General features: G+C 64.9%; 53 protein-coding genes and 2 riboswitches (2 of these 55 running past the window's edge). Of the genes, 22 read left to right on the plus strand and 31 right to left on the minus strand.

Translation table 11 applies throughout. The features are described from left to right. From atzF to MKD49_RS14350, 7 genes are all read right to left on the minus strand, one after another. A protein-coding gene (gene atzF, locus MKD49_RS14320) for an allophanate hydrolase (protein ID WP_252696612.1) crosses the window boundary here: on the minus strand, positions 1-516 show its start. It extends 900 nt beyond the left edge of the window; the window shows 516 of its 1416 coding nt (coding positions 1-516); the start codon lies at positions 514-516; its stop codon lies beyond the left edge, outside the window. Then, positions 513-4136: an urea carboxylase gene (uca, locus tag MKD49_RS14325; protein ID WP_252696613.1), complete on the minus strand. Its 3624-nt coding sequence runs from the start codon at positions 4134-4136 to the stop codon at positions 513-515. Before uca ends, atzF begins: the two co-directional genes overlap by 4 nt. Before the next feature lie 98 nt (positions 4137-4234). Continuing rightward, positions 4235-4870, minus strand: coding sequence for an urea amidolyase associated protein UAAP2 (locus tag MKD49_RS14330; protein WP_121040900.1), 636 nt, complete (start codon positions 4868-4870; stop codon positions 4235-4237). Between the two features lie 15 nt (positions 4871-4885). Beyond that, positions 4886-5617: an urea amidolyase associated protein UAAP1 gene (locus MKD49_RS14335; RefSeq protein WP_039783237.1), complete on the minus strand. Its 732-nt coding sequence runs from the start codon at positions 5615-5617 to the stop codon at positions 4886-4888. A 1-nt stretch (position 5618) separates the two neighbouring features. Continuing rightward, positions 5619-6395 carry an ABC transporter ATP-binding protein gene (locus MKD49_RS14340; RefSeq protein WP_034333837.1) on the minus strand — a complete coding sequence of 259 codons (777 nt, stop codon included), beginning with the start codon at positions 6393-6395 and terminating at the stop codon, positions 5619-5621. Further along, entirely contained in the window at positions 6392-7207 is an 816-nt protein-coding gene (locus MKD49_RS14345) for an ABC transporter permease (RefSeq protein WP_121040906.1), read from the minus strand. The genes MKD49_RS14340 and MKD49_RS14345 overlap by 4 nt, the downstream gene beginning before the upstream one ends. A 148-nt stretch (positions 7208-7355) precedes the next feature. Next, positions 7356-7456: riboswitch (guanidine-I (ykkC/yxkD leader) on the minus strand. A gap of 94 nt (positions 7457-7550) precedes the next feature. Further along, on the minus strand, positions 7551-7700 hold the full coding sequence (locus MKD49_RS14350) for a hypothetical protein (protein WP_252696614.1): 150 nt from the start codon (positions 7698-7700) through the stop codon (positions 7551-7553). Positions 7701-8146: 446 nt separating this feature from the next. After that, positions 8147-8246: riboswitch (guanidine-I (ykkC/yxkD leader) on the plus strand. A 67-nt stretch (positions 8247-8313) separates the two neighbouring features. Here MKD49_RS14350 and MKD49_RS14355 point away from each other — a divergent pair. The 3 genes from MKD49_RS14355 to MKD49_RS14365 all read left to right on the plus strand — a co-directional run bounded on the left by MKD49_RS14355 (position 8314) and on the right by MKD49_RS14365 (position 11233). After that, a complete protein-coding gene (locus tag MKD49_RS14355; RefSeq protein WP_034333841.1) occupies positions 8314-9390 on the plus strand; it encodes a putative urea ABC transporter substrate-binding protein in 1077 nt (358 codons plus the stop codon). A 150-nt stretch (positions 9391-9540) separates the two neighbouring features. After that, positions 9541-10473, plus strand: a complete 933-nt coding sequence (locus MKD49_RS14360; RefSeq protein WP_252696615.1) for a TorF family putative porin — start codon at positions 9541-9543, stop codon at positions 10471-10473. 142 nt (positions 10474-10615) lie between these two features. Continuing rightward, positions 10616-11233, plus strand: a complete 618-nt coding sequence (locus MKD49_RS14365; RefSeq protein ID WP_134134333.1) for a flavin reductase family protein — start codon at positions 10616-10618, stop codon at positions 11231-11233. Between the two features lie 15 nt (positions 11234-11248). Here MKD49_RS14365 and MKD49_RS14370 read toward each other — a convergent pair whose 3' ends face one another. The 9 genes from MKD49_RS14370 to MKD49_RS14410 all read right to left on the minus strand — a co-directional run bounded on the left by MKD49_RS14370 (position 11249) and on the right by MKD49_RS14410 (position 22363). Beyond that, on the minus strand, positions 11249-11692 hold the full coding sequence (locus MKD49_RS14370) for a MarR family winged helix-turn-helix transcriptional regulator (protein WP_034333847.1): 444 nt from the start codon (positions 11690-11692) through the stop codon (positions 11249-11251). Between the two features lie 101 nt (positions 11693-11793). Next, positions 11794-12576: an Asp/Glu racemase gene (locus MKD49_RS14375; protein WP_305882123.1), complete on the minus strand. Its 783-nt coding sequence runs from the start codon at positions 12574-12576 to the stop codon at positions 11794-11796. Then, positions 12573-13598 carry a carbon-nitrogen hydrolase family protein gene (locus MKD49_RS14380; RefSeq protein WP_209533916.1) on the minus strand — a complete coding sequence of 342 codons (1026 nt, stop codon included), beginning with the start codon at positions 13596-13598 and terminating at the stop codon, positions 12573-12575. The genes MKD49_RS14375 and MKD49_RS14380 overlap by 4 nt, the downstream gene beginning before the upstream one ends. Before the next feature lie 60 nt (positions 13599-13658). Further along, positions 13659-14594: a fumarylacetoacetate hydrolase family protein gene (locus tag MKD49_RS14385; protein ID WP_252696616.1), complete on the minus strand. Its 936-nt coding sequence runs from the start codon at positions 14592-14594 to the stop codon at positions 13659-13661. Between the two features lie 53 nt (positions 14595-14647). Further along, entirely contained in the window at positions 14648-15787 is a 1140-nt protein-coding gene (locus MKD49_RS14390) for a cupin domain-containing protein (protein ID WP_252696617.1), read from the minus strand. Between the two features lie 31 nt (positions 15788-15818). Continuing rightward, entirely contained in the window at positions 15819-18140 is a 2322-nt protein-coding gene (locus tag MKD49_RS14395) for a bifunctional salicylyl-CoA 5-hydroxylase/oxidoreductase (RefSeq protein WP_252696618.1), read from the minus strand. After that, a complete protein-coding gene (locus MKD49_RS14400; protein ID WP_121040920.1) occupies positions 18137-18580 on the minus strand; it encodes a thioesterase family protein in 444 nt (147 codons plus the stop codon). Before MKD49_RS14400 ends, MKD49_RS14395 begins: the two co-directional genes overlap by 4 nt. Positions 18581-18590: 10 nt before the next feature. Beyond that, on the minus strand, positions 18591-20099 hold the full coding sequence (locus MKD49_RS14405; protein ID WP_121040922.1) for an indolepyruvate oxidoreductase subunit beta family protein: 1509 nt from the start codon (positions 20097-20099) through the stop codon (positions 18591-18593). Positions 20100-20158: 59 nt separating this feature from the next. Then, on the minus strand, positions 20159-22363 hold the full coding sequence (locus tag MKD49_RS14410) for an indolepyruvate ferredoxin oxidoreductase subunit alpha (RefSeq protein WP_252696619.1): 2205 nt from the start codon (positions 22361-22363) through the stop codon (positions 20159-20161). 483 nt (positions 22364-22846) lie between these two features. Here MKD49_RS14410 and MKD49_RS14415 point away from each other — a divergent pair, with 483 nt between their 5' ends. Continuing rightward, the gene (locus tag MKD49_RS14415; RefSeq protein WP_134134324.1) at positions 22847-23872 is read left to right on the plus strand and encodes an AraC family transcriptional regulator; all 1026 of its coding nucleotides are present in this window, start codon (positions 22847-22849) and stop codon (positions 23870-23872) included. 80 nt (positions 23873-23952) lie between these two features. Here MKD49_RS14415 and MKD49_RS14420 read toward each other — a convergent pair whose 3' ends face one another. The 5 genes from MKD49_RS14420 to MKD49_RS14440 form a co-directional block, all read right to left on the minus strand. Next, positions 23953-25578, minus strand: coding sequence for an NAD(P)/FAD-dependent oxidoreductase (locus MKD49_RS14420; protein WP_252696620.1), 1626 nt, complete (start codon positions 25576-25578; stop codon positions 23953-23955). 4 nt (positions 25579-25582) lie between these two features. Continuing rightward, entirely contained in the window at positions 25583-26380 is a 798-nt protein-coding gene (locus MKD49_RS14425) for a cyclase family protein (protein WP_039783213.1), read from the minus strand. Positions 26381-26425: 45 nt separating this feature from the next. Next, positions 26426-26878 carry a flavin reductase family protein gene (locus tag MKD49_RS14430; protein WP_252696758.1) on the minus strand — a complete coding sequence of 151 codons (453 nt, stop codon included), beginning with the start codon at positions 26876-26878 and terminating at the stop codon, positions 26426-26428. Positions 26879-26995: 117 nt separating this feature from the next. Beyond that, positions 26996-28246 carry a styrene monooxygenase/indole monooxygenase family protein gene (locus tag MKD49_RS14435; RefSeq protein WP_209533923.1) on the minus strand — a complete coding sequence of 417 codons (1251 nt, stop codon included), beginning with the start codon at positions 28244-28246 and terminating at the stop codon, positions 26996-26998. Positions 28247-28350: 104 nt separating this feature from the next. Then, positions 28351-29139 (minus strand): SDR family oxidoreductase, encoded by a 789-nt coding sequence (locus MKD49_RS14440; protein WP_039783210.1) that lies wholly within the window; start codon positions 29137-29139, stop codon positions 28351-28353. Between the two features lie 427 nt (positions 29140-29566). Here MKD49_RS14440 and MKD49_RS14445 point away from each other — a divergent pair, with 427 nt between their 5' ends. From MKD49_RS14445 to MKD49_RS14465, 5 genes are all read left to right on the plus strand, one after another. Next, complete coding sequence (locus MKD49_RS14445; protein WP_252696621.1) at positions 29567-30478, plus strand: transporter; 912 nt, start codon at positions 29567-29569, stop codon at positions 30476-30478. Between the two features lie 103 nt (positions 30479-30581). After that, a complete protein-coding gene (locus MKD49_RS14450; RefSeq protein ID WP_252696622.1) occupies positions 30582-32162 on the plus strand; it encodes a methyl-accepting chemotaxis protein in 1581 nt (526 codons plus the stop codon). 142 nt (positions 32163-32304) lie between these two features. Beyond that, positions 32305-33012 carry a gluconate 2-dehydrogenase subunit 3 family protein gene (locus MKD49_RS14455; protein WP_252696623.1) on the plus strand — a complete coding sequence of 236 codons (708 nt, stop codon included), beginning with the start codon at positions 32305-32307 and terminating at the stop codon, positions 33010-33012. A gap of 45 nt (positions 33013-33057) precedes the next feature. Then, positions 33058-34839: a GMC family oxidoreductase gene (locus MKD49_RS14460; RefSeq protein WP_034334785.1), complete on the plus strand. Its 1782-nt coding sequence runs from the start codon at positions 33058-33060 to the stop codon at positions 34837-34839. Between the two features lie 11 nt (positions 34840-34850). Then, positions 34851-36302, plus strand: a complete 1452-nt coding sequence (locus MKD49_RS14465; RefSeq protein WP_371925469.1) for a cytochrome c — start codon at positions 34851-34853, stop codon at positions 36300-36302. Between the two features lie 21 nt (positions 36303-36323). On the opposite strand, the gene MKD49_RS14470 is transcribed toward MKD49_RS14465, so the two are convergent. The 3 genes from MKD49_RS14470 to MKD49_RS14480 are packed head-to-tail and all read right to left on the minus strand — an operon-like array spanning position 36324 to position 38090. Beyond that, positions 36324-37124, minus strand: a complete 801-nt coding sequence (locus MKD49_RS14470) for an alpha/beta fold hydrolase (RefSeq protein ID WP_371925470.1) — start codon at positions 37122-37124, stop codon at positions 36324-36326. Between the two features lie 14 nt (positions 37125-37138). Then, positions 37139-37450, minus strand: a complete 312-nt coding sequence (locus MKD49_RS14475) for a YciI family protein (protein WP_252696625.1) — start codon at positions 37448-37450, stop codon at positions 37139-37141. A 13-nt stretch (positions 37451-37463) separates the two neighbouring features. Next, the gene (locus MKD49_RS14480) at positions 37464-38090 is read right to left on the minus strand and encodes an FMN-dependent NADH-azoreductase (protein ID WP_252696626.1); all 627 of its coding nucleotides are present in this window, start codon (positions 38088-38090) and stop codon (positions 37464-37466) included. Between the two features lie 155 nt (positions 38091-38245). Between MKD49_RS14480 and MKD49_RS14485 the strand changes: the two genes are divergently transcribed. After that, entirely contained in the window at positions 38246-39232 is a 987-nt protein-coding gene (locus MKD49_RS14485; protein WP_252696627.1) for a LysR family transcriptional regulator, read from the plus strand. On the opposite strand, the gene MKD49_RS14490 is transcribed toward MKD49_RS14485, so the two are convergent. Beyond that, a complete protein-coding gene (locus MKD49_RS14490; protein ID WP_034334773.1) occupies positions 39210-40103 on the minus strand; it encodes a LysR family transcriptional regulator in 894 nt (297 codons plus the stop codon). The two genes, MKD49_RS14485 and MKD49_RS14490, sit on opposite strands and share 23 nt — an antisense overlap. 240 nt (positions 40104-40343) lie before the next feature. On the opposite strand from MKD49_RS14490, the gene MKD49_RS14495 reads away from it, so the two are divergent. The 8 genes from MKD49_RS14495 to MKD49_RS14530 are packed head-to-tail and all read left to right on the plus strand — an operon-like array spanning position 40344 to position 47349. Continuing rightward, positions 40344-41375, plus strand: a complete 1032-nt coding sequence (locus MKD49_RS14495; protein ID WP_252696628.1) for an ABC transporter substrate-binding protein — start codon at positions 40344-40346, stop codon at positions 41373-41375. Positions 41376-41414: 39 nt separating this feature from the next. After that, complete coding sequence (locus MKD49_RS14500; RefSeq protein ID WP_227022541.1) at positions 41415-42467, plus strand: ABC transporter ATP-binding protein; 1053 nt, start codon at positions 41415-41417, stop codon at positions 42465-42467. Next, complete coding sequence (locus tag MKD49_RS14505) at positions 42464-43324, plus strand: ABC transporter permease (RefSeq protein WP_252696629.1); 861 nt, start codon at positions 42464-42466, stop codon at positions 43322-43324. Before MKD49_RS14500 ends, MKD49_RS14505 begins: the two co-directional genes overlap by 4 nt. Then, complete coding sequence (locus MKD49_RS14510) at positions 43321-44121, plus strand: ABC transporter permease (RefSeq protein ID WP_252696630.1); 801 nt, start codon at positions 43321-43323, stop codon at positions 44119-44121. The genes MKD49_RS14505 and MKD49_RS14510 overlap by 4 nt, the downstream gene beginning before the upstream one ends. After that, the gene (locus tag MKD49_RS14515; RefSeq protein ID WP_121040959.1) at positions 44118-45242 is read left to right on the plus strand and encodes an FAD-binding oxidoreductase; all 1125 of its coding nucleotides are present in this window, start codon (positions 44118-44120) and stop codon (positions 45240-45242) included. The genes MKD49_RS14510 and MKD49_RS14515 overlap by 4 nt, the downstream gene beginning before the upstream one ends. After that, a complete protein-coding gene (locus MKD49_RS14520; protein WP_204726876.1) occupies positions 45214-45525 on the plus strand; it encodes a (2Fe-2S)-binding protein in 312 nt (103 codons plus the stop codon). Before MKD49_RS14515 ends, MKD49_RS14520 begins: the two co-directional genes overlap by 29 nt. Continuing rightward, a complete protein-coding gene (locus MKD49_RS14525) occupies positions 45522-46925 on the plus strand; it encodes an FAD-dependent oxidoreductase (RefSeq protein ID WP_134134311.1) in 1404 nt (467 codons plus the stop codon). Before MKD49_RS14520 ends, MKD49_RS14525 begins: the two co-directional genes overlap by 4 nt. 52 nt (positions 46926-46977) lie before the next feature. Further along, complete coding sequence (locus MKD49_RS14530; RefSeq protein WP_083859679.1) at positions 46978-47349, plus strand: RidA family protein; 372 nt, start codon at positions 46978-46980, stop codon at positions 47347-47349. 59 nt (positions 47350-47408) lie between these two features. Here the strand turns inward: MKD49_RS14530 and MKD49_RS14535 are convergent, their stop codons facing one another. After that, the gene (locus MKD49_RS14535; protein ID WP_256497665.1) at positions 47409-49484 is read right to left on the minus strand and encodes a TonB-dependent receptor; all 2076 of its coding nucleotides are present in this window, start codon (positions 49482-49484) and stop codon (positions 47409-47411) included. Between the two features lie 188 nt (positions 49485-49672). On the opposite strand from MKD49_RS14535, the gene MKD49_RS14540 reads away from it, so the two are divergent. Continuing rightward, positions 49673-50590 carry a LysR family transcriptional regulator gene (locus MKD49_RS14540; protein WP_134134310.1) on the plus strand — a complete coding sequence of 306 codons (918 nt, stop codon included), beginning with the start codon at positions 49673-49675 and terminating at the stop codon, positions 50588-50590. Between the two features lie 3 nt (positions 50591-50593). Here MKD49_RS14540 and MKD49_RS14545 read toward each other — a convergent pair whose 3' ends face one another. Then, positions 50594-51130 carry an SRPBCC domain-containing protein gene (locus MKD49_RS14545; protein WP_252696632.1) on the minus strand — a complete coding sequence of 179 codons (537 nt, stop codon included), beginning with the start codon at positions 51128-51130 and terminating at the stop codon, positions 50594-50596. A gap of 126 nt (positions 51131-51256) precedes the next feature. After that, entirely contained in the window at positions 51257-51814 is a 558-nt protein-coding gene (locus MKD49_RS14550; RefSeq protein WP_134134305.1) for a flavodoxin family protein, read from the minus strand. A 151-nt stretch (positions 51815-51965) separates the two neighbouring features. Here MKD49_RS14550 and MKD49_RS14555 point away from each other — a divergent pair, with 151 nt between their 5' ends. Then, positions 51966-52919 (plus strand): LysR family transcriptional regulator, encoded by a 954-nt coding sequence (locus tag MKD49_RS14555; protein ID WP_252696633.1) that lies wholly within the window; start codon positions 51966-51968, stop codon positions 52917-52919. A 13-nt stretch (positions 52920-52932) separates the two neighbouring features. On the opposite strand, the gene MKD49_RS14560 is transcribed toward MKD49_RS14555, so the two are convergent. Together MKD49_RS14560 and MKD49_RS14565 are read right to left on the minus strand one after the other, a co-directional pair. Beyond that, the gene (locus tag MKD49_RS14560) at positions 52933-53397 is read right to left on the minus strand and encodes a cyclophilin-like fold protein (RefSeq protein ID WP_252696634.1); all 465 of its coding nucleotides are present in this window, start codon (positions 53395-53397) and stop codon (positions 52933-52935) included. A gap of 115 nt (positions 53398-53512) precedes the next feature. After that, entirely contained in the window at positions 53513-54424 is a 912-nt protein-coding gene (locus MKD49_RS14565) for a LysR family transcriptional regulator (RefSeq protein WP_134134301.1), read from the minus strand. Positions 54425-54680: 256 nt separating this feature from the next. On the opposite strand from MKD49_RS14565, the gene MKD49_RS14570 reads away from it, so the two are divergent. Next, complete coding sequence (locus tag MKD49_RS14570; RefSeq protein WP_252696635.1) at positions 54681-55910, plus strand: MFS transporter; 1230 nt, start codon at positions 54681-54683, stop codon at positions 55908-55910. Further along, complete coding sequence (locus tag MKD49_RS14575) at positions 55907-56320, plus strand: cupin domain-containing protein (protein ID WP_121040977.1); 414 nt, start codon at positions 55907-55909, stop codon at positions 56318-56320. The genes MKD49_RS14570 and MKD49_RS14575 overlap by 4 nt, the downstream gene beginning before the upstream one ends. Before the next feature lie 98 nt (positions 56321-56418). On the opposite strand, the gene MKD49_RS14580 is transcribed toward MKD49_RS14575, so the two are convergent. Then, a protein-coding gene (locus MKD49_RS14580; protein ID WP_039783185.1) for an NAD(P)-dependent alcohol dehydrogenase crosses the window boundary here: on the minus strand, positions 56419-56562 show its 3' end. 906 nt of this gene lie beyond the right edge of the window; the window shows 144 of its 1050 coding nt (coding positions 907-1050); its start codon lies beyond the right edge, outside the window; it ends in the stop codon at positions 56419-56421.

Genomic DNA, 56562 nt, shown 5'->3' on the forward strand with positions numbered 1-56562 from the left:
ATCGGTGCCCAGTGCAAAACTGCTCAAGCCCAATGCCACCGCCAGCGACGAGCCGGAGGATGAACCGCCGGAAGGATAATCCGGATGCACGCTGTTGCGGCAAGCGCCATAGGGCGAACGCGTGCCGTTGAGGCCGGTGGCGAACTGATCCAGATTGCATTTGCCCACGGGGATCGCGCCCAGTGCGATGAGCTGCGCCACCAGCGTGGCGCTCTCGCGCGGCACGTAGCTGAAGGCCGGACAGGCGGCCGTAGTGGGGATGCCGGCCAGGTCGATGTTGTCCTTGATCGAGAACGGCACGCCATACAAGGGCAGGCTGTGCGGGGATTGCCCTTCCAGTGCCTGCAGGTAGGGCTCGGTTTCCTCCTCGCTCAACAGGTGGATGTAGAGCCGGTATTGCGGGTTGAGCGCGATGGCACTCTCACGCAGGCGGCCGATCACGGCGCGCGGCGACAGGCTGCCATCACGATAGGCCGCCGTGAGCGCATCGATGCGCAGGTCAAAGGAATGGATCATGCGGCCTCCTCTTCAGTGTTTTCCATGACCAGCACGCACTGTCCCGCGCGCACCGGACTACCCGGCTGCACCCGCACTTCGGCGACGAGGCCGGCCTCAGGCGCGGTGATGTTGATTTCCATCTTCATCGACTCCAGGATCATCAGCAGCTCACCCTGCGCCACACGCTGGCCGGGGCTGACCTTGACCTGCCAGAGGTTGCCGGCAATCGGAGCATCCACGGACAATTGGCCCGCCTGCAGCGGCTGGTGATCTTGCACGATGGCGCTGCTCTCCTCGCTCTCGTAGTTGGCCTGGCCGCTGGCGATCCAGCGCTGGCGTTCGGCATCGAAGGCGGCCTGCTGGTGCTGGCGGAAGGCGGCAATCCCTTCGGCTTCGCGCTGCAGGAAATCCTGGTAGTCCGCCAGGTTCAGCTGGGTCTCTTCGATGCCGACGACGAAGCGGCCCAGCGGGAAATCGCGGCGGATGGTCTGCAATTCTTCGGCCGTGACCGGATAGAAACGAATCTGGTCAAAGAAGCGCAGCAACCACGGCTTGCCCCGGAAGGCGGCGACCTCGCGATAGCGGTTCCACATCTGCAGCGTGCGGCCCACGAACTGGTAGCCGCCCGGCCCTTCCATGCCATAGATGCACAGGTAGGCGCCGCCGATGCCCACCGAATTCTCGGCAGTCCATGTGCGCGCCGGGTTGTACTTGGTGGTGACCAGGCGATGGCGCGGGTCCAGCGGTGTCGCCACCGGCGCGCCCAGGTAGACGTCGCCCAGGCCCATGACCAGGTAGCTGGCATCGAAGACCGTCTCGCGCACTGCACCGATGTCCTTGAGGTCGTTGATGCGGCGGATGAATTCAAGATTGCTGGGACACCAGGGCGCATCCTTGCGCACCGTCGTCATGTATTTTTCGATGGCGAGCTGGCAGGCCGGATCATCCCAGGACAAAGGCAGATGTACGATACGCGACGAAACCGTCAGGTTTTGGCGAGCGCAGACGGCGTCCCACAATCCGGCGATGGTTTCCAGCAGCCTTGGCAAGGGCAGCGCTTCCGGCTGGTAATGCACCTGCAGCGAACGAATGCCGGGGGTCAGGTCGATCACGCCGGGCAAGGCCTGTTCTTCCAGCGCCGCGATCAGGGCGTGCACACGGAAACGCAGCACCAGGTCCAGTTGCGGGCTGCCCACTTCCAGCAGCAGGTTGGCATCGCCCGACAGGCGCGCCACCAGGCGTTGTTCATCCTGGCCCAGGTCCAGCACGATGGGTGAGGCCAGCGGTGCCGGCGACCAGTCCACCGCTTGCGCCTGCAGGCTGGCGATGCCGGCATGCGCTGCCAGAGCGATGCGGCGTGCCGTGCTCACGTCCACCGGAATGAAGCGGACCTTGTCGCCCGCCTTGATCTGGCCGATCTGCCAGAGATCGGCCTCGATCACCGTGACCGGGCAGACAAAGCCGCCCAGGCTGGGGCCATCCGGCCCGAGGATCACCGGCATGTCGCCGGTGAAATCGACGGCACCCACGGCATAGGGATTGTCATGGATGTTGGAGGGATGCAGCCCGGCTTCGCCGCCGCTGTCGCGCACCCATTCCGGTTTGGGACCGATCAGGCGCACGCCGGTGCGGCTGGAATTGAAATGGACTTCCCAGTCGGTGGCGAAGAAGGTCTCCATGTAGGCCGGCGTAAAATACTCCGGCGCACCATGCGGACCATAGATCACGCGGACCTGCCGCACCGTCTCCAGCGCAGGATACAGATCGGCCGGCAAGACCTGGCCGGCCGCGGGCATCTCATCGCTGGCCAGCGGCAGCAGATGCAGGATGTCGCCACTGGCCAGCGCGCGGCCCGCGTGGCCACCGAACTGGCCCAGCGTGAAGGTGCTGCGGCTACCGAGATAGGCCGGAACCTGCACGCCACCGCGCACGGCCAAGTAACTGCGCGCACCGGCCCCGCTGATGGTACCGAGCTTCAAGGTACTGCCGGCCGCAATGTGCAGCACGGTGGCCATTGGCTGGGCCACGCCATCGAGCAGCACCGGGATCACGGCACCGGTCACCACCACGCTGGCGGCGGTATTGAAGCGCAATACCGGACCCATCATCGTCACTTCCAATCCGGCCGCATCCTCGGCATTGCCCAGCAGACGATTGCCCAGCCGCAAGGCGCGCTCATCCATCGGGCCGGAGGGCGGCACACCGACCGCCCAGTATCCGATGCGGCCGGGATGATCCTGCACCGTGGTCTGGGTGCCGGGCGACAGCACCTCCACGGTATCGGCGCGATAAACCAGATGTTCCAGGCAGCGCGTCCATGGCTGGCCGCTGGCGAACGGGACATCGTCGAGGATCTGGCGCAGGTAGTGCTGGTTGGTCTCCACGCCGTACAGCGCGGTCTCGCGCAGCGCGGAATTGAGCGCCACACGGGCTGCCTCGCGGGTGGGCTGCCAGCTGATGAGCTTGGCGATCATGGGATCGAAATACGGCGGGATCTCGCATCCGGCCTCGACCCAGGTATCGATGCGCAACGCCTGTCCATCGGCGTCCGGAAAACCGACGGCGGTCAGCAGGCCCGGGCAAGGCTGGAACTGGCGGCCCGGGTCTTCCGCATACAGGCGCGCCTGGATCGCATGGCCACGCGGCTGCAGACCGGCCGCCAATTGCGCCAGCGGCGGCAGGCCGCCAGCGGCCAGCTCGATCATCCAGCGCACCAGGTCCACGCCCCAGACCTGTTCGGTCACGCCATGTTCCACCTGCAGGCGCGTATTGACTTCGAGGAAGTAGAACTGCCCGGCCAGGCTGTCATAGACGAACTCCACCGTGCCGGCGCTGCGGTAGTTCACCGCCTTGGCCAGCTTGATGGCCGCCGCGCACAGGGCGTCGGCCATGCCCTCGGGCAGGTTGGGAGCCGGAGTTTCCTCCAGCACCTTTTGATTGCGTCGCTGTACCGAGCAGTCACGCACACCCAATGCGATCACCTCGCCTTGGCCATCCCCGAAGACCTGCACTTCCAGATGGCGGGCGCGCTCGATGTATTTCTCGATGAAGACGCCGGCGTCGCTGAAATTGTTCTGGCCCAGGCGACGCACCGAATCGAAGGCATCGCCCAGTTCGGCATCGCTGCGGCAGACGCGCATGCCGATGCCGCCACCGCCTGCCGTGCTCTTCAGCATCACCGGATAGCCGACACGGGATGCAGCGGCCAGCGCATCATCGATGCTCTCCAGCAGGTCGGTGCCTTCCAGCATCGGCACGCCCTGTTCGCGTGCCAGTGCACGCGCGGTGTGCTTGAGTCCGAAGATGCGCAACTGCGGCGGCGTCGGGCCGACGAAGGCAATGCCGGCCGCTTCGCAGGCTTCGGCGAAGGCGGCATTTTCGGAGAGGAAGCCATAGCCCGGGTGGATGGCTTGCGCGCCGCTGTCGCGGGCGGCGGCCAGGATCTTGTCCACGGCAAGATAGGTCTGGGCGGCCGGTCCTTCTCCCAGCGAGATGGCGCGGTCGGCCTGCAAGACGTGCAGGCTGCCGAGGTCAGCTTCGGAATAGACGCACACGCCGGTCACGTCCAGCGTGCGCAAGGTGCGCAGGATACGGCAGGCAATGGCGCCGCGATTGGCGATGAGCAAGTGGTCAAACATGGAATGGGCCTGGAAATCCGGGTCGTCCCGTGATTCGAAAAACCGGCTCGCGGTCGTCCGCGAGCGGTGCACTACTGCGGTCGTTCAAGCGGTGCGGATCAGTCCCACACCAGCACTTCGGCCGCCGTGGGGTTCCAGCCGTTGCAGGGATTGTTGAGCTGCGGGCAGTTGGAGATCAGCACGATGAGATCCTGCTCGGCGCGCAGCTCCACGTACTTGCCGGCGGCCGAAATGCCATCCTCGAAAGTGAGACCGCCCTCGGGGGTGACCGGCACGTTCATGAAGAAGTTGATGTTGGCGCCGATGTCGCGCTTGTTGAGGCGGCCATCGTGCAAACAGGCACAGAGGAAATTGTCGCGGCAGCTGTGCATGTAGCGTTTGTCCAGCGCATAGCGCACGGTATTGCTCTCCTGCGCGCAGGCCCCGCCCAGCGTGTCATGGCGGCCGCAGGTATCGGCCACGATGGTGGCCAGTGCGCGGCCCAGGTTGGAATACAGCACGCTGCCCGCACCCAGGTAGGCGCGATTCTGGCGGCGCAGGGTGCGCTGGGGATCGTAGCGTTCACGCGGATTGGCGGCGCTGTAGAACAGCGTATCGATGGCCTGGTTGCCTTCCAGGTCCAGCAGGCGCACGGTCTGCCCGGCGCCAAGGTTGAAGAGATAGGGTTCGCCGGCCGGGATCACGTGACGGAACACGGCTTGTTCGGGGGCGCGCTGGCTTTCGATGATGTGCATGTGAGTCTCCCTGCTTCACAGATGGAAGCGTTCGGTGTTGTGGAAGGCGCGCTCGTTCTCGGGGCGAGAATGGCGGCAGGCATGGGTGCTGTCGTCGCTGTGCGTCTGCAGCCACGCCAGCCGGACCGGGCGCGGCGCGTAGTGCGGATGCGGGTCCATCGGATGCTGCAGGGCGGTCAGGATGATGAGCGTGTCCATCGGCGCGGCCAGTTCGATGAAGTCACCCGCCTTGGAATTGCCGGGCACGAAGTGGAAAACGCCCTCGGCATCCACGTTCACGCGCGAGAACAGGTTCACCACCATCAGCAGGTCCTGCAGGTCGAGGTTCCACTTGCCCATTTCCACCAGCAGGTTGTCGGCGCCGTTGCGATGGAATCCGTTGCGCAATTCCTGGTAGCGGCCCTGGCCGTATTTCTCGCGCACCTCCTCGGCATTGAGCACGCCGCCGAAACTGTCATGCCAGCCGCAGGTGTCTTCGGTGATGGCCGCCAGCACGCGGCCCATGTCGGAGTACAGGCAGTGGCCGGCCTGCAGGCGCGCGGTGTGCTGGCCCTTGAGAGTGTCGGGCAGATTCAGGCGTTCGCTGGGCTGCTGGGCGTTCAGCATCATCATGCTGACGTTGGCGCCGCCTTCGATGTCGGTGATGCGCAGCGATTGCCCGCGCTTGAGGATGAAGGACGTATGGCCGCCGCCGGGCAGCAGTTCTTCGTAGAGTCTGGCCTGCAGGGCCAGGGGATCCTTGCTCATGTCAGCTTTCCTTTGCAGTGAGGAGGGAGGCCAGCTTGTCCGCCTGTTCGCGGGCACGGGCCTCGTTGAGGGCGATGTCGTAAGTGATGTGGGCCCCGTAGGCCTGCGGGTATTGCGGATCGACGCGCACCTTGTCGAACACCAGCAAGCGCGTGCCCAAGGTGAAACCTTCGGAGAGGTCATGGGTGACCATGAAGACGGTCAGGCCGCTGTCCTTCCACAGGTCCAGCAGCAGCGCATGCATTTCCTTGCGGATGCCCGGATCGAGGGCACCGAAGGGTTCATCCAGCAGCAGCACGCGCGGGCGCACGATGAGCGCCTGGGCAATCGCCAGCCGCTGCTGCATGCCGCCCGACAGGCTGCTGGGATACAGGTCCAGCGCGTGGCCGAGACCTACGCGATGCAGCAGCTGCGCCGCCTCTTCACGGGCGCGCCGCTTGGCACCGCCGAAGAGGCGACCCAGCAAGGGCGAGCGCGGCAGCTCCAGGCCGATGGCCACGTTGTCCAGCACGTTCAGGTGCGGGAACACGGAGTAACGCTGGAACACCACGCCGCGCGTGGCATCGGGCTCGGCCGGGAAGGGCTGGCCCTGCAGCAGCAGCTGGCCCTTGCTGGGACGCTCCTGCCCCAGCAGCAGGCGCAGGAAGGTCGACTTGCCACAGCCGGAAGCACCGACCAGGGTGCAGAACTGGCCTTCTTCCACGCGCAGGTTGAGGCGCTCCAGGACCACGTTCTGGCCGTATTGCTGCCACACGTTGCGGATCTCGATGTAGCTCATGCGCGGCCTCCTTCAGCCCATGGGAAGAAGCGGCGGTGGATGGCGCGCAGCAGCCAGTCCATCAGCCACGCCAGCAGCGTGATCCAGACCACGTAAGGCAGGATCACGTCCATGGCCAGATAGCGGCGCACGAGGAAGATGCGATAGCCCAAACCAGCCGTTGCCGAAATCGCTTCCGCAGAAATGAGAAACAGCCACGCCGCCCCCAGCGACAGGCGCAGCGAGACCAGCAGGCGTGCCAGCATCTGCGGCAGGGCCACGCGCAGCACAACGGTCCAGCTGTTGGCGCCGAGTGTCTGCGCCTTGATCAGCAGTTCGGCGGGGATGGCGCGGCCGGTGTGTTCGAGATCACGCGCCAGCAAGGGCGTGACGCCGATGACGATCAACATCACCTTGGACAATTCATCCAGCCCCATGACGATGAAGAGAATCGGCAGGATCGCCAGCGGCGGCACCATCGAGATTACGGTCAGCAGCGGCGAGAATCCTGCGCGCAGCACCGGGAAGATGCCGTTGGCGATGCCCAGCACCAGCCCGGCCACGGCCGCGATGCCCAGGCCCAGCAGCACGCGCTGCAGGCTGGCCAGGGTGTCGCTCCAGAACAGGTAGTCGCCGGTGCGCGGGTCTTCCATGAAGGCCATGTGACGGACCGCATCGACCATCTGCGCGAGGCTGGGCAGGAGCTTGTCATTGGGATTGTCGGCCAGGCGCGTGGCCGAGCCGAAGGCGTACAGCAGCGCCAGGATGAGGAAGGGCAGGAGCGTCAGCAGCCACTGCCCGGAGCGGCCGGGATGGCGATTCAGGAAACGCATGGCGCGCCTCCCTGTGGCAAGGACCGAGGCAGGGACGGACGCAGCACGCGGGCTGCGGGATGGAACCTGGGGTGGCGAACAGCGATCACGGGAAACTCCGGTCGGGGTTGAACAAAAGCAGGAGCAGCGCGGCACCTGTGGTGCAACTCTCTCCCGGGCTTTTGTCCCGCCGTGTAACCTCGACCGAGGTCGCCGGCTCTCGGACCAGTCATCTGCCTGCGGCAGACCGGAACCCTAGCCAGCTATTTGAACGTCTTGTGCAGCCGTCGGATGATCAGGTCATTGTCAGATCATCGGTGCGGGCTGCTCTGCATGTCATTGGATTTCAGCAAATTCCATACCATCAGCGCGCACGGCGCAGCCAGCGCACCGCATGCGCAAGCACTTCAATGAGCAGCAATGAAGTGCGCATGCGGCCACAGAGCGGCAGGGCCTGTGCGGCCTCGCTGGAAAAGGCGAAGGGAAAAACGGCAGTGTCGTGAGATCGGGTCATGGGCATGGTCTGCTCCTGCGAACATGGCCTGGCCGTCCAGGGATGGTTGCCGCCGCCACGCGTGATGCATGCGCTTCATTTGCTTCGGCCCAAGTCGTCTTGGCTCGCCCTCGGCGAGAACGACAATCTTGCATGCAAGATCCAGACCAGCCCTGCATGCCCTTGCGCACCCGGCGCAAACCCGCACCTGCACTGGTTCGCAGCCAATCACGTGAAACTTCGCGGATCACCGGAGCGCAAGCATGGTGCAAACCGGCACCGATTTGGCGCGCGCACGATGCGCCAGCATCGCTCACGTGTGACGCAGCGAATGGCGCGTTGAACCGTTCGCTATTAATAGCGAAAACCGGCATCCCGCATCATCGACATCGCATCCGGGCATTGGCATGAACCTTGCTGAAAAGCGAGCGGGAGCCGGCGAGTCCGGTCTTGAGTCAGCACAATTTGCAATGGACAGCTAGGGTTCCGGTTCGCTGGTGCGGATGTCTGGTCCGAGAGCAGTCGACCTCGCAAGGGGTTACACGGCGGGAGAAAAGCCCGGGAGATGACGCGTTCGCAACGACCGCGCCGCTCCCGGGCTTTTTTCCAATAAACCCTTCGAGGACCCTACGCCGTGTACAACATTTCCCGAATCCTTGGTGGCGCTGCCATCGCCCTGGCCGCCTTCACGGGCGCGCTTTCATCGGCCCACGCCGCCCCCCGCACCGACTTCAAGGTCTGTACCTCCATCTATGCCGGCTGGATGCCCTGGGGCGAAGCTCAGGCACAAGGCATCCTGGCCAAGTGGGGCAAGAAGTACGGCATCACCATCAGTGCCGTGCAGTTGAACGACTACGTGGAGTCGATCAACCAGTACACCGCCGGCAAGTTCGACGGCTGCACCATGACCAACATGGATGCGCTCACCATTCCCGCCGCCGGTGGCGTGGACTCCACTGCCCTGATCGTGGGCGACTATTCCAACGGCAACGATGGCATCGTGCTCAAGGGGAAGAACAAGAAGCTGGCCGACATCAAGGGCCAGTCGGTGCAGCTGGTGGAATTCTCGGTCTCGCATTACCTGCTGGCGCGCGCGCTGGAAACGGCCGGCCTGCGCGAGCGTGACGTCAAGGTAGTCAACACCAGCGATGCCGACATCACTGCCGCCTTCGCCACCCCGGCCGTCACCAGCACGGTGACCTGGAACCCGATGCTGTCCTCGATTGCGGCTTCGCCCGATGTGTCGCTGGTCTACACCTCCAAGCAGCTGCCCGGCGAAATCATGGACCTGATGGTGGTCAACACAAAAACCCTGCAGGAGAACCCCGCCTTCGGCAAGGCCCTCACCGGTGCCTGGTACGAGATGATGGCCATCATGACCGCCAAGGATGAGCGCGCCACGCGCGCGCTGACCGCCATGGGCAAGGCTTCCGGCACCGACCTGGCGGGCTTCCAGTCGCAGCTGGCGGCTACCGCCATGTTCTACCAGCCCAAGGCGGCGCTGGAATTCGCCACCAAGAAGGAGCTGCCGGCCATCATGGGCCGCATCGCCAAGTTCAGCTTTGACCACGGCATCCTCGGTCCCAACGTCAAGAGCGCAGATGGCATCGGCGTCGCCTTCGACGGCAACGTGGTGATCGGCGACAAGAAGAACGTCAAGCTGCGCTTCGATCCGGCCTACATGAAGATGGCGGCCGACGGAAAACTTTAAGTTTTTCGCGCGCACGCACGCGCAACGTCACCACCACAACAGCATCACCCACTGTCTTGCGCGGGTCCGGCAACGGACCCGCCGGGGCCTGCTCGTCCCTTGCTTTCACACTGATCCACGCTGATTCCAGACCAACCCACGGAGAGAACCTTGACTACCTACGCCACTTCCCTGTCGCGCCTTTGCAGCCTCGGCACCTGCGTTGCCGCCCTCACTACCCTGCTGGCCTGCGCTCCGGCGCTGGCTGATGATGCCGCACCGGCGGCGGCCCCCGCCGGCCCGTGGACCATCACCAAACACATCGACCTGGCCTCGCGCTATGTACTGCGCGGTGTCACCACCACCTACGGCAACGGCCAGCCACTGGGCAATCCCGGAGCCGACGCGCCCGAATCGGACCAGGCCGCGCTGCAATGGGGCATCGACTTCGTCCACAGCAGCGGCTGGAGCTTCGGCTACTGGGCCTCGACCATCAATTATTCGTACAAGCAGCTGGGCAATTCCTACAGCGATCGCAGCATCACCGAATTCCAGAAACCGCGTTCGGTGGAAAACGATTTCTACTTCGCCTACGCCGGCAACATCAGCGGCCACCTCGGCTATACCCTGGGCATGACCGGCTACTACTACGCCAACGGCAGCCATGCCAATGCGCTGGAAACCAAGGCCGGCCTGACCTGGGGCGCGCTGTCCTTCAATGCGCAGACGCTGCTCAACGACGTGGTCTGGGGCAACAAGGGCGATACCTACTGGACCCTGGTCTACACCAAGCCGCTGCCCTACGACATCACCTTCACCGGCACGCTGGGCGCCTACACCTACAGCCGCGAGGGCAAGTATCTCGGCACCCGCGACACCGCCACCGGTGCCTCCTGCGGGGCGGGCCAGGCCTTCGTGGTCAATGGCTGCTTCGCCGGCAACAGCCCCAGCAGCGGCGGCCTGCGCCACCTGACGCTGGGCCTGTCGGCACCCTTCCCCGACTCTTCCATCACCTGGTCGCTGCAGGCCATCCTTGGCGGCTACAACCGCTTTGACGTCAAGCAGGGCAACCAGCTGGTGGGCATGCTGAGCTGGGGCTTCTGAACCGGGTAGCCATTCACAGTCCAGGCAGCGCGGTGACCGTCCGTATCTGGCAGCTTTGATGCGGCGGTCCCCCTGCCTGGACGGCAGGCGCGACATAATACGGTTTCCATCCGTATCCGGCAGCGCTTGCCCGCATATCGCAATGAGCCCACTCTTTCACCGCTATGAACCGCGCCACGGCCACGGCCTGGCGCACGATCCCATCCCGTCCATCCTGGGTCCGCGCCCGATCGGCTGGATCTCCACCCTCAATGCCGAGGGCCGTCCCAACCTGGCGCCCTACAGCTTCTTCAACATCTTCAACTACCGGCCACCCATCGTCGCCTTCGCCAGCGTCGGCAAGAAGGACAGCGTGCGCAATGCCGAGGCCACCGGCGAATTCGTCTACAACCTGGCCACGCGGGCGCTGGCCGGGCAGGTCAACCAGAGCAGCCTGGAACAAAGCGAAGTCAATGAATTCGAGCTGGCCGGACTGACGCCGGTAACGGGCTTGGTGGTGGCCGCACCGCGCGTGGGCGAGAGCCCGGTGGCGATGGAATGCAAGGTGACGCAGATCCAGCCGCTGACCACGCTGGAGGGCCGCACGCTGGACACCTGGATGGTCTACGGAGAAGTGGTGGCGGTGCACATCGACCAGTCGCTGCTGGTCGATGGCGTCTACGATACGGCAGCGGCGCAGCACATCCTGCGCGGCGGCGGACCGGCGGATTACTTCGAGGTGCTGCCGCAGGGCCGGTTCCAGATGCGGCGGCCCAAGTAAGCGCTGCGCGCCAGGTCAGCGCTGCGGACGATAGCGCGTGATGATTTCCTGCAGGAGTTCCTTGAGCATCTCCACCTTCTGCGGATTCATCGAGGCCAGCACCTCGCGCTCGTGCTGCTCGGCCAGTTCGATCAGGCCCGAGACCAGCCTGCGGCCATTGCGCGTGACCCGCACCAGCGTGAAGCGACGATCGTCCTGGCTGGTGGTGCGCTCGACATGGCCCTGCGCTTCCAGCCGCAACAGCAGCCGCGTGACCGTGGGCTGCTTGCTCACCGCCGCATCGGCCAGGGCCGAGATGCTCATGCCGCCGTTGCTGGCCAGAATCGACAGTACGCGCCATTCCAGCACCGACAGGCCGTGTGCTTCCACCACCGCATGAAACTGGGTCGACAACAGCTGCCAGGCTTGCCCCAGCAGAGCCGGCAGGTAGTTGTCGACGAATGCCTTTGACTTTGCCATTCCCCTCGCTGCCTCTTCTTCTGAAAGCAGCAAGGATACCCCGTCCCCGGGCGCAATGGGGAGACCCATGGCCTCCCCGGACGGGGCTTTCTTGACCCCGCTCAATAGCGCCCCGACAGGAGCGCGCCAAAACCCGGCACGGCGGTACTCAACTCCAGCCGCTTGAGCATCATGTAGGTGGTGGCCACCGAGGAAGACAGCACCGGCAGGCCGACGCGATCCTCAATGGCCTGCACCGAGGCCAGCGAAGGCATCTGCACGCAGGCCGAGGCCACGACGCCATCCACGCCCCGGGTGTCGAGACGCTTGGTGATCTCGATGGGTGCACGCGGATCCTGGCGGCCGACTTCCAGATTGTCCGGAATTTCCAGCGAGATGCTGTCGACCACTTCGATGCCTTCGTTCTCGATGTAATCGATCACCAGTTGCGTGAGCGGCTTCATGTAGGGCGTGAGGATGGATACCTTCTTGGCACCGATGGCATGCAGGCCGTCGACCAGCGCACCGGCGCTGGTCACCACCGGAGCCGGGCCGCCATTGTCCACGGTGCGCTGGTGCAGGCGCTGCTCGGAGACGCGGTGATAGCCGCGCCCCATGCTCATGATGGCCACCAGGCAGGCATAGCCGAGCACATCCACCCGCGCATCCGACAATTCCAGCGCGCAGCGGTCGCTGTCGCCATCCATGGCGGCCAGCTCTTCCTTGGTGACGTGCTTCATGCGCATGCGGCTGGAGTGGAAAGTGAAACGCTCCGGCAGGATCAGTTCACGCGCACGCAGGATGGCCGGGATCTCGGTCTCCATGGTGGTATTGGACGAAGGCACGATCTGCCCGATGCGATAGCTGCGGGCACTGTCGGCGGCTTGGCTGACTTTCGTGGTCATGGGCGATCCTTTTGAATTTCCGCCACGGCCTCGACCGGCACTTCATCCATGACAGCGTCGCCATCGGAGAAATGCGCAGCCTGCAAGGGCTGGCGATTGACGTTGAGATTGAAGACATCGAAGCGGTTGTAGTGGCCGGTGATGTCGTGCATCTGGCGCGGCTGGATGCAGCGCGACAGATCGATGTCGGCATAGACGATGCCTTCCTCGTCGATCAGCGGGCTGCCGATCACCCGCCCATCCGGACCCAGCACGCCGGAGAAGGCGCTGTTGCGGCGTGACAGCAGCGCGCGGGCCTGCGGGTGGCTGGCTTCCATGGCCTGGATGATCTCTTCCGAGACGGTCGAGCAGGACACGATGGTGAACACCTTGCCCTCGAAACAGTGGGCCGCTGCACGCACCTTGATGGCCTCGGCCATGTCGTAGTCGGCCGGGGCGACCGGCAGCGCAATGTAGCTGGCCACGTGCACCAGCTCGCCCTGTGCCAGCAGCGAGAAGCGCGCCAGGGTATTGGTGTTTTCTCCACAGGCCAGCGCACCGAGCGGACCGATGCTGGTCTGGTGCACGCGCAGGCCCGACGCATCGCCCGGGGCCCAGGTCAGCTTCTCGGCCCAGGTCGGCACCAGCTTGCGATGGCGGCCGATGATGCGGCCATCGTCGGCGATGGTGACGACGGTGTTGTAGATCGTGCCGATGCCGTGGCGGTTGCGTTCGTTCACGCCCACCACCACGTTGATCTGGTGGCGCGCAGCCGCCTGCGCGATCTTGCTGATCTCGGGACCGGGGATCTCGATGGCCGAACGCACCAGGCGTTCGAACCAGCTGCTGCCCTCGATCGGGTTCATGATCCAGCTCCAGTAGGGATAGCCGGCCACGAACACTTCCGGGAAAGCCACCAGCTTTGCACCATGGCCGGCGGCTTCGGCGATCAGCGCCACCACCTTGTCCACCGTGGCATCGGTATCGAGGAAGACCGGGGCCGCCTGGACGGCCGCGGCCTTGAAACGTTGAAGTTCGAGCATGTCAGTTCCTTGGTGAGAGAACGGCGACCTGCATGGCAGACCGCACTTGAATTCACGGGCTTACGCCTTGCCCGGCGGCAGCTCGCCCACGGCGACGATGGGGTTGCGCAGGCTGCCGATCTTCTCGACGGTGGCCACCACCACGTCACCCGGCCACATCCATTCCTGCGGCGAACGGCCGGCACCGACACCGGCAGGGGTGCCGGTGGCGATGATGTCGCCTGGTTCCAGGGTGATGCCGGCGCTGATGTCAGCGATCAGGGTGTCGACCTTGAAGAGCATGTGGCGGGTGTTGGAACTTTGTTTGGTCACGCCGTTGACGGTCAGGCTCAGATCCAGGTTGTGCGGGTCGGGAATCTCGTCGGCGGTGACGATCATGGGGCCGAAGGGCGCGTAGGTATCCTGGCCCTTGGAATAGATCCACTGGCCTGCGCGGCGGTTGTCGCGGGCGCTGATGTCGTTCATGACGCTGTAGCCGAACACGTAGTCCAGCGCGTCGTTCTTGCTCACGCCCTTGGCCTGCTTGCCGATGATGACGGCCAGTTCCACTTCCCAGTCCATCTGGCGGGTGATGGCCTGGTTGTGCTCGATGGCGTCACCCTGGCCGATCACGGTGGTGGGCGGCTTGGAGAAGATCACCGGCTGCTTGGGCAGCTCCTTGGCGGTATCCAGGGTACGGCTGGATTCTTCCACGTGCTCCACGTAGTTCAGGCCGATGCCGAAGATGTTCTTGCGCGGACGCGGAATCGGTGCCAGCAACCGGACGTTGACCAGCGGACGTGCCACGCCCACCGGCCACTGGCCGCGATGGCGCTCCAGCAGCGCGGTGGTGCTGGTGATGGCACACGGGCCGAGGTCGATGAAGTCCAGCATGTTGTCGGGCAGCGCCTCGCCGGCGTACAGGCCCAGCTGTTGCAGGTCGACGACCAGGTCATCGACGATGGCGCCCAGGCGGGCGGCGGCGCTCACATTGGCGCGGTAGGTAACCAGTTTCATGGCATCTCACTCCTGTTGGATGTTGGTAGGGCGTTCAGAAAATCCCTGCAGCCTCACGCTGCTGCGGGGGTAATGACGGGTTGGTGGCCGTGGTGCTCGGCATAGGCTTCTTCGCGATACAGGCCCAGCTTCTCCATGACCGGCAAATCGCTGAAGCAGAACAGGCAGGCATCCTCGCTGGCGCTGCCATTGACGTGCTCATGCCAGGCCCAGGACGGAACGCAGAAGATGTCGCGCTCCTTCCAGTCGAAGCGCTGGCCATCGATGATGGAATGGCCATGGCCCTTGGCCACCTGGTAGATGAAGCTGCCGGTATGGCGATGCGCGCGGCCCGCGAACCCCGGACGCAGCAACTGCATGCTGGCACCGATGGTGGCCATCACGTGGCCGCCGCTGACCGGGTTGGCGTAATGCATCAGCAGGCCATCAAAGGGGCTGCCCTCGGTGGCGCGGGCATAGCGTTGCAGGGCTTCATAGGTCGGCCCCCACTGGTACTTGAAGAGCGGCGAGTAGGGCCTGTTCCAGCCCACATCCTGCGGACGCAGGCCCGGTGCACCCCACAGCGCCACCGCATCGTCGACCGGATGGGTCACGGCCTGGTGCAGGTCGGGATGGACGGCGTAGAAGCCGGCCTCCAGCGCATTGACCAGCGGAATGTCCAGGCCGTCCTGCCAGATGCAGGGCAGGCCATCGGCTTCCACGCCGTGTTCGTGCCAGGTGCCATTGGGGGTGAGCACGAAGTCATTGGCTTCCAGCGTCATCTTGTGGCCGTCGACGATGGTGTAGGCACCGCGTCCTTCCATGATGAAGCGCAGGGCCGAGGAGGAATGCGCGTGCGCACTGGCGACCTCGCCCGGATGCATCACCTGCAGGCCGGAATAGAGCCAGCCGACGGCCGCCGAGACCTCGCGGCGGCCCGGATTGTCGAGATAGATCACGCGCCGGCCCGCCTTCTCCGGCGAGACCAGCGCCACCGAACGCAGCACGTGTTCGCGCAGCTCGGCATAGCGCCACAGCACGGGCACCGATTGCGATTTCGGCTGCCAGGGCTCGATCTTGTTGGCCACCGTCCAGAGTGCGCCGGTCTTCAACTGTTCCAGCTGGCGGTAGTAGGCCAGCAGTTCCGGCGTGTCCGAGACATCGGCACGGCCGGCCACGCTTTCGCGGTACTGATCGTAGGTGTCATTGCTCACGATGCTTCCCTTTCATTGACGGATGGACGGCTCAACGGCGGGTGCCGGACAGGCTGCGTTCCAGCTGGTCGCGGCCCCACTGGTAAGCGGGCGGCCAGCTCACCTCGCGCCAGCCCTGGCGGGCGCTCTCGTGCAGCAGCCAGGCCGGGTCGGCCAGCAGCGGCCGCGACAGCGCGCACAGGTCGGCGCGGCCGGAGGCGATGATGCCGTTGACCTGGTCGGCCTCGGTGATGGCCCCCACGGCGATGGTCGGCACACCGGCCTCATTGCGGATGCGGTCGGCAAACGGTGCCTGGAACATGCGGCCATAGACCGGCTTCTGCGCCGGGGTCACTTCGCCGGAAGAGACGTCGATCACGTCGGCCCCGTGCGCATGCAGCTGGCGGGCGATTTCCACCGCCTCATCCACGGTCGTGCCGCCCTCGGCCCAGTCGGTGGCCGAGATGCGGACCGACAGCGGCAGGTGCGCGGGCCAGGCGGCACGCACCGCCTTGACCACCTCCAGCACGTAGCGCAGGCGGTTTTCCAGCGTGCCGGCGTACTGATCCTGACGCTCGTTGGTCAGTGGCGAGAGGAAGCTGGAGAGCAGGCAGCCATGCCCGGCCTGCAATTCCAGCCAGTCGAAACCGGCCTCCACGGCACGTCGCGTGGCGGCCACGAAGTCCTCGCGGATGCGCGCCAGTTCCTCGTGGCTGGCCTCCGCCGGGACCTGCGAAACACCTTCCAGATAGGGCAGCGCACTGGCCGAAACCAGCGGCCAGTTGCCCGCCGCCAGCGGACGATCCGGCTGCTCCCAGCCGAGCTGGGTGGAGCCGCGCCGGCCCGCGTGATTGAGTTGCAGGCCGATGCGTGCCTGGCTGTTGGCGTGGACCATGTTGACCACGCGCTTCCAGCCCTGCTTCTGTTCCTCGTTCCACAGGCCGGGGCAGCCCGGCGTCATGCGGCCTTCGGGACTGACGGCCGTGGCCTCGGTGAGCAGCAGGCCGATGCCGCCCAGCGCACGCGCACCCAGATGCACCAGATGGAAATCGCCCGCTACGCCCTCGCGCGCCGCATACAGCAAGGTCGGCGAGGCGACCACGCGATTGTTCAGCGTCAGCTCGCGCACCTTGAAGGGCGTCAGCAGCGGCGGCGTGGGGCGCGCGCCATCGGCGGGCAGCCCGGCACGCTTGGCCAGCCAGCGTTCATAGCCTTCCAGCCATTGCGGATCACGCAGGCGCAGGTTCTCGTGCGAGATGCGCTGCGAGCGGGTCAGCAGGGAATAGGCAAACTGTTCCGGTTCCAAGTCTTCATAGCGGGCGATGTTCTCGAACCATTCGGTGGAGTTGCGCGCCGCATTCTGAATCTTCAGGACTTCCACCCCGCGTACCGCTTCATATCGCTGCAAACCGGCGCGCAGACTGCCTTCCTGTTTGAGCATGCGCGACAGTTCGATGGCGTCCTCCAGCGCCAGCTTGGTGCCGGAGCCGATGGAGAAGTGCGCCGTGTGGGCCGCATCGCCCATGAGCACCACCGGCACCTCGGCACCGGCCTCGCCATGCGGACGGGTCCACTGCACCCACTTGTCGCAGATAACGCGCGGGAAGCGGATCCAGATGGCCGAGCCGCGCAGGTGGGTGGCATTGGAGATGAGCTTCTCGCCATCGAGCCACGGGGCAAACAGTTTTTCGCAGAAGGCCACACCGTCTTCCTGCGACATCTTGTCGATGCCGGCCGCCTGCCAGGCGGCATCGGTGGTCTCGACGATGAAGGTGGACAGGCCATTCTCGAAACGATAGGCATGCGCCTGGAACCAGCCGTATTCGGTCGGCACGAAGATGAAGGTGAAGGCATCGAAGACCTTGCGCGTGCCCAGCCAGACGAAGCGGCAATTGCGTTGATCGATGTCAGGACGGAAGCTCTCGGCATAGCGGGTGCGCACGGCGCTGTTGATGCCGTCGCTGGCGATGAGCAGGTCGGCCTGGTACTGGCGCGCGATCTCCTGGTCATCCTGCACCTGGGTTTCAAAGACCAGTTCCACACCGAGTTCTTCGCAGCGTGCCTGCAGGATGTTGAGCAGGCGCTTGCGGCCGATGCCGATGAAACCGTGGCCGCCGCTGCTGATGACGCTGCCCTTGAAATGCACGTCGATGTCATCCCAGCGGCTGAACTCGCCGGTGATGGTGGCGGCCGATACCGGATCGGCCTCGCGCAGGTTGTCCAGCGTGGCATCCGAGAACACCACGCCCCAGCCGAAGGTGTCATAGGGACGATTGCGCTCGACCACCACTACACGATGAGACGGGTCCTGCAGTTTCATCAGCAGACCGAAATACAAGCCGGCGGGACCGCCGCCGATACAGACGATGTTCATGTCGCACTCCTTTGTTGTTGGTGAGCCCCCGTCTCCAGGGCGTTGCGCAGCAGGGCGGGCACATCGATGGAGCGATGCGTCTCCAGCGAGGTACACACCAGCACCTGCCGCACCTTCATGCGCAGTTCTCCGCTGACGGCGATGCAGGACAGATTGAGCGTGAGCGACTTGCCGCCCAGGCGCTCCACCTCCAGCACCAGCGTGACCTCATCGCCCATGCGCGAGACCGCCTCGAACTGCGCATGCAGTTCCACCGTCGGCAGGCCGTAGCGCAACTGGCCGATGTAGCCGGCAAAGCCGACCCCGGGCAGCAGGTGGTCGATCCAGGCTTCGAGCAGATCGTTGAACAGCACGAAGTACTGCGGATAGAAGACGATGCCGGCCGGATCACATTCGGAAAAGCGGATGCGGTGGGCACGTTCGAATCGCGGAAATGTCATGCCGTCCTCCTCATTGCAGCGCGTGTTGTTGCAGGCTGGCGCGCAGCTTGTGGCCGTGCTCGTCGGCCAGCGCCGCATCGCGCAGTTCACGCAGGACGGCGGGGGCCAGCACGCGGGCATGGCGATCCACCACCTGCATCAGGGTCTCGTAATTGCGCAGGCCGCGCACATGGGTATCGCTGTAGCCCTTGACCAGCCGCTGGCATTGCGCCACCTCCAGGGCCAGCGCCGGATTGACCGCCGCCAGCGCGGTCACACGCTGCCACCAGCGTTCGATGCGCTCGGTCTCCTGGGCATAACGCAAGGTGACGCGGCGGAAACGACGCCAGCGCGACAGCCCGTACAGCAGCAGGAAGCCGGGCAGCGAACTGGTCTTGATGACACGGCCTTCCTGCGTATGGCGGCGTACCAGGCGATGCGCCCAGTGGGGGCGCGCAAGCCAGCGGCCAAGACCGGCCGGCAGGGTCTCGCAGATTTCTTCCAGGCGCGGGTGCATGAATTCATTGATGTCCACCAGTTGCTCCTCCTTGGCGCGCACGTCGCTGCGCACCCGGTTGAAACGGCTGCTGCGGGTCTTGATATCGGCCACGCGGATGGTGTCTTCATACGACATCCACAGGGCCAGGTAGCGCGCCGATTCGGCCAGCAGTTCCGTGTCCTGGCCGCCGGGGGCCGTGGCCAGGGCAGCGAGCCGCTGCAGGTAGAGCGCGGCGTAGTCGGGGTCCTGATAGTCGATCAGGCGACGCACGCCCTCCACCGCGATGGCGGCCACCGGATCGGGATAAGCCTGGGCCTGCTGCACCAGGCGCACGACCTGCTGGTCGGCGATGGCGGCCAGTTGCACCGGCTTGAACTGCGCTGCCTCGGCCGTTGCGCCAGGTGCAGCCGCCTCGGCCTGCCGCGCCTGATCGTGGCCGACGGCAAAGGCTTTCAGGCTGGGCTTGACGCCGACCCCGCCGCGCTCGATGGTGGCTTCGAACTGGGCCCGGCTGAACGGCAGTACACCGGTGCCGCACAGGCTGCCGAAGAGCACGGCGCTGATGACGCTGCCCACCCGCTCGGCAGACTCGGCCATGTCGAAGCTGACGAAACGCTTGGCAGCCTTGCGGGCATGTTCGATCAACGCGTCGCTGTCGACCCGGCCATCGCCCATGGCGGTGCGCTCACCGATGGAATACACGCGATGGGTGGAACTGAGCAAGGTGGTACGGTCCGGCGTGACCAGGCCGCGTTGCACGGCGCGGCCCGCTTCCATCAGCTCGGAGGCGAGCACCACGTCCACGTCGCCCGGCATGGGCATCAGCGCCAGCACCGGCGTGCGTGCGCCAGGCTGGCCGGCGCCGGGGAAGAGTTCCACGTAGTAGATGGTGGCCCCGGTGCGCTGGGCTACGCCGGGCACGGAGGTGGTCTGGGCAAAATAGCCGTTGGATTCGCCCAGGTCGACGATCCAGTCGGCCAGCACGCCACCGCCCTCGCCGCCCATGGCGAGGATGGCGATCTTGATCGGTTTAGGGGACATGGTGCAGCTCCATCTTCAAGGTCAGGTTCTTGTTCATTGCAGTCATGGCGCGTCCCGGCTCAGAAGGCGTAACGCGCACGGCGCCTGGCGTCGCGTGCCTGCAGCCAGCCGATCACCACGGTGCGCACGCGCTGGCGCAGCTTGTCCATGCGGCTGGGGTTGGTGATGATCTCGGCGCGGAAGAACGAGGGGCACAGCACCGCCGCATGCGAGACCTCGCCGCACAGGCCGCAGCCCACGCAGCTGTCCACCACGGTGGCGACCGGATCACGCCGCAGCGGATCGGGGTTGCTCTTGATGGAGAGCGACGGGCAGCCCGACAGGCGGATGCAGGAGTGGTCCCCGGTGCAGGTCTCGGGATCGACGCCGAAGCGCTCGCGCACCACGCGCTGGCCGGCAGCGACGGCCTTGCGCACCTTGGGTTTTTCGCGGCGCTGCAGGTTGAGCATGCATTCGCTCTGCGCCACCAGGACCTTCGGGCCTTTCTCGGTGGTGGTCAGGGCTTCGCGCAGGGTGCTGGTCATGCGCTTCAAGTCATAGGTGCGCTTGATGGTGCGCACCCATTTCACACCCACGCCCTTGACCGCCGTCTCGATCTCATGACCGGTGCTGCGGGTGGCGTTGACGGCGCGCGAGGACGGAATGTCCTGGCCGCCGGTGGCCGAGGTGTAGTTGTTGTCGATGATGATGGTGAGGTTGTCGCTCTGGTTGAAGACCGCATTGGCCACGCCGCTGGTCAAACCGTTGTGCCAGAAACCGCCGTCGCCCATCACCGAGATGGCGCGCTTGCCGGCCGGCGCATTGAGCGCCGCCGCCCCGGCCCCGCCCAGGCCATAGCCCATGGTGGTGTTGCCCAGGTTGAAGGGCGGCAGGATGGAAAACAGGTGGCAGCCGATGTCGGCGCTGATGTGGTGCTCGCCCAGCTCACGTTCCACCAGCTTCATGGCGGTGAAGATGGGCCGCTCCGGACAGCCGGTGCAGAAGCCCGGCGGCCGTGCATGCACCGACTGGTCCAGCGTGGGCAGTTTCGCTTCCTTGATGGTGACCTCGGCGCTCCTGGCCGGGGCATTGCCGTTGGCGATGGGGATCACGCGCGGCGTGCTGGCTGCCGGTGCGGGAGCGGGCTGTGGCTCGATGATCTGGTAACGCTCCAGGAACTTGCGCACCCCGGCCAGTACGGTGGCGGTGTTGTATTCACCGGCCATCGGCAACAGGTCCTTGCCATGCAGCTGCGTGGGCAGGCCGAGCTGGCGCAGGATGTTGGCCACGTTCTGCTCGACGAAGTTGGGCTGGCCTTCTTCCAGCACCAGGATGGCGCGCTTGCCCTGGCAGAAGCGGTCAAACTCGGCATCCACCAGCGGATAGGCGACGTTCATCACGTACAGAGGAATCTTCGACTCGCCGAATACATCGGACAGGCCCAGTTGTTCCAGCGCACGGATCAGCGTGTTGTAGGTACCGCCCTGCAGGGCGATGCCGACATCGGCCGCGTCTTCGGCAAAGAACTCATTGAGCTGGCGGGCGCGGATGAATTCGATGGCGGCGGGCCAGCGCTGCTCGACCTTTTCCTTTTCATGCAGGAAGCTGGCGGGCGGCAGCACGATGCGGCTGAGGTCGCGCGCCGGATTTTCCAGCGCATCCTTGACGGTGAAGGACGGACGCCGGTTGGCCGAACTGACGAACTGCCCGTGCACGTGGCAGGAGCGGATGCGCATCTGCAACATCACCGGCGTGCTGCTGGCTTCGGACAGGTCGAAGCCATCCTTGACCGCCTGCACGATGCAGGGCAGGTTGGGACGCGGATCGAGCAGCCACATCTGCGACTTCATGGCGAAGGCATGGCTGCGTTCCTGCATGATGGAGGAGCCCTCGCCATAGTCTTCGCCGACGATGATGAGCGCACCGCCCAGCACCCCGCCCGAGGCCAGGTTGGCCAGCGCGTCGGAAGCCACGTTGGTGCCGACGGTGGCCTTGAAGGTCACCGCGCCGCGCAGCGGATAGTTCACCGAGGCTGCCAGGGTGGCGGCAGCGGTCGCTTCGCTGGCGCTGTTCTCGAAGCGGATGCCGTGTTCCGACAGGATGTCCTGGGCATCGGCCAGCACGTCCATCAGGTGCGAGATCGGTGCGCCCTGGTAACCGGCCACATAGGCCACGCCTGACTCCAGCAAGGCCTTGGTGACGGCCAGGATGCCCTCGCCGCTGAATACTTCCCCTGCGCCCAGGCGCAGTTTCTTGACTTCTTCTACGAATGATCGCTCGGCCATCGTGGTCCCCGTGTGCAATGAATTTCCTTGTGTTGCACTTTCGTTCCCGGGGAGGCTGGCGTCAATACATGATTAATCATGCATCAGGACTTTTGGCAGAGGCTGGATAAGGCGCGCATTCCGGGGATAGAAACAGGATTGGACCAAGGATGGAAACGGGCGGCAAGACAACTTTTCCGCCGATGGCCGGGGGCGCCAGAAAGCCTTAAACCGTTGGGAAAAATCACCAATAATAATGATTTACGGATTTTTCGTTACTCGCCGACAACATCCGCTGCACGCCATCGATGACGCCATGTTGCAGCGCATATTGCCACCACGGGCCCGGCAATGAGATAAAGACATCACAAGAACTAAAACATGATTTTTCATACATCTTGGCACGAAACTTGTTAGGCAAAGGAAGTCATTTCCGCCCTCTTGTTTCCGCCCTGATGATGACAAGAGACACCACCGCCGGACTAGCCTGCAGAGGTAGCAGCCATGATGAACGTACTCCACTCCGATCCCTCCACCGGGCGCATGCCCATGCCGGCGTCGGTCGAACGCCTGCTCAATGGTTCCAACAAGCTCCTGTTCGCCTCGTCCGACCTGGACGAAGTGCGCTCCATGGTCGGCCGCGTGATGAAACCGCACCGGCTGGACCTCACCGGCCAGGGCGAGCGCCTGGATGCGCGCATGCATTACACCTCGCTGGGCGACCTGTCGGTGAGCCGCCTGCGCTATGGCTCGGCGGTACAGATCGAGCCGGGCTCGCTGGACAGCTTCTTTCTGGTGCAGATGCCTCTTTATGGGATGGCGCGTATCGAAAGCGGTGCACAGCACATCGATTCCTCGGCCGAGCTGGCCTCGGTGCTGAGCCCGCAGGAAGCCACCCGCATGACCTGGATGGCCGGTACCGATCAGCTGATGCTGCGCCTGTCGCGCTCGCTGGTGGAACGCACCCTGGTCGGTTATCTCGGCCATCCGCTCAACGAGCCGCTGCGTTTCGAGCTGGGCTTTCGCTGGCGCGAGTGTGCGCCGTGGCAATGCATGCTGTCCTACCTGATCGACTGCACCCTGCAGCATCCCGACCTGGCCATGCACAAGATCGTGGTGTCGCAGATCGAACAGCTGGCGGCGTCCATCCTGGTCACCTCGCATCGTCACAATCATTGCGAGGACGCCCCGGCACGCCGCAGTACCATCCTGCCGCGCCATGTGCGGCGCGCCCAGGATTTCCTGGAAGCCCATGCACACGAGCCGGTCACGGCCGAGCAACTGGCCCAGGCCGCCGGCGTGAGCGTGCGCAGCCTCTATGCGGGCTTCAAGGATTTCCTCGGCGTGAGCCCGATGCAATACCTGCGCGACCTGCGCATGGAACGCGCCCGCGCCGAGCTCATGAGCGGCGACAGCAACCACGTGGCCGGTGTGGCGCTGCGCTGGGGCTTCGCCCACATGGGCCGCTTCAGCAACGAATACAAGCAACGCTACGGCGAATCGCCCAGCAAGACCTTGCGGGCGCGCTGACCCCTGGCGATTGACGAAAAAAATGCGCCGGGATCACCGGCGCACAAACCCTCCAGACCAGAGAGTAGAGAAACAGCGCGTCAGCGCGGCGCCAGCCGCTGCGCAACCATGTAGCCGGAACCCGCGCCCAGTCCCGGTCCGGGATGGGTGCTGGCGCCGATGTGGAAGACATTGGCCACGGTCGTCTGCTGTCCGCGCGCCCCGTGGCTACCTGCAAACGGACGCAGCCAGAAGAACTGGTCGGGCGAACACACGCCCGAATACGGATCGCCACCCACCAGATTGCAGTTCAGTGCCTCCAGATCCGCCGGCGAATAAGCGCGGCGGCCCACGACCCGTTGACCCAACCCCGGCATGACCTGCTCCAGCTGCGCCTGCACCCGGTCCGCGAAGGCCTCGCGCACCTCGGCGGTCCAGCGGCCATCTGCCGCAACGGCGATCTCGCCGGCGCTGTCGCCCTTGAGGCGGGACGGCAATTCCTGCATCTGTATCCACAGGATCCAGCCCCCCGCCGGTGCGCGCGAGGGATCGGCGGCCACCGGCTGGCCGATGGCCAAGGTAGGACGCGCCGGCAACCAGCCATTGTTGGCCCCGGTCACGTTGGCGCACACCTGCTCCATGCTCTCCGTGAGGTGCACCAGCGGCACCTGCAACAGCTCCGGGGTAGTCCAGGCCGGTGGGGCATCCAGCGCGAAGTGGATCTGCATGCCGCCACGGCCGAACTGGTAGCTCCCGGCCCGCTCCCGCACCGCCTGCGGTGCCTGCGCCAGCAGACGGCCATAAAGCTGCGGCGGCGTGACGTTGCAGACCACCGCCTGCCCGGCCTGCAACTGCGTACCGTCGGCCAGCTCGACGCCGGTGGCGCGCTGCTTGCGGCCTTCGCCGCGCGTCATGATGCGGGCCACGTCAGCGTTCGTGCGGACCTCGCCGCCATGCTGCATGATGAGATGCGACAGGGCCGCCACCAGCTGCCCGCCCCCGCCCTTGACCACCGGCATGCCACCGCTGACCACGGCTGCGAAGGTCAGCTTGCCGATCAGGGCCGAGGTGGCATCGTCCGGACCGAGACCGGAATGCAGCACCCAGGGGGCGATCAGGGCGCGCGCCAGATCCGACTTGAGCGTGCGTTGCGACCAGCGGCGGAAGCTTTCCATGGCATCCGCGCCAAAACCGAGCAGGCCATCCAGTCCGCGCGCCCGCCATTCGGAAAACAGCAGCCGCAGCAGCTTCCAGCCATACGGATCGCTGCCCAGCAGACCGAAGGTCAGCGCCGCATCCTGTCCGAACAGGCGCTGCGCCATGGCCAGCAAGGCCGCGCCATCGCCCGGTGCCAGCGCGTCGATGCGGGCAGCGGCGTCGGCCAGGTCCTGACGCAGGGCCAGGCCCCGGCCATCGGGCGTGACCAGCCCGGTGGTGTAGGCCGGCTGCAGGAATTCCAGTCCGGCCGTCTTGAGGTCGTCGGCCAGTTCGGCATAGGCTGGGCTGCCCATGAAGAGCGGATACCAGGACGACAATACCTCATGGGTATAACCCGGAAACAGCGTCTCGGTGCGGATGCAGCCACCGGCGCGGTCATTGCGTTCCAGCACCAGCACGCGCTTGCCGCGCCGCGCCAGCAGCGCGGCGCCGACCAGTGAATTGATGCCGCTGCCGACGAAGATCACATCGGCCGCATCCGGCCCGGCAAAGGAATGTGCGCTGGCCATGTGCTTACTCCACCAGCGCCAGCACGCGCAGCGGACTGCCGGAACCGCCCTCGATCTTGAGCGGTGCGGAGAAGAGCATCGCCCCCTGCGGCGGCAACTGATCCAGATTGCGCAGGCATTGCAGGCCGTAGCGATTGGCACCGTGCATGAGCGTGTGGCAAGGATAGGGAACCGGCCACGCGTAGGACTGGCCGGCATCGGTGTTGATGGTTTCCACGCCGAAGCCGTGTACCTTGCGCTGGTGGATCAGCCATTCGACAGCGGCCTGCGTGGGACCGGGCGTATGCGCACCGTCCTCGCGCAGGTTGAGGAAGGCGTCCGCATCATCGACCCGCAGCGACCAGTCGGTACGCAACAGGACCCAGGCACCGGCCGGGATGGCACCATGCTGCGCTTCCCATTGTTCGAGGAAAGGCACGTCGAGCAGCCAGTCTTCGTTGGCGGCCACTTCGGCGCTGGCATCGATCACCACGGCCGGCGCAATGAAGTTGCCGGGCGCGATGGTATCGACGCTGTTGCCGGGATGGTCGCGTCCGCTGATCCAGTGCACCGGTGCATCGAAGTGGGTGCCGGTGTGCTCGCCACAGGAGAAGTTGTTCCAGTACCAGGCCGGACCGGATTCATCGTAGTGCGAGATGCGCTCGATCTTGAAGCCCTGCACCTGGCCGAATTGCGGCGGCAGTTGCAGCGCGGGGAAAGACGGGGACAGCGTCTGCGTCAGGTCGACCACGCGCAGGCGGCCATCGGCCAGACCGGCGGCCAGGGCGGGCAGCAGCGCAGTGGAGGTGTGGGGGGATGCCATGGAGGGCTCCTTCAGTGATGCGAACAGGATGAAATCAGGAGGCCATCAGGCCGCCGCCTGCAGGGCGGTGAAGCGCCCGGCATGGAACACCAGCGGTGCCGCCGGCTGGTGGCCGGTGCGCACGATGCGCCCGACCATCAGCAGGTGATCGCCCACGGTACGGCTATGGTCGTTCTCGCACACCAGTACGGTGAGCGCACCGGCGATCACCGGCAGGTCTTCCGGTGCCTGGGCCACGGCCACGCCCTCGAACTTGTCGGCGATGGCCGGGGTGGCGAAGCGGCGCGCCAGCTCTTCCTGTCCGTCGGCCAGCACGTTGATGGCGAAGTGCGCACAATCGCGGAAGGCGTCCAGGTTGGGCGAGTGGTTCACCAGGCTCCACAGTACCAGCGGCGGATCCAGGGACAGCGAGGCAAAGGAATTGATGGTCAGCCCGACATCGCGTCCGTCGCGGGTGCGCATGGTGACGATGGCCACGCCGGTCGGATAGGCCCCCATCAGGTTGCGCAGGGTGCGCGGCGCCAGGTCGGTCTGGCCCCACGGGGCCGGTTGCGCCTGCAGATCAGGCGTGGCTTCGGCCAAGGCCAGGGTTGCAATGGACGACATGATGGCTCCTTATGCAGCGACGGCCACGGCCTTGGCCTGATGGCCGGCCACCAGTTCCTCGCAGGCCTGGGCATCGGCCCACCAGGGGAAGTAGCGCGGCGGGTGGTTGAAGCCTTCGGCGATTTCCTTGGCCAGCGACGGCATCTGTCCGGCTGCACCCAGCAGGCCGAGGATGTGCGGCGGCGGCGGGGTCAGCAGGGAGTTGGTCCACTGCACCACCCACTTGGCGTAATCCCAGAACTGTTCAAAGGTCTGCTCCATCCAGTCACGGGTATAGGGCTGGTCGCCATGGGCCAGGATGGCATCGAGATAGACCTTGGCTGCCTTGGTGGCATTGTTGGCCCCTTGCCCGGTGATCGGGTCATTGGTGGCCACGGCGTCACCCAGGCCAAAGACCAGGCGGCCGGACGGCAGCGTCAGTACCGGCTTGCGCACGGTAGGCGCGAACGAACCGGCAAGGATGCCCTTGTCATCGGTCAGTTCGGCGTGCTCGGCGCGCTCGGCCTCCCACGGCAGGAACTTGCGCAGGAAGTCCTTGGACGTGGCCAGATGCTCCTGCGGAGTCCGCACCTCGCGCCAGCAATCCAGCGGACCACCGGGGATGCCCTCGAAGACCATGATGTCGCACGGGCCGGACAGGGTCAGGGCCGGGAACACGAAGTACTCGCCGACGCCGGGGATCAGGTTGAAGGCTACGCTGGAATAGTCCGGCTGGCGCTTGAGGCCATGCACATAGGTCAGGGCCAGGGAACGCTGCGGCTTGTCGAAGGGAGAACGGGCGGCATCGCGCTCGAAGAGCTTGACCACTTCGCCCTTGCCGGCGGCCAGGATCACCAGGTCATGCTGTTCGGAAAGCACTTCCAGTTCGGCCACGCCGGCATCCTGGATCAGGACCTTGCCGCCGCGCGCCTCCACCTGCTCCAGCCAGGACGACATCTTCAGGCGCTGGTCCACGGCCTGCGCCGGACGGTCCAGGCGGGCGCTCCAGTCGATGGCCTTGGCCCCGGGCACCTCCGGATGCGGTACGGCAAAGCTGATGCCCTGCACCGGCGGACATTGCTGTTCCCAGTCATTCAAGCCGAGATCGCGTTCGATCTGCAGCGACGGATCGAACATGCACTGGCTGGACATGACCTTGCCGTTGCGCAGGTCATCGGGTGTGCGATTGGTCACCACGGTGACCTGATAACCCTGCTCCAGCAAACCGAATGCCAGCGGAAGACCGGCCTGACCACCACCTACGATCGCGATGCTACGCATGATGTTTCTCCTCTCGTTGTCAATCGATCCGGATCAGCTGAATGATGCGAACCGATCGTTGAAAATTGTTTAAATGTTTTAAATCGTATAAATCATTGATGGCTTCACTGCGCCAGGCGCGGAATGGCCGGCACGGCCTGCTCCGGCCCCATGGCGGAATAGCCGCCATCGACGGCGTAATCGGCCCCGGTGACGAAGGAAGCGTGGCCGGACAGCAGGAAGGCCACCACATCCGCCACTTCTTCCGGGTTGCCCACGCGCTTCAACAGATGGAAATCGGCCGCCACGCGGTCAGTCTTGGCGCGGTCGCCGCCGGTCAGTTCATCCATCACGCGCGACCAGGTCCAGCCGGGCGAGACCGAGTTCACGCGGATGGCGTCACCCGCAAAGTCCATGGCCATGTTGCGCGTGACCTGCACCAGCGCTGCCTTGGAGACCGGATAGAGCCAGCGCCCGGTCTGCGCCACCTTGGACGAGATGCTGGTGAAGTTGACGATGGCACCGCCACCCGCCTTGACCAGATAAGGCCGCACCGCATGGGCGGCCATGACGGCGCTGACCAGATTCACATCCAGGGTCTTGAGCCAGTCCTGGCGTGAGGAAGCGGCACCGTCATCGAGATAGGAGGCGGCCAGGTTGACCAGGAAATCGAGCCGGCCGAAATGCGCCGCCACCTCTTCCACGGCCTTGGCCACTTGCGCGTCATCGGTGATGTCCACGCGCCAGAAGCGACAGGCGCTGCGGTCTTCACCGGCCACGCGCTGGCCGCCGTCGGCGTCGATGTCGAACAGCGCCACCTTGACGCCATAACTGCGCAGGCGGCGGACCACGCCTGCACCGATCAGGGTGGCACCGCCGGTGACGACCGCCACTTTGCCTTCGAGATCTTTCATTGCGCTAACCCTCTGTTGTCGGTTGTGGTGATGCAGGGAGAAGAGCATCGCTTGCTCGCTGCGCCTGCAATGCATGATGGACGCAGCAAGCCGCAAGGCCCTATCCGCAGCGCGCACGGGCTATCCATCGTTTGCGGCAATTTGAAAAGCCGGGTCCGGCAGGCGGCGCGCGTTGCCGCGCGGCATGGCCGGGTTCGGCGATGGCGCAAGTTCCTGCACTCAGGGGATAGCGATGACCGGATCTGGATCATCGGTTTGCGAGCACTGCCGCGATCATTGATCCGCCTCAATTCATCTACACGCCAGGCCACTCCGCCACCCGCGCCGGTGTTTCACACCGCAGCACGCTGGGGCCGCGGCAAGTGCTGAAGCGAGCGCGTCGTCTGCACCTGACCTGCCACCACCATTTCACACACAGAGGGAAACCATGAAGAACGCACCACGCACACTGCTGGCACGCGCCCTGGGACTGGGCTGCAGCCTGGGCCTGGCCCTGGCCTGTCTGCCGGCCCATGCCATCGACGGCAGCGGCCTGCCGTCCTATCCGGACGGGCTGGAAAACTTCGGTTCGGGCGCACTGCCGCCACCGGGGGTCTACGGCATGGTCTATACCGGCTTTGCACAATACGACCATATCCGCGGCAACAACGGCCAGGACATCGGCCCGCCGGACTTCCGCGTGCAGGTCGGCGTGCTGGCACCGCGCGTGGTGTGGGTCACGCAACAAAGCATCCTCGGCGGCCAGCTGGCCTTCCACGCACTGGCACCGCTGCTGGATGTGGATGTGCGTGCAGGCGGCCGTAATTTCCACAGCCGCGGCCTGGGTGACATCACCGTCGGCCCGGCCCTGGCGTATCACGCCTCGCCGGCCCTGCATTACGCCGTCGGCTTCGACATCACCATGCCCAGCGGCCAGTACAGCAGCGACAATCCCTCCAGCCTTGGCAAGAACATCTGGGTCTACCAGCCGCTGGTGGCCCTGAGCTACATCCAGCGCGAAGGCGTCAATGCCGACGTCAAGCTGATGTATGACTTCAACGGCCGCAACGGTGCCACGCAAACCCGCTCGGGCCAGGCCATCCACGCCGACTATGCGCTGGGCTGGGGCTTCGGGAACGGCCTGGTGGCCGGGGTAGGCGGCTATGTCTATCAGCAGGTGACCAATGACAGCGGCCCCAATGCCGCAGCCGGCAAGTCGCAGGCACTGGCCATCGGCCCCAACCTCAAATACGACAACGGCAAAGGCCTGGTGGTCACTGCCAAGTTCCAGCAGGAATATGACGTCCGCAATCGCCCCGAGGGCAAGCAGTTCTACGTGAAGGCCATCCTGCCGTTCTGACGCGGCTCACGGACTGGCTCTCCCGCCATCGGCCAGGCCGGCCGGTGGCGGGCCTCTTCCCTGCCGGCCATCGCCGGCGACCTCATTTGCAGGAGATCCGCTCATGGACACCCAGCCTGGCACCACGCGTCCGCTGCCCCTGGCATTGCGCATCGGCCTCACCTTCGGCACCCTGGTACTGCTGTGCATCCTGTCCGGCGTGATCGGGCTATGGCAGTTGCAGCTCGTCACCGGCAAGCTCGATGCCGTGGTCAACGACGGCAATCTCAAGCTGGCGCTGGCACAGGACCTGTCGCGGCAGGTCCATATCGGAGTGGAATCCTTCCAGAGCGTCATCATCATCAGCGACAAGGCGGCGGCCGAGGCGGCCATGCAGCGCGGGGGCGCAGCGCATGAGCGTTTCATCAAGCAACGCAAGGCACTGCTGGCACTGGTGTCCGATGAGCAGATGCGGCAACTGACGCAAACCGTCTTCACCGTGAACGACCAGAAGGCCGAGCCAGCCTTTGGATACTTCGTGCAACTAAGTATGGCCGGCCAGCGCGAGGAAGCCGGCCGCTGGCTGGCCACGCAGCTCAATCCGGCGCTGGCGCAATTGCAGGCGGCGATCCAGGCACTCATCGATCTCCAGACCGAACGCAATCATCAGCTGCAACTGCAGAGCCAGCGGGACAGCCAGCGCGCGCGCTGGCTGATGGGAGCATGCTTCGTGGCTTGCCTGGTCTTTGCCGGCGGGGCGGGTTACGCGCTCATTGCCGGCATGCGCAAGAGTCTGGGGGGCGAACCGCATGATGCGCTGCATGTCGCGCACGAGATCGCCGGCGGCAACCTGGTGGTGACGGTACCGGTGGCCGGACGCGACCAGGCCAGCATGATGGCGGCCATGCGCGAGATGCGCGACAAGCTCATCGCCGTGGTCGGCCTGGTCAATCACAATGCACAGGCGGTGGCGTCGGCCAGCCAGCAGATCGCGCAGGGACATCATGATCTCTCCGAGCGCACCGAAATCCAGGCCAGCTCCTTGCAGCAGACTACGGCCTCGATGGGTGAACTGAGCAGCAAGGTGCGCTATACCGCCGACCAGTCGGCGCTGGCCTGTCGCCTGTCCGATGAAGCATCGGCCGCGACCCGCAGCGGGCGCGAAGTGGTGGAGCGCGTCATCGCGCAGATGCAGGAAATCGATACCAGCTCGGGCCGGATTGTGGACATCATTTCGGTCATCGAGGGCCTGGCTTTCCAGACCAACATCCTCGCCCTGAATGCGGCGGTGGAAGCGGCGCGTGCCGGAGAACAGGGACGCGGCTTCGCAGTGGTGGCGACCGAGGTACGCACGCTGGCCCAGCGTTCGGCAGCGGCCTCGCGCGAGATCAAGCAACTGATCCTGGCGTCGGTGGACAGCAGCGCCGCGGCCAGCAAGCTGTCGCGCGAGGCCGGGGCGGCCATGCAGCAGGTGGTGGAGAGCATTGCCCGCGTCAACAGCGTGATGCGCGATATCTCTTCGGCCAACCAGGAACAGAGCACCGGCATCGGCGAAGTGAACCAGGCGCTGATCCAGCTCGACGACCTCACGCAAAAGAATGCGGCACTGGTGGAAGAGGCGACGGCGGCCTCGATTTTCCTCAATGACAAGGCGGGCGAACTGGCGCGTTCGGTGAGGACTTTCCAGTTGCCCGTGATTGCCTGATCACAAGACCGCGTCAGACATTTCCCACATCAAAAGCACAGGATGACTGATCCCCCTGCGGCGTCATCGCGCGCATCATGGCTCGGCCGTGAGCAAGGCAAGGCCTTGCTCACGCTCCGGATTTCCCTCAAGGAAACGCGCCATGAAAAAAATAAGCATCTCCGCCAATCGCCGCCGTTTCCTGCGCGGCGCGCTGACCGCCGCGCCCGCCGCTGCACTGGCTGTCACCGCCGGCAGCCTCTCCGCCAGCGCCCAGGAACAAGCCGGCAACGTCCCCCACAAACCCGTCTTCTTCAACCAGGATGAATTCGCGCTCCTGAGCGCCCTGGCCGATACCCTCATCCCCGCCGACGAGACCGGTCCCGGTGCGCTGGAAGCGGGCGTGCCCGCCTTCATCGATGCGCAGATGAATACCCCTTACGGGCAGGGCCAGCTGTGGTACATGCAAGGCCCCTTCACCCCGGACGCTCCGCCCGAATTCGGCTACCAGCTGCCCTATCCGCCACGCGAACTGTACAAGAAGGGACTGGCCGAATTCGACGCGGCCATCCGCCAGCAATACGGCCACGGCTATGTGGAACTGAACACCCAGCAACGCGAAAAGATGATGGGCGAGTTCGAGAAGGGCGACCAGGGCAGCCTCAAGATGGCCACCATCCCGCCTGCAGCGCTGTTCAACCTGTTGCTGCAGAACGTGCACGAAGGCTATTTCTGCGACCCCACCGATGGCGGCAACAAGGGCATGGGTTCGTGGAAGATGATCGGCTTCCCCGGTGCCCGCGCCGACTATTACGACTGGGTCGACCAGTACGGCCGCACCTATCCCCTGCCTCCGATCTCGCGCGGCTGATCGCTGCTTCCTCCTCGCATCGTTTGACCCCGAAAGCCCAAGCATATGGCCAACAAGAACATGAAAGCAGTCGACGTCGTCATCGTCGGCTTCGGCTGGACCGGTGCCATCATGGCCAAGGAAATGACCGAGGCCGGACAAAGCGTGGTGGCGCTGGAACGCGGCGTCTATCGCGATACCTACCCGGATGGCGCCTATCCCAAGACCATCAATGAGCTGGAATACCAGCAGCGCTTCAAGTTATTCCAGAATCTGAACAAATCCTCGTTCACCTTCCGCCGCAAGAGCGGTGACAGCGCCATCCCCTATCGCCAGATCGCCATGTTCAAGCCGGGCGAAGGCGTGGGCGGTGCCGGCCTGCACTGGTCGGGTTGCCACTGGCGCATCCTGCCGGAAGAGTTGCGCATGCGCAGCCATTACGAGGAACGCTACGGCAAGGGTTTCATTCCCAAGGACATGACCCTGCAGGACTGGGGCGTGACCTACGAGGAACTGGAACCGTATTTCGATTTCGCCGAAAAGATGATGGGCACCTCCGGCACCGCCTACCGCGTCGGCGGCAAGGTGGTCGACGACAGCGGCAATCCCTTTGAGGCCAACCGTTCGGACAACTTCCCGCTGCCCGCACAGAAGGAGCAATACCAGGCTGCGCTGTTCCGCAAGGCCGCGCAGCAGGCGGGCTTCCATCCCTTCACCCTGCCCTCGGCCAATGCTTCGGCGCCCTACGTGAACCAGTACGGCTGCCAGATGGGGCCCTGCACCTTCTGCGGCTACTGCTCCGGCTATGCCTGCTACAACTATTCCAAGGCCTCGCCCAACGTCAACATCATGCCGGCCCTGCGCAAGAGTGCGCTGTTCGAATTGCGCAGCAGCTGCAACGTGCTGCGTATCGAACTCGACAGCACCCGCAAGAAAGCCACTGGCGTGACCTACGTGGATGCCAATGGCGATACCGTGTTCCAGCCGGCCAACATCGTCATCGCCAGTACCTTCGCGTACAACAATGCGCGGCTGTTCCTGCTCTCGGGCATCGGCAAACCCTATGACCCGGTGAGCAACACCGGTGCGGTCGGCCGCAACATCGCCTTCCAGATGATGTCGACCATCAATGCCTTCTTCGATCCGGGCAAGAACATCAACGGCTTCATCGGTGCCGGTGGCAATGGCGTGGCGGTGGATGATTTCAATGGCGACCACATGGACCACGGCCCGCTGGGCTTCGTCGGTGGCTCGCCGATCTGGTGCAACCCGGCCGGGGCCAAGCCGATCTCGGGTATCGCCGTGCCCAGCGGTACGCCCAAGTGGGGCCGCGACTGGAAGCGTGCGGTCAAGGCCAGCTACCTGAACACCATGTCCTTCGACGTGCATGGTGCCAACATGGTCTATCGCGACGTGTATGTGGATCTCGATCCCAACTACAAGGATGCCTTCGGCCAGCCGCTGCTGCGTTTCACCTTCGACTGGAAGGACAACGACATCCGCATGAGCCGCTACGTCACCGACCAGGCCGTCAAGATTGCCCACGAACTGAAGGCGCGCGAGATCAAGGTCACCGTCAAGGACTTCGGTGCCGCGCCCGACCTGCGCAGCTACCAGACCACGCACTGGGCCGGTGGCGTGGCCATGGGCACGGATCCGTCCACCAGCGTGGTGAACCGCTACCTGCAGAGCTGGGATGTGCACAACGTCTTTGCGGTGGGCTCGGGCGTGTTTGCCCAGGGCATCGGCTACAACCCGACCGGGGCGGCGGTGGCGCTGACCTACTGGTCGGCGCGCGCCATCCGTGAGCAATACCTGAAGGACCCGCGACCGCTGGTCAGCGCGTGAAGACGGGAGCGATGATGAAACGACTGATCCTGATCTCCGCCCTGGCGCTCGGTACCGCTGCGCTGGCCGCCAGCGCCGCCTACAACCTGGCGCATGCCGATGCATCGCTGAGCGTTCCTGCCCCACCCAAGCCGCCCGTGGGCGCGCGCCTGCTCAACCGGGAAACGGCACCCATGCGTCCGCTGGCCACGCCGCCGGCCGATGCGGCACTGGCCGAGCGCGTTGCCAAAAAAGACGGCCCCAGTGCCGATGACCAGCTACTCTTGCGCGGTGCTTATCTTGCTCGCGCCGGGGATTGCGTGGCCTGCCACACCAGCAAGGGAGGTGCGCCCTTCGCAGGCGGACTGGCGCTGGCCTCGCCGATCGGTGCGATCTACTCCACCAACATCACGCCGGACAAGGAACACGGCATCGGCGACTGGAGCTATGAGGACTTCGCGCGCCTGATGCGCACCGGCGTCACCAAGGCGGGTTATACGGTCTATCCGGCCATGCCCTATCCGTCCTATTCGCGCCTGACCGATGAGGACATGCAGGCGCTGTACGCGTATTTCACCAAGGCCGTGCCGCCCTCGGCGCAGGCCAATCGTGCCAATGACATCCCCTGGCCCTTGTCGATGCGCTGGCCGCTGGCGATCTGGCGCAAGTTGTTCGCGCCCACGCCCGCGCCCTATGCGGCCCCGGCCGGGACGGATGCGCAACTGGCACGCGGAGCCTATCTGGTGGAAGGACTGGGCCACTGCGGCAGCTGCCACACGCCGCGCTCGACCACGATGCAGGAGAAATCGCTGCGGGATGACAGCAGCCGCCTGTATCTCTCCGGCGGGCAGGTGGTCGATGGCTGGAGCGTACCGTCACTGCGCAACGAACATGGCGGTGGTATCGCGGGCTGGAGCCAGGCCGACCTGGTGGAATTCCTGCGTACCGGCCGCAACCAGTACACCGCTTCCTTCGGTGCCATGAATGACGTGATCGAGCATTCCATGCAATACATGACCGAGGCCGATCTCAATGCGATGTCGCGTTACCTGTTGAGCCTGGCACCACGCAACGGCGCCGAGCCTTATCGCTATGACGAGGCCACGGCCACGGCGGCTTACGAAGGACGTCCGCAGACGCCGGGCGCAGCGCTCTACCTGGATCGCTGCGCGGCCTGCCATCGCAGCAACGGCACCGGCTATGGCAAGGCGTTCCCGGCGCTGGCCGGCAATCCGGTGCTACAAACCGGGGATGCCACCTCGGCCATCCGCATCATCCTGCAAGGAGGACGCCAGCCCTCCACCGATTCCGCCACGGCGGGGCTGGTGATGGCACCCTATGCGCAACTGCTCAACGATCAGCAGGTAGCCGAAGTCACCTCCTACATCCAGACCGCCTGGGGCAACCGCGGCGCGACCGTGAGTGCGGCTGATGTGGCCAAGATACGCAAGACCGCCAAGCCCGTAGAGGACCGGGCACCCTGAGCGCAACGCCGCTGCACCCCTTCAATGCAGGCTACGGGCGGCACGATCAATCAGGTCGGCCACCTGTCGCGGATGCGAGACCAGCGACAGGTGGCTGGAAACAATGGTCTCGGTCTGCGCCTTCATGGCAGCAGCAAACTGCTGCTGCACGGCGGTCGACAAGGCGTGATCGCCCTGCGTGACCAGATACCAGCCGGGCTTGTCGTGCCAGGCCGCGTGCATGACCGGTTCCGCGAAGGCACTGGCGGCAATGGGTTGCTGCACGGCCGCCAGCGCACGTACCTGATCGACCGCCACGTCGTGCGCCATCACCTGCGCAAATACCTTGGGGTCATCCAGCCAGATGAGTCCGTCGTGGTCCGGCTGCAGGCCCTGCATGGGTGCCTGCAGTCGCTGCAAGGCCTGCGCCACGCTCTCGCCGGAATCCGGTGCCAGCGCTGACAGATAGACCAGTCCCTTCACCTTCTCCTGATTCCCGGCCTCCGAAATCACCGCCCCGCCCCACGAATGCCCGACCAGCAGCACCGGATGCGGCTGGCGCGCAATGACGCGGGAAGTAGCCGCCACATCGGCCGCCAGGCTGCTGAGCGGATTCTGTACCGCCGTCACGTGATAACCCTTACGTTGCAGGAGCGCGATCACTTTGCTCCAGCTGGAGCCATCGGCGAACGCGCCGTGGACCAGGACGATATCGATCAAAGGGGCAGGCTCGGTACGCATGGTCTGGGCCGATGAGAGAAACGGGATCAGAAAAAGCCAGGCCATCAGGCCGGCCAGCATCCAACGCCTGCGCAGGCGATGGCGGTCCAGGTTGTGCTTCATCGCTCTTGCGCTCCTCATCCGATGAAGGTGGCCTGTGGCACCCAGTGCGCCGGGAAGCCAGCGGCAGCCAGGGCGGGTGTGCAGCCATGGGCCTGGTAACTGGCCACGCCCTGGCTGATGAAGGCATCCAGCGCCATCATCGCGTGCAGTTCCGCTTCATCGACGCAGGAAGCCAGGATGAGTCCGCCGCCGCCCGCCGCCAACGGGCCCGCGCAGATCACGCGGCCCTGCTTGAGCTGCGCGGCAAGCCAGGCCTTGTGCGGGTCGAGGTGCCGCTGCACTTCCTCGATGGGTCGGGTATAGGTGAGGACGATGGCAAAGATCATGATGCGCTCCCGATCAGTTGGCCAGCAGGTCGGCCACTACGGACGGGATCTCGTCCAGCGCCACGCGCATGGATTGGCTGCGCAGCTCGGCCCCCTTGGTCAGCCGTTCGGCACGTACGAAGCGCACGCGCTGGATGCCGAGGAAACTGAAGAAGGCCTTCAGGTACGACTCCTGATGGTCCATCACCGCCGCCGGTCCGCTGGAATACATGCCGCCGCGCGTGGAAGCCACGATCACCGCCTTGTCACCGGACAATCCCAGCGGCCCCTGTTCGGTATAGCGGAAGGTGCGTCCCGGCTGGGCCACACGGTCCAGCCAGGCCTTGAGCTGGCTGGGCACCGAAAAGTTGTACATCGGTACGCCCAGGACGATGACGTCACTGTCGAGGAATTCACTGACCAGCGTCTCTGAAAGCGCGTGCTCGGCCAGTACGCCCGCATCCGTGACGCTGCCACCGGACTGGCGGAAGCCGGCGGCAATGGCACCGTCCAGGTGGGCGACGGGCGCACTCACCAGATCGCGTGCGCTGACCCGGGCTTGCGGATGCCGGGCCTGCAGATGATCGACGATGGCCGCGCTCAGGACACGTGAGGCGGAGGCATCGGCCAGGATGCTGGTATCGAGGTGGAGAATTTTCATGGCGGGGTCCTTTCAGTCATCAATGAGGAAGAGCACGGGACTGACGATACCGACGCAAAGACCGCGCCACTAGCCATCATCGGCGCACCAGATTGTTCCATGCATGGAACAATGCCGATCTTATAATCAGGCTTTCCCTCATCGTCGGAGCGCGCATGGAAGACCTCAACGATCTCGCCTTGTTTGCGTCTGTCGTGGTGCACGGCAGCTTTTCGGCAGCCGCCCGTGCGCTCGACATCCCCAAATCACGCATCAGCCGCCGGGTGGCCGAGCTCGAACAACGACTGGGCGTGCGGCTGCTGCAACGTTCGACACGGGTGGTGCGTGTCACCGATGTGGGTGCGGCTTTCTTTACCCACTGCGAAGCCATGACGCAGGCGGCGCGGGCGGCGGTGGAAGTGAGCGAACAGGCGGGGGCCAAACCTGCGGGCCGGCTAAGGGTGAGTTCGCCCATGGGGGTGGCGCACATCTTCCTGGCGCCGCTGCTGGCGCGCTTCCTGTGCGCCCATCCTGATGTGCGGCTGGAGCTGGAATTGAGCAATCGCCGGGTCGATGTCATCGGCGAGGGCTTCGATGTGGCCATGCGGGTCAGGAGTACGCTGGAAGATTCCAACCTGGTGGTGCGTACCTTCGGCACCAGCCAGCAGGTACTGGCTGCCAGCCCTGCGTACATCCGGCAGCACGGGCCCTTCGACAGGGTGGAGGCTCTGCAAGGACAACGCGGCCTGGGTCCCGGCGGCATGCCGGGCCAGGCCCAGCGCTGGCGACTGCACGGTCCGCAGGGAGAAGTCGCCGAGATCGACTACGTCGCAGCCATGGTGACGGACGACATGCATCTGGCGATGCAGGCTGCCATCGGCGGTGCCGGCGTGGCACTGCTGCCCTTCAACGTCTGCCACGCTGCCATCGAAGGCGGTCAATTGAGGGTGCTGCTCCCTCAGCATCGTGGCACGCCGCATCAGCTGCATGCGGTGTTTCCGTCGCGGCGCGGACTGGTGCCGGCCGTACGCGCCTTCATTGAATTCATGGCGGTTGAGCTGTCGCAGACCATGCAGCAGGAAAACCAGGCCTTGTTGGCGCTGCTGGCGCACAAGCCAGCGCGGACCGGCAAGACCCGGATCAGGCGGACTGGCAGCGCCTGAGCTCGTCCCGCAGGTCGGCTGCGAATGTCTCCGCCAGTGCCAGCCGCTTGCCGGGATAAGGGAAGATGATGGCGCAACGCGTATCGAGCTCTTCCACCACCGGCCGGATCACGACGCCCGCGCTGACGAACGGTTCCGCCGTGATGCGCGATACCAGCGTGATCCCGGCCCCTTCCGCCACCAGCGCACAGGCCACCAGCGAATTGGGCGTCTCCATGGCCACCTGCACCGATACCCGCAGCTTGGACAGCGCATCATCGATCTGGTAGCGCATGTAGCTGTGCTGCGACAGCAGAATCATCCGCTCTCCATCCAGCTCCTTGAGCGAGATCCGCTTGCGGCGCGCCAGCCGATGCCCGACCGGCAGCACCAGTGCGCGCTCCAGCGGTTCCAGCGGTTCGATTGAAATCGAAGGCTGTGATAGCGGCAACTCGACAATCCCTATATCGAATTGCTTGGTCGCAACCATCTCGGCAATCTGGCGTGACGGCAAGGTCTGCACGAAGACCGACACCTGCGGACGGGCCGCCGCGAAGCGTGCCACCGTACGCGGCACCAGGCTCTGCGAGAGCGCCGGCAATGTCGCAATGCGCAATGCACCGGCCCGCTGGTGCCCGATATCGTGCGCCACCTGCGCAATGCGGTCGAGGTTGCCATAGATCGGTTCGAGCTCTGCATAAAGGGCCTGGGCCTCGGGTGTGGCGACCAGTTTGCGGCCGCGCCGCTCGAACAGGTCGTAGCCGATCCGGATCTCCAGATGCGCGATGGCCCTGCTCACAGCCGGCTGGGTCACGCTCATCATCTGGGCGGCCCCCACTACGGTGCCGGTGCGCATGACCGAATAGAAGGCTTCGATCTGGCGCAAATTCACGCTGTTTCTCATATAACCAACTCGCTGTAATGGTTCGGCAAATATGCCTCAAGGAGGTGCAGTATCGCATCTTTGCAGTGCCTTTTCCCTCGTAAATTCGCTGATTTGCACCGCAACAAGACACATAACAAACAGGCATAAGCAACCCTCGAAATTTTAATATTTGAGGCGCGGAGGACTGCCTACACTAGGGGCTCCTGCTGTCCATTCAACTGCAGTCCCTACCCGGAGGAATACCTGATGCGAAGCGTTCTTGGCTTAACGATGGCGGCCGCCTTGCTGGCCACGGCAACTTCCCATGCGGCGGAAACGGTCTATGTCGGTGGCTACGGCGGTTCGACCGAACAGGCCTTCAAGGAAAAGATCATTCCGCCGTTCGAAGCGAAGACCGGCAGCAAGGTGGTCTACGTGTCCGGCAACTCCACCGACCTGCTAGCCAAGCTGCAAGCGCAGAAGGGCCGCCAGGAAATGTCGCTGGCCATGATCGACGATGGTCCGATGTACCAGGCCGTCGGCCAGGGCCTGTGCGCCAAGATCGAAGAAGGCAGCGGCTCGCGCGAGGCCTATCCCAACGCCCGCATGATCGGGGACAAGTCGATCGGCATCGGCTTCATCGCCACCGGCCTGGCTTACAACAAGGAAGTCTTTGCCAGGAACGGCTGGAAGGCCCCCGACTCCTGGCAGGACCTGACCAATCCCAAGTACAAGCAGAAGGTGGTGATTCCGCCCATCACCAACGGCTATGGCCTGCTGACGCTGGTCATGATGGCGCGCCTCAACGGCGGCAGCGAAGAAAAGATCGCACCGGGTTTCGACGCCATGATCAAGAAGGTGGCGCCCAATGTGCTGGCCTGGGAGCCCTCTCCGGGCAAGATGGCCGAGATGCTGCAGACCGGTGAGGCGGCCCTTGCCGTCTGGGGCAATGGCCGCGTGCAGGCGGTCATCGACCAGGGCGCACCGGTGGAATTCGTCTATCCCAAGGAAGGGGCGGTGGCACTGATGTCGGCCGCCTGTGTCGTCGAAGGTGCACCGCAGCCCAAGCTGGCGCAGCAGTTCCTGCAGTACGTGCTGTCGGCCGAGGTGCAGGCCATCCTCGCCACGGCCCAGGGCTGGGGACCGGTCAACAAGAACACCAGGCTCGCACCGGAGGTCATGAAGCGCGTGGTCTACGGACCCGAGAAGGTGGGCCAGATGATCGCCCCCAACTACGGCGTCATCAATGCCCAGCGCGCCGAGTGGACCAATCGCTGGAACCGCGCCGTCGAGCGCTGAGCGCTCCTCCTTGCCAGATCAGACCAGGGGATTTCCTCCATGAGCTTTCTTCAATTGAATGGCCTGTCCAAGCACTACGGCGATGTAGTGGCCGTGGGACAGTGCGAGCTGTCGGTGGCCAAGGGCGAATTCATCAGCCTGCTGGGTCCCTCGGGCTGCGGCAAGACCACCACGCTGCAGATGATCGCCGGCTTCGTGCAGCCCAGCAGCGGACGCATCCTGCTCGATGGCCGCGACATCACCGACATCAAGCCAAGCCGGCGCGGCCTCGGCATCGTCTTCCAGAACTACGCCTTGTTCCCGCACATGACGGTGGCGCAGAACGTCTCCTTCGGCATGGAGATGCAGGGCCTGGCCAGCGGCGAGCGCAACCGGCGGGTGGCGGAAACGCTGGAGCTGGTGCACCTGGCTGCGCTGGCGCAACGCTATCCCAAAGAGCTCTCCGGCGGCCAGCGCCAACGGGTTGCGCTGGCACGCGCCCTGGCCATCCAGCCGCCGGTACTGCTGCTGGATGAACCGATGGGCGCGCTCGATGCCAAGCTGCGCGAAGAAATGCAAATCGAACTGCGCGCCCTGCAGCACCGTGTGGGTGTGACCACCATCATGGTCACGCATGACCAGGCCGAGGCCATGACCCTGTCCGATCGCGTGGTGCTGATGAACAAGGGCTGCATCGAACAGATCGGCCGCCCCTACGACATGTACGAACAACCCAACGGGCGGTTTTCCTCGACCTTCCTGGGAAAGGCCAACGTGTTTGCCGGCACCCGCATGCAGGGCCGCGACTGCGTCGAACTCCAGGGTTATCGCCTGCCCGCCTCCGATCCGGCCACCCACGGCGAGGTCGAATACATCGTGCGTCCCGAGAAGCTGGAATTCACCACGCCGGAGACAGCCATGCTGGCCGGGCGCGTGGAGGCACGCGTATTCCTCGGCAATCACTGGCTCTATCAGGTGCAGACACCGCTGGGCCTGGTGCAGATCAGCCAGTCCAACAAGGGTGCCCCCAGCTCGGCCGAAGGCGATACGGTCAGCCTGCGCTGGGCAGCGGAACATGCGCACGTGGTCCCCCGTGCGGGAGCCGCGCGATGACCGCCCGCAGCAGCGCCCTGCCCTACTGGATGGGCACACCGGCCGCCCTGCTCACGCTGGCCTTCGTGGTGCTGCCGCTGGTGGTGACCTTGTCGCTGAGCTTCTTTCCGTTCGTGGCCGGTGGCGGCACGGGCGATCAGCTCACGCTCACTCACTATCTCGACATCGCCACCGATGACTACTTCCAGAGCATCTTCCTGCGCACCTTCGGGCTGGCGCTGGTGGTCACCCTGATCTGCATTGCCATCGGCGTACCGGAAGCCTATGTGCTGTCGCGCCTGTCGGAAAGATGGCGGGCGGTGTCCATCGTGATCGTGCTGGGCCCGCTGCTGATCTCGGTGGTGGTCCGTACCCTGGGCTGGGCCATCCTGCTGGGCAACGAAGGCGTGATCAACAAGGCCTTGATGGCGATGGGTCTCATCGAGACACCGCTCAAGATGCTGTTCACCTTTACCGGCGTGGTGATCGCCCTGGTGCATGTGCTGGTACCGATGATGGTACTGGCCGTCTGGGCCTCGCTGCAGAAGCTCGATCCGGTCACCGAACAGGCTGCCGAATCGCTGGGCGCGGGACTGGGAACCATCATGCTGCGCATCGTCTTTCCGCAGGTGATCCCGGGCGTGCTTTCGGGCGGACTGATCGTGTTCTCGCTGGCGGCCAGCGCCTTCGCCACGCCGGCCATCATCGGCGGACGACGACTGAAAGTGGTACCGACCACCATCTATGACGAATTCCTCGGCAATCTGAACTGGCCACTGGGGGCGGCGCTGTCGGTGGTGCTGCTGGTGATCGTGCTGGCTGTCTCGCTGGGCGTGAACCGCCTGGTGGAGCGCCGCTACAGGCAGGTGTTCCAATGAAGACGCGCGCTCCGCTTCCGCTGTTGCTGTTCCACTTCGCCTTTGCGGCCTTCATGCTGGCTCCGCTGGTGATGGTGGTCTGCGTTTCCTTCACCGACAAGGGCTATATTTCGCTGCCCTTCGATGGCGCCTCGCTGCGCTGGTACGGTGCCATCCTGCGCGACGACAGTTTCATGACGGCCTTCTATCGCAGCCTGTCGCTGGGCGTCACGGCAGCCACGCTGGCCACCTTGCTGGCGGTGCCGGCCGGCATGGCCATCGCCTGGTATCGCTTTCCCGGACGCGATGCCTTGCTGGGGCTGCTGCTGTCGCCGCTGATGGTGCCCAACATCGTGCTGGGCATCGCACTGCTGCGCTTGCTGACCTTGCTGGGCTCGCCCGGTACCGCCTGGGGCCTCACGGTGGCACACACGGTCATCGTGCTGCCCTACGTACTGCGCCTGGTGGTAGCCGCAGCCACCGGCTTCGACCGCACCATCGCGCAGGCCGCGCAATCGCTGGGTGCATCGGCCTGGACGGTGTTCCGCCGGGTCGAGCTGCCGCTCATCATCCCGGGCGTGGCGGGGGGCTGGATCATTGCCTTCATCAACAGTTTCGACGAACTGACCATGTCCATCTTCGTCGCTTCCGCCGGTACCGAGACCCTGCCGGTGAAGATGTACAACCACATCGCCAACACCATCGATCCGCTGCTGGCCTCGGTCTCCACGGTACTCATCGTGCTGACCCTGGTGCTGATGGCGCTGCTGGAACGCTTCTACGGGCTGGACCGGATTCTCTCTGGAAAGACATCATGATTTCAACGGATATCGATACGCTGGTCATCGGCGGCGGCGTGGTGGGCATGTCCATCGCCTACGGCCTCTCCAAAGCCGGCGAACGAGTGCTGGTGCTGGACGAGGGCGACGATGCCTTTCGTGCCGCACGCGGCAATTTCGGCCTGGTCTGGGTGCAGGGCAAGGGCGAAGAACGGCCCGACTATGCGCGCTGGAGCATGGCCTCGGTGCTGCGCTGGTCCTCCTTTGCGCAAGAGCTGACGGCGGCCAACGGCATCGACCTGGAGCTGCAGCAGATCGGCGGCCTGCAATTCTTCCTGGACGAGGACGAACTGCGGGCCTACGTACGGAAGCTGGAAAACCTGCGCGCCGCCGTCGGTGACTACCCCTTCGAGGTCCTCGATCCGGTCGCGCTGAAACAGCTCTCGCCGCACATCGGCCCGGAAGTGGTCGGTGCGGTCTACGGTCCGCGTGACGGCCACGTCAGCCCGCTACGCCTGCTGCGCTCGCTGGTACAGCGCTTTCACACGCTGGGCGGCATCCTGCGCAATGGCGTGCGCTGCGAGCAGATCGTCCATCGTGCCGACCGCTTCCACGTGCAGGCGGGCGGCAAGGAATACGTCGCCGGCAAGCTGGTGCTGGCGGCCGGGCTGGGCAACCGCACGCTGGGCCCGATGGTCGGCTTGCATGCCCCGGTCGCGCCCAATCGCGGACAGGTGCTGGTGACCGAACGCATGCAGCCCTTCCTGCGCCATCCGTCGGGGCACGTGCGGCAGACCGGCGAGGGCGTGGTGCAGATCGGCGATTCAAAGGAGGACGTCGGATTTGATGACCGCACCTCGATCGATCAGCTGGCCCACATCGCCCATCGCGCGCGTAAATATTTTCCGCTGCTCGACGGGGCCAACGTGGTCCGTACCTGGGGAGCGCTGCGGGTGATGACGCCGGACGGCTTCCCGATCTACGAAGAATCACGTCAATGCCCGGGAGCCTTCCTGGTGACCTGCCACAGCGGCATCACGCTGGCCGCCATGCACGCCGGTCCCCTGGCGGACTGGATCCGGGGTGCGGCCGAGCCAGCCGCCATTTCCACCTTCAAAGCGGAGCGATTCCATGTTCAAGTCCATGCTGACGGCCAGTGAAGACCAGCGCGCCGACATTGCCATCCTGGTCGATGGCAAGACCATCCGGGCACGCGCAGGCGAAAGCCTGGCCACTGCCCTGCTCAATGCGGGCGTCGTCCCCTTGCGGCATACGCCGGTCTCGGGCAGCCCGCGCGCACCCTTCTGCCTGATGGGGGTGTGCTTCGATTGCCTGGTCGAGGTCGATGGCCGCCAGAACGTGCAATCCTGCATGGTGCAGGTGCATGCAGGGATGCAGGTCCGCCTGCCCGACGGCGCGCGTCACGTGGGAGAACCGGCATGATGGCCCCCACTCACGATCTGATCATCATCGGTGCCGGGCCGGCCGGCATGTCCGCCGCGCTGCATGCGGCCGCGCTCGGTCTGAAGACGCTGCTGCTGGATGAGCAAAGCCACCCGGGCGGCCAGATCTATCGCAATGTCACGCAAGTGCCGCCCAGGGTAGCAGCAGTACTGGGACCGGACTACCGCCATGGACGCAGTCTCGCCGAGCGCCTGCAGCAATGCGGCGTGGACTATCGTCGCGGTGCCCTGGTCTGGGAGATCACCGAGGATCTGGTGGTCACGTTCCAGCAGGATGAGCGTTCCTCACGCGTGCGGGCGCGCCAGATCATTGCCGCTACCGGCGCCATGGAACGGCCTTCGCCGGTGCCGGGCTGGACCTTGCCGGGCGTGCTCAACGCCGGTGCCGCGCAGATCGCGATGAAGACCTCGGCCTCGGTGCCGCAGGGGCCGGTGGTACTGGCCGGTGCGGGCCCGCTGCTGTTGCTGGTGGCTTGCCAGTTGTTGGAGGCGGGGGCCGAAGTCGCGGCCGTGGTGCAGACAGCGCCCCGCGAAAACCTGCGCCGCGCCCTGCGTCATCTGCCCGCAGCGCTGGGCGCGCCGCACTATCTGATCAAGGGTCTGAAGATGCTGTGGCGTTTGCGCCGGGCTGGCGTACCGCTTTATCAAGGTGCCAGCGAGCTGCGCATCGAGGGCGAGCATCAGGTACAGCAGGTGCAGTTCAATATCGGACCACAGCGCCACACGCTGGCGGCCAAGGTCGTTCTGCTGCATCACGGGGTGGTACCCAATACGCAGCTCAGCCGCCAGCTGCGCCTCGATCACCAGTGGGATGCCATCAATCTCTGCTGGACGCCGGTAGTGGACGCAGGCGGCCAGACCTCCCTGCCCGGATTGCGCATTGCCGGCGACGGTGCCGCTATTGCGGGCGCCCGTGCGGCAGAACCGGCGGGCGTCATTGCGGCCGCCCATGCCGCACTGGCCGTGGGCAAAATCGATGCGCCCACGTGCGCCGCCAGCGTGCGGGAAGCGCAGGCGGAACGTGACCGGCATCTGCGGATCCGTCCCTTCCTGGACGCGCTCTATCGTCCGCCGCAATGGCTCGCGCAGCCGCCGGACGAGGCCATCGTATGCCGCTGCGAAGAGGTCACGGCCGGACAGATCCGCGAGATGGCGCGCCTGGGATGCCAGGGGCCGAACCAGACCAAGTTCTTCAGCCGCTGCGGCATGGGTCCTTGCCAGGGACGCATGTGCGGCCTGACCGTCACGCAGATGCTGGCGCAGGCGTTGCACAAGTCGCCCGAGGAAGTCGGCGCCTATCACATCCGCACGCCGCTCAAACCCATTGCGCTGGCTTCGCTGGCGGCACTGGCCGATACCGAACCGCTGGCCCCGGAATGATCCGGGGCAGCCCCATGGCAGTGACATGATCCATCGTTGACAGGAGAATCGCTTGAGCACCACCGACCACAGCATCGAGAGAAAACACACCAATGCGCGCATGAGCAAGATCGTCCAATATGGCGGCCTGGTCTACCTGTGCGGCCAGACCGCCAATGGCGGACCGCATGCCGAGGCCGACATCGCGACCCAGACCGGCGAAGTCCTGGCCCGGATCGATGCTCTGCTCCAGGAAGCCGGCACCGGCCGGGAGCGCATCCTCTCGACCACCATCTACCTGCGCGACATCGCCGACTTTGCGGCCATGAATGCGGTGTGGGATGCCTGGGTGCCTGCCGGAACCGCGCCGGCCCGTACTACGCTCGAAGCCAGACTGGGCGCATCCAATCTGCTGGTCGAGATGACCGTGATCGCTGCCCGATAAGCAGAAAAAAAAGAAGGGCAGGCAGCCATTGCGGCTGCCTGCCCTTCCGTATTTTTTGCTCAATACTTCACATTGGCAGAGAGGTAGACCGCCCGCCCATCCCCCGGTGCATGCCGGGTCTGGTCGTTGATCCAGACATATTCATAGTAGCGATTGGCCAGGTTTTTGAGCTGCAGTTCCAGGCTCAGCTTGTCGTTGACCTGATAGGTCGCGCTGGCATTGAAGAGCGTATAGCCACCGTACTTGCCGCCGGTATTGGCCGTGGTCAGGTAGTAGCTGCCCTGGCCGTTGACCGAGGCCGACAGCTTCAGGTCCGCCGTGGCCTGGTAATCGATGCCACCGGAATACACCTGGCGCGGCACGTGGTCGATTTCCTTGCCGAGGGTGTTGGGTGCGGTCGGGTCCGGCGTGATGATTTCCGAACGCTGGCGCGAATACGCCAGCCACAGCGTGGTGCGCTTGCTGGCGCGCAGATTGATTTGCAGGTCGACACCCTTGCGCTGCGTGCGTCCCACGTTTTCCGAATCGCCCGTGGGATCGTTCAGGCGTCGCTTGACCTCATCCGAGGCACGCTGCTCCCACACCGCCACGCGACCATCGAGCCAGTCCACCGGCGTGAACTTGACGCCGGTTTCCCAGCCGTCATTGATGGAAGGACGCAGGTCATTGTTGTTGGACTTGTAGGCCGCCGCGCCCGCGCCGACCTGGAAGGTGCGGCCCCAGTTGGCATACAGGCTGGCCTCGCGGATCGGTGCATAGACCACGCTCAGCTTGGGCTGGCGGATGTAGCCGTAATCCTGGATGCCATAGCTCACCCCGCGCGAGGGATCGTTGAAACGTCCTCCCACATGGTCGACCCGGTAGCCGGGGATGATGCGCAGCGACTCCACCGGCTTGATCACGGCCTGTACATAGGCACCCACCGTATCGAAGACGAAATGATGGTCGCGCGTCTGCGATACGCGTACCTGGTTGACCGTGTTGTAGCGCGGGCTCTGGTCTTCCTGGCGCTCCATGCTGAAGCCGCCTTCCAGTGCCAGGTCGCTCATGCCTTCGAGCGCCTTCCAGCGGGGCCGATAGGTGGCATTGGTCAACAGCCCGTAGTGGGTCTCGTCGATGACGCGCTCCTGCTGCGAGGTCGTGGAGGAATAGCGCAGCCAGCGCTGGTCACGCACACGATTGAGATAGAGCTTGGCACCGACCGAGAGCTGGTCATCGATGTCGCCATCGAAGTGCAGGCTGACCTGGTCCATCTGGCGGTTGCCGCCATCGGACTGGGCATAGGCATAGGACGAAGTCGGGTTGCTGCGCGCATCCTGGGCCGTCAGGTAGCCCGGTTCCTGGGCATAGGTATTGGCATGACGGATGCTCAGGCCGGTGCGATAGCGGCCATCATCGCTGGTGTAGAACCACTTGCCGGAGAAGGCGATGTTCTCGGCCTGCGCATGGTCGCGATAGCCATCCGATTTTTCGTAGCCGACGAAATAATTCTGGGACCAGTTGCCGTTTTCCACGCCCTTGACCACCTGCACCTGGCGCGTGTTGAAGCTGCCGTAGGTCAGGCGCGCCTCGTCGTAGTTGCCGCCCTGGCGGGTGACGATGTTGACGTTGCCGGCGATGTTGTGCAGGCCGTAGCGCGCATCGTTGGTGCCGCGTACAACCTCGATGCGGGCGATATCGAGCGGGAACAGCGTGCCCAGGAAGGGCATGCCGCCGGCATTGTCATTGCTGGGGATTCCGTCGATGAGCAGCTTGACCGCATTGACCTCGCCCTCGCCATTGAAGCCACGGAAGGACAGCTTGCCCGATTCATTGCCCTGGCGGAACTGAGTCAGCATCACGCCCGGCGACTGCGCGAACAGCTCCCAGTTGTATTGCACCTGCTGTTGCTGGATGCGGTCGGCCCCGATCAGGTCCACCGAGGTCAGCACGTTGTTGAGTTGCAGCGGACCACTGCGGCGTGCGCTCACTTCCACGGTACCGAGCGTCAGTGAAGAATCCTCGGCGGCGCTGGCCGATTGCGCCAGCGCCCAAGGTGCGGCCCCCAGGGCCAGCAGGCCGGACAGGGCGGTGAGTTTGAACACGGGTCGTGCGCGATGCTGCGGCCCGGGCCGACGGGCGGAGTGAGTCGTCATTGGTCTTGTAGTGGTCTTGGTATAGGCAGTGCATGCGGCCTCCTCCGGCAGTTGCGCTGCCGTCCCCTGGATGCCGCATGGGAAATCAGGAGCGGCAAGCATAAGCTGGTATGACCACTTGTTGAATGTGGCAATTTGTCGCAGGGGCTTGCTACCATGCGACATCTCTTCCTGCTGATCCTGCGCGCATGAAAAAACCGGACCTCCGCACCCTCGACCTGAACCTGCTCAAGGCACTGGCCGCCCTGCTCGATGAACGCAACGTCACGCGTGCCGCAGCGCGGCTGGGGGTGAGCCAGCCGGCCATGAGCGGCATCCTCACGCGGCTGCGCGAAAGTTTCGATGATCCCCTGTTTGCGCGCAGCCAGCGCGGCATCGTGCCCACACCACGGGCGCTGGAACTGGCGCAACCGGTACAGCGCGTACTGCGCGACATCGATGGTCTGCTGCATCCGCCGGTCTTCGATCCGGCCACGGCCCATCTGGATTTCACCATCGCCGCCACCGACTATGCCTTGCGCGCGGTCGCCCTGCCCTTCCTGACGGCGCTCAAGCAGCATGCCCCGTTCATCCGCGTGGCACTGGCGTCGATGGAAGATGCACCGCTGCAGGAGCGGCTGGAGCGCGGCGAGATCGACCTGGCACTGACCACGCCGCAGGATACGCCGCCGGGCCTGCATGCGCGGCGGCTGTTCGACGAGCATTACGTCTGCGCGATGCGTGAGGATCATCCGGTGGTGCGGGGACAGCGGCTCTCGCTCAAGCAGTTCTGCGCGCTGGATCATGCGCTGGTGTCGTACGCGGGCGATCCCTTCCACGGCGTCACCGATGAAGCACTGGCACAGCGCGGCCTGCAACGGCGCGTGAGCCTGTCGGTGAAGCGTTTCCTGGTATTGCCGGAGATCTTGCGCAGCACCGACCTGGTGGCCGTGGTGCCGTCACGGCTGGTGGCCGGGGTGGAGGGCCTGAAGCTGTTGCCGCCGCCGCTGGAGATCGCCGGCTTCACCAAGACGGCGGCGTGGCACGAGCGTACGCACCGCGATCCGGCGCAGCGCTGGCTACGGCAACTGCTGTTTGCCACGGCCGGGCTGGTGCCTCTGCGCTGATCCTTAGCGCAGCGCAACGGCCTCAGCCGCTGCCCGCGCCAGGCCGGTGATCCATTCCTGGTGGGCATTGAGCATGGGATTGGGCAAGGTGGCTGCCAGCTCGCGCGCGGGCTGGCCGTTCTGGGTCTCCTGCGTGAGGATGCGCACGCGGCCGCCCTCCAGGTCTTCGAACAGCCAGGCGTGGTGGACATCCAGACGCTGCGCGGCATCGCCTTCGACCCAGCCGTGCCAGGCGATGCGAGCGGCCTGGCCAGGCTGGGGCGGCAGGTATTCGGTCACTTCCGCTTCGACCGCAAAGCCGAAGGTCGTAAAGCGGAAACGAGCGCCCGCCGACAGCAGCGGACCGCTGCCATCATGGAAGCGGATCTCGCTGGCATTGCCGTAATAGCCGGGCCAGGCGCGCGTGTCGTTGAGCAGCGGCCACACCTGGGCCGCCGAGAGACCGGCGATGATCACTTCATTGGAAACGTAGTTGTCGGTGGTGCCGGGCAGATAGCCGGCCGGCCAGATGATGGCGGCTTGAGTGGTGATGGCAGACATGATTTTCCTTGGCGGATTGTTGGACAGGTCTGCATGATGCGGACCGTCCAGTTATTACGCCAATCCTGAAAGCCGATGATCGATATCGGGAAAACTGATATCTGGATCAGGGCACGGGCCTGAGGTTCAGGCGCGGCCGCGTGCGAATTGCGCCGCCACCTCGGCCACGCGCTTGCCCAGATAGGCGGCCGTGGCCAGGTCACTGGCACCGGGCGTGACCTCGGCGGGGGCGTCGTCCGATTGCGCCATGGCACCCAGCCAGCCACCGATGCGATTGAGTTCATCACCGCTCTTGCCTGGGAACAGATCGACCCCGGTCCAGAGCATGCCGTGCTGGGCCGCGAACAGCGCCAGGGTCACCAGGGAATTGAGCTTGTCGCCATGCAGCGCGCCGGAATTGGTGAAGCCGGCCGCTACCTTGTTGCGCCAGGCCTGCGGGATCCACGCCTGGCGGGTGGAGTCTTCCATGAACTGCTTGAAGCGCGCCGAGATGGTGCCGTTATAGGTCGGCGAGCCGAAGATGATGGCGTCGCTGGCGGCAATGGCAGCCCAGTCCACACTGCCGGCGGCGAGCGGCACCAGGGTGGCGTGAGCCCCTGCGACTTCTTCCACGCCGCGCGCCACGGACTGGGCGAGTTTTTCAGTATGGCCGTAGCCGCTGTCGAAGACGATGCTGATGTTCATGTTTTCTCCTGTGGATAAATCAAGCCGTTCGGGACCGGGGAATGACGTAACAGGCTCATTCTGCGCAAATGGATTAAATGACGGTAGCGGTGCAATACTTTAGGATTTATCAAGATGAACTTATCAATCCATTTTTCGGGGAGCAACGGCCATGGATACGTCGCAACGGGTACGCGCCATCATTTCCTTCGTGCAGGCCGCCGATAGCGGCAGCTTCGCCGGCGCCGGGCGGATACTCGGCATCTCCTCCGCTGCGGTGAGCCAGAATGTGGCCGGGCTGGAGACCGCGCTGGGCGTGCGTCTGATGAACCGCACGACGCGCAGCCTGAACCTGACCGAGGAAGGCAGCGCCTTCCTGCGCCAGGCACGCATCGCGCTCGATGCGCTGGAACAGGCAACCGATGACGTGGTGGCGGCACGCGCGACACCGACCGGACGCGTGCGCATCTCCACCAGTGCGGCCTTCGGCCGCGAACAATTGCTGCCGCTGCTGCCCGGCCTGAGCCAGCGCTATCCGGCCTTGTCGGTGGAAGTGGATTTCGATGACCGCATCAGCGAGCTGGTGCAGGACGGCTATGACCTGGCGATCCGGGGCGGACGCATCGCCGATTCGTCGCTGGTCTCGCGCAGCATCTGCAAACTGAACCTGGCGCTGGTCGCCAGTCCCGCCTATCTGGAGGCCCGCGGTACACCGCGCCGCCCGCAGGATCTGCACAAGCACAGCCTGATCACGCGCAAGTTTCTGGGCGGCAAGGTGTCGCCCTGGAATTTCCAGGGCAGCGACGGCAGCATCATGACCTGGAATACCGAACACGCACTGCTGACCTTGTCCTCGCCCGAAGCGCTGGTCCAGGCGGCCCTGGCCGGCATGGGTATCGCCGAAGTCGGGGTGCATCACGCGTGGCGCTATCTGCAACGCGGGCGATTGAAGGTGCTGCTCTTGCGCAGCCATCATCCGGGCAACTACGAGATGTGCCTGCAATACCCGCACCGGGCGCTGATCGCGCCGCGCGTGCGGGTGGCGGTGGATTACCTGCTGGAAGGCTTCGCCGCCAGCGAGGAACTGCACGTGCCGCTGGCCGCCTTGCGCAAGTACGCGGCCTGATTGCGGCAGCGATTCATTCCTGCTCGATCAGGGCCATATACGGTCCTGGCTGGCGCAGGACCGCGATGTCTCCGGTGATGTGGCCCAGCTTGACCAATCCCTTCGAGTAAGCGAAGTCCTTGTAGAACAGGGCGATATTGCCCCAGGGCGCATAGAAGGCGATGTCCCCGCTGCGCGGGGTATAGCCCTCGGGCTCGCCGCGCGTGGCCAGCTTGCGCGGCAGCTGGGCGATCTTCTCGGTCTGGTTGTAGTCGGACAGCTCCAGCGTCAGCGGCAACAGGGCGGCGAAGTCGCGGGCGGCCGGGCCGGGTTCGAGACGCGCGGTCAGGACGGTATCGGCGATGGTGATGCGCAGGGTCATGGGCAGGCTCTTGGCAGGGGTACGGGTCTGCGCCGCTGCCGTCATCGGGCAGAGGCTCATGGCGCCGGCCATCAGCACGGCAATCACGGTCAGGCACGGCAGGAAAGAGGAAGACATGGGCAATCCGAAAGCAATCGATCTGGCCTGATTGTCGCTGCATCATCGGTCCGTGATTAGTCCCGCCGGCCTGAATGCGGTCATCAGTCCAGCTTATGAATCAGGCACCCTGTCATCACCCCGGCTGACGTGGCCGGTTTTCGTAGCGCAGGGCATTGACCACCAGCGAGAACGCCGGCGAAGGCTGGCGGCGGCTGGGATAGTAGAGGTGATAGCCCTCGAAGACCGGACACCAGTCCTCCAGCACCCGCACCAGCTGGCCGCTCTCCAGATGCGATTGCAGCTCGTCTTCCGGCAGCAGCACCACGCCCAGCCCGGCCAGGGCCGCATCGATCTGCGGCGGCACGGTGTTGAAGATGAGCGAGCCGTCGACACGCACGTTGATCTTTTCGCCGTCCTTTTCAAAGTCCCATACGTAAAGCCCGCCCGAGGACGGCATGCGCTGGTTGATGCAATCCTGGGCCATCAGGTCGTTCGGATGCAGCGGCACCGGATAGCGCGTGAAGTACTCGGGCGAGGCCGCCACCACCATGCGCAGCGGCGGGCCGATGGGCACCGCGATCATGTCGCGGTCGATGGTCTTGCCCCAGCGCACGCCGGCATCGAAGCGGTCGGCCACGATGTCGCGCAGGGCGTAGCTCATGTCGAATTCCAGCTTGATGTCGGGATATTGCTGCAACAGCGGGGCCAGCTTGGGCAGCAGCACGCGCTGGATCATGCCGTCGCCGCAGGTGATGCGCACGGTGCCACCAGGTTTTTCGCGCAGTGCGGTGAGGGCATCGAGCTCGGCCTCGATCTCGTCGAAGCGGTTGCCGATGGACTGGATCAGGCGCTCGCCAGCGGGCGTGAGCGAGATGCTGCGCGTGGTGCGGGTCAGCAGGCGGATCTGCAGGCGCTCTTCGAGGCCGCGGATGGCTTGCGACAGCGCCGATTGCGTCACGCCAAGCGTGGCGGCGGCACGCGTGAAACTGCCCTCGCGCGCCACGGTCACGAAACCCAGCAAGTCATTGAGATTGCGTTTGATCATGCAGCCACCCTTCCTGTGGTGAGCAATAAAGCCGGATCAGCCGGAGGCCGCGCCCTGTGAAACCAAGGGTCGTGACGAAGGGGGACGGGATTCATTGATTAGTTTTTCTAATAGGGTAATTAAGGATTGATTACCTAGTCAATACGGCGCACGCGCGCGACACTGACTGCCTTCACATTCTCCACGGCAAGCGCTGCGACCCGTGCATGCTGATCTTCGGCGTGCTGCGGCGGGCACAGTCTTGCCCGACATCATCATGAGCAGTTCCTCTTGCACCCCCTCTTCACTGCAGGCCGCCGACACCCCGGTACAGGCGCACTGGGGCGGCGTCTTCGCCATGACGCTCACGGCCTTTGCCCTGGTCGCTTCCGAATTCATGCCGGTGAGCCTGTTGACGCCCATCGCACAGGATCTGGGCGTGAGCGAAGGGCTGGCCGGGCAAGCGATCTCGGTCTCTGGCGCCTTCGCCGTGCTCACCAGCCTGAGCATTGCGCGCCTGGCCGGGCAGCTGCCACGCAAGACGCTGCTGTTGTGGCTGACGGCGCTGATGATGATCTCCGGCCCGGTCATTGCGCTGGCCCCCAACTATCCGGTCTACATGGCGGGGCGCGTACTGATCGGCATCGCCATCGGCGGCTTCTGGTCGATGTCGGCCGCCGCCGCCATCCGCCTGGTGCCGCCGCAGGACGTGGCGCGTGCACTGGCCGTCTTCAATGGCGGCAATGCCTTGGCTACCGTCGTGGCCGCCCCGCTGGGCAGTTATTTGGGCGCACTCATCGGCTGGCGTGGCGCCTTCCTGTGCCTGGCGCCGGTGGCCCTGCTGGCGCTGCTGTGGCAGGCGCTCAGCCTGCCGGCCATGCGTCCGGCCGCGCGCCACACCGCGCCCACGCATCCACTGGCCCTGCTGGCGACACCGCTGGTGGCACTGGGCATGGCGGGCGTGAGCCTGCTCTTCATGGGGCAGTTCACCCTCTTCACCTATCTGCGCCCCTTCCTCGAAAGCGAAACGCGGGTGCAGGTGCAAACCCTGTCGCTGATCCTGCTGGCCATCGGCGTGGCCGGATTCATCGGTACTACGCTCATCGGACGGCTGCTGCGCCGTTCGTTCTACGGCACGCTGGTCTTCATCCCGCTGCTGATGGCCGTCATCGCCCTGGCGCTGGTGGCCTGCGGCCATCACGTCCTGCCGGTCAGCTTGCTGCTGGCGCTGTGGGGCCTGGTCGCCACGGCCGCACCGGTGGGCTGGTGGTCGTGGGTGGCGCGCACCCTGCCGCACGATGCCGAAGCCGGCGGCGGGCTGATGGTGGCACTGGTGCAATTGGCCATCGGCCTGGGGTCCACCCTGGGCGGACTGCTGTTTGACCACGGCGGCCATCACATCACTTTCTTTGCCAGCGCAGGCGTGCTGCTGGCCGCAGCCTTGCTGGCAGCGCTCACGGCCCGCCAGGATCGCCGGCCTTCTTCCAACGAAAGGACATCTCCATGAAGATCATTCGCAACGGCAGCACCCCATCGGCCAAGGGACCGGCCTCCTTCTTCACCGGCCATGTGCGCATCGACAGTTTCTTCCAGGGTGAAGAACCGGCGCGCGCGGGCGGTGCCATCGTCACCTTCGAACCCGGTGCGCGCACCGTGTGGCACACCCATCCGCTGGGCCAGACCCTGATCGTGACGCAAGGCGTCGGCTGGACGCAATGCGAAGGCGGCCCGCGCACCGAGATCCGCGCCGGCGACGTCGTCTGGTGTCCGTGCCAACGCCGTCACTGGCACGGTGCCACCGACACCACTGCCATGACGCACGTGGCCATCACCGAACTGCTTGATGGCAAGAACGTGGAGTGGATGGAGCCGGTCACCGATGCGCAGTATCTCGGTGGTGAAGTCGTCAGGGACTGACGCTCCCCCACTTCGCTCAGTAATCAAAAAATCGGGCGGACACCTTGTGGGTGCCCGCCCGATTTCATTCACCGTGCCATCAGGTCAGCCGTTGGCCCTCAGGCCGCCATGCTGGCGTTGTCGATCACGAAGCGATACTTGATGTCGCCCTTGAGCATGCGCTCATAGGCGGTGTTGATTTCTTCGGCGCGGATCAGCTCGATGTCGGCCACGATGTTGTGCTTGGCGCAGAAGTCCAGCAT

It is taken from the genome of Herbaspirillum sp. WGmk3, from assembly GCF_023952535.1.
In the GTDB taxonomy this organism is placed as follows: Bacteria; Pseudomonadota; Gammaproteobacteria; order Burkholderiales; family Burkholderiaceae_D; genus Herbaspirillum; species Herbaspirillum huttiense.

Excerpts from the sequence above, each read along its gene's own strand:
- MKD49_RS14545 (WP_252696632.1), bottom strand. The coding sequence starts at position 51,130 with ATGTCTGCCATCACCACTCAAGCCGCCATCATCTGGCCGGCCGGCTAT.
- MKD49_RS14395 (WP_252696618.1), bottom strand. The coding sequence starts at position 18,140 with ATGAACATCGTCTGTATCGGCGGCGGTCCCGCCGGCTTGTATTTCGGT.
- MKD49_RS14540 (WP_134134310.1), top strand. The coding sequence starts at position 49,673 with ATGAAAAAACCGGACCTCCGCACCCTCGACCTGAACCTGCTCAAGGCA.
- MKD49_RS14510 (WP_252696630.1), top strand. The coding sequence starts at position 43,321 with ATGAAGACGCGCGCTCCGCTTCCGCTGTTGCTGTTCCACTTCGCCTTT.
- MKD49_RS14470 (WP_371925470.1), bottom strand. The coding sequence starts at position 37,124 with ATGAAGCACAACCTGGACCGCCATCGCCTGCGCAGGCGTTGGATGCTG.
- MKD49_RS14365 (WP_134134333.1), top strand. The coding sequence starts at position 10,616 with ATGAGCCCACTCTTTCACCGCTATGAACCGCGCCACGGCCACGGCCTG.
- MKD49_RS14375 (WP_305882123.1), bottom strand. The coding sequence starts at position 12,576 with ATGACCACGAAAGTCAGCCAAGCCGCCGACAGTGCCCGCAGCTATCGC.
- MKD49_RS14380 (WP_209533916.1), bottom strand. The coding sequence starts at position 13,598 with ATGCTCGAACTTCAACGTTTCAAGGCCGCGGCCGTCCAGGCGGCCCCG.
- MKD49_RS14415 (WP_134134324.1), top strand. The coding sequence starts at position 22,847 with ATGATGAACGTACTCCACTCCGATCCCTCCACCGGGCGCATGCCCATG.
- MKD49_RS14520 (WP_204726876.1), top strand. The coding sequence starts at position 45,214 with ATGTTCAAGTCCATGCTGACGGCCAGTGAAGACCAGCGCGCCGACATT.
- MKD49_RS14425 (WP_039783213.1), bottom strand. The coding sequence starts at position 26,380 with ATGGCATCCCCCCACACCTCCACTGCGCTGCTGCCCGCCCTGGCCGCC.
- MKD49_RS14480 (WP_252696626.1), bottom strand. The coding sequence starts at position 38,090 with ATGAAAATTCTCCACCTCGATACCAGCATCCTGGCCGATGCCTCCGCC.
- MKD49_RS14495 (WP_252696628.1), top strand. The coding sequence starts at position 40,344 with ATGCGAAGCGTTCTTGGCTTAACGATGGCGGCCGCCTTGCTGGCCACG.
- MKD49_RS14515 (WP_121040959.1), top strand. The coding sequence starts at position 44,118 with ATGATTTCAACGGATATCGATACGCTGGTCATCGGCGGCGGCGTGGTG.
- MKD49_RS14555 (WP_252696633.1), top strand. The coding sequence starts at position 51,966 with ATGGATACGTCGCAACGGGTACGCGCCATCATTTCCTTCGTGCAGGCC.
- MKD49_RS14565 (WP_134134301.1), bottom strand. The coding sequence starts at position 54,424 with ATGATCAAACGCAATCTCAATGACTTGCTGGGTTTCGTGACCGTGGCG.
- MKD49_RS14385 (WP_252696616.1), bottom strand. The coding sequence starts at position 14,594 with ATGAAACTGGTTACCTACCGCGCCAATGTGAGCGCCGCCGCCCGCCTG.
- MKD49_RS14400 (WP_121040920.1), bottom strand. The coding sequence starts at position 18,580 with ATGACATTTCCGCGATTCGAACGTGCCCACCGCATCCGCTTTTCCGAA.
- MKD49_RS14560 (WP_252696634.1), bottom strand. The coding sequence starts at position 53,397 with ATGTCTTCCTCTTTCCTGCCGTGCCTGACCGTGATTGCCGTGCTGATG.
- MKD49_RS14335 (WP_039783237.1), bottom strand. The coding sequence starts at position 5,617 with ATGAGCAAGGATCCCCTGGCCCTGCAGGCCAGACTCTACGAAGAACTG.
- MKD49_RS14345 (WP_121040906.1), bottom strand. The coding sequence starts at position 7,207 with ATGCGTTTCCTGAATCGCCATCCCGGCCGCTCCGGGCAGTGGCTGCTG.
- MKD49_RS14370 (WP_034333847.1), bottom strand. The coding sequence starts at position 11,692 with ATGGCAAAGTCAAAGGCATTCGTCGACAACTACCTGCCGGCTCTGCTG.
- MKD49_RS14410 (WP_252696619.1), bottom strand. The coding sequence starts at position 22,363 with ATGGCCGAGCGATCATTCGTAGAAGAAGTCAAGAAACTGCGCCTGGGC.
- MKD49_RS14420 (WP_252696620.1), bottom strand. The coding sequence starts at position 25,578 with ATGGCCAGCGCACATTCCTTTGCCGGGCCGGATGCGGCCGATGTGATC.
- MKD49_RS14455 (WP_252696623.1), top strand. The coding sequence starts at position 32,305 with ATGAAAAAAATAAGCATCTCCGCCAATCGCCGCCGTTTCCTGCGCGGC.
- MKD49_RS14570 (WP_252696635.1), top strand. The coding sequence starts at position 54,681 with ATGAGCAGTTCCTCTTGCACCCCCTCTTCACTGCAGGCCGCCGACACC.
- MKD49_RS14330 (WP_121040900.1), bottom strand. The coding sequence starts at position 4,870 with ATGCACATCATCGAAAGCCAGCGCGCCCCCGAACAAGCCGTGTTCCGT.
- MKD49_RS14535 (WP_256497665.1), bottom strand. The coding sequence starts at position 49,484 with ATGACGACTCACTCCGCCCGTCGGCCCGGGCCGCAGCATCGCGCACGA.
- MKD49_RS14435 (WP_209533923.1), bottom strand. The coding sequence starts at position 28,246 with ATGCGTAGCATCGCGATCGTAGGTGGTGGTCAGGCCGGTCTTCCGCTG.
- MKD49_RS14505 (WP_252696629.1), top strand. The coding sequence starts at position 42,464 with ATGACCGCCCGCAGCAGCGCCCTGCCCTACTGGATGGGCACACCGGCC.
- MKD49_RS14475 (WP_252696625.1), bottom strand. The coding sequence starts at position 37,450 with ATGATCTTTGCCATCGTCCTCACCTATACCCGACCCATCGAGGAAGTG.
- MKD49_RS14350 (WP_252696614.1), bottom strand. The coding sequence starts at position 7,700 with ATGACCCGATCTCACGACACTGCCGTTTTTCCCTTCGCCTTTTCCAGC.
- uca (WP_252696613.1), bottom strand. The coding sequence starts at position 4,136 with ATGTTTGACCACTTGCTCATCGCCAATCGCGGCGCCATTGCCTGCCGT.
- MKD49_RS14525 (WP_134134311.1), top strand. The coding sequence starts at position 45,522 with ATGATGGCCCCCACTCACGATCTGATCATCATCGGTGCCGGGCCGGCC.
- MKD49_RS14445 (WP_252696621.1), top strand. The coding sequence starts at position 29,567 with ATGAAGAACGCACCACGCACACTGCTGGCACGCGCCCTGGGACTGGGC.
- MKD49_RS14465 (WP_371925469.1), top strand. The coding sequence starts at position 34,851 with ATGATGAAACGACTGATCCTGATCTCCGCCCTGGCGCTCGGTACCGCT.
- MKD49_RS14340 (WP_034333837.1), bottom strand. The coding sequence starts at position 6,395 with ATGAGCTACATCGAGATCCGCAACGTGTGGCAGCAATACGGCCAGAAC.
- MKD49_RS14500 (WP_227022541.1), top strand. The coding sequence starts at position 41,415 with ATGAGCTTTCTTCAATTGAATGGCCTGTCCAAGCACTACGGCGATGTA.
- MKD49_RS14430 (WP_252696758.1), bottom strand. The coding sequence starts at position 26,878 with ATGGGGGCCTATCCGACCGGCGTGGCCATCGTCACCATGCGCACCCGC.
- MKD49_RS14450 (WP_252696622.1), top strand. The coding sequence starts at position 30,582 with ATGGACACCCAGCCTGGCACCACGCGTCCGCTGCCCCTGGCATTGCGC.
- MKD49_RS14575 (WP_121040977.1), top strand. The coding sequence starts at position 55,907 with ATGAAGATCATTCGCAACGGCAGCACCCCATCGGCCAAGGGACCGGCC.
- MKD49_RS14405 (WP_121040922.1), bottom strand. The coding sequence starts at position 20,099 with ATGTCCCCTAAACCGATCAAGATCGCCATCCTCGCCATGGGCGGCGAG.
- MKD49_RS14485 (WP_252696627.1), top strand. The coding sequence starts at position 38,246 with ATGGAAGACCTCAACGATCTCGCCTTGTTTGCGTCTGTCGTGGTGCAC.
- MKD49_RS14550 (WP_134134305.1), bottom strand. The coding sequence starts at position 51,814 with ATGAACATCAGCATCGTCTTCGACAGCGGCTACGGCCATACTGAAAAA.
- MKD49_RS14460 (WP_034334785.1), top strand. The coding sequence starts at position 33,058 with ATGGCCAACAAGAACATGAAAGCAGTCGACGTCGTCATCGTCGGCTTC.
- MKD49_RS14440 (WP_039783210.1), bottom strand. The coding sequence starts at position 29,139 with ATGAAAGATCTCGAAGGCAAAGTGGCGGTCGTCACCGGCGGTGCCACC.